At 65.7% G+C, this 54,664-nt stretch carries 58 protein-coding genes, 1 tRNA gene and 1 pseudogene (1 of these 60 cut by a window edge); 19 read left to right on the top strand and 41 right to left on the bottom strand.

Annotation, left to right across the window (positions count from 1 at the left end):
* Positions 1-200: 200 nt before the first annotated feature.
* Together dnaA and SPYCW_RS18865 are read left to right on the top strand one after the other, a co-directional pair.
* On the top strand, positions 201-1,559 hold the full coding sequence (gene dnaA, locus SPYCW_RS00005; RefSeq protein WP_120217996.1) for a chromosomal replication initiator protein DnaA: 1,359 nt from the start codon (positions 201-203) through the stop codon (positions 1,557-1,559).
* 127 nt (positions 1,560-1,686) lie between these two features.
* A pseudogene (locus tag SPYCW_RS18865) lies at positions 1,687-1,765 on the top strand.
* Positions 1,766-1,791: 26 nt separating this feature from the next.
* On the opposite strand, the gene SPYCW_RS18755 reads toward SPYCW_RS18865, so the two are convergent.
* From SPYCW_RS18755 to secB, 5 genes are all read right to left on the bottom strand, one after another.
* Positions 1,792-2,208 (bottom strand): hypothetical protein, encoded by a 417-nt coding sequence (locus SPYCW_RS18755; RefSeq protein WP_145985918.1) that lies wholly within the window; start codon positions 2,206-2,208, stop codon positions 1,792-1,794.
* Between the two features lie 158 nt (positions 2,209-2,366).
* Positions 2,367-3,083: a DUF4136 domain-containing protein gene (locus tag SPYCW_RS00010; protein ID WP_120215059.1), complete on the bottom strand. Its 717-nt coding sequence runs from the start codon at positions 3,081-3,083 to the stop codon at positions 2,367-2,369.
* A gap of 154 nt (positions 3,084-3,237) precedes the next feature.
* A complete protein-coding gene (gene trpS, locus SPYCW_RS00015) occupies positions 3,238-4,236 on the bottom strand; it encodes a tryptophan--tRNA ligase (protein ID WP_120215060.1) in 999 nt (332 codons plus the stop codon).
* A gap of 13 nt (positions 4,237-4,249) precedes the next feature.
* Complete coding sequence (gene murJ / locus SPYCW_RS00020) at positions 4,250-5,827, bottom strand: murein biosynthesis integral membrane protein MurJ (protein WP_120215061.1); 1,578 nt, start codon at positions 5,825-5,827, stop codon at positions 4,250-4,252.
* A gap of 27 nt (positions 5,828-5,854) precedes the next feature.
* Entirely contained in the window at positions 5,855-6,376 is a 522-nt protein-coding gene (secB, locus tag SPYCW_RS00025; RefSeq protein WP_120215062.1) for a protein-export chaperone SecB, read from the bottom strand.
* Between the two features lie 247 nt (positions 6,377-6,623).
* On the opposite strand from secB, the gene SPYCW_RS00030 reads away from it, so the two are divergent.
* The 3 genes from SPYCW_RS00030 to SPYCW_RS00040 are packed head-to-tail and all read left to right on the top strand — an operon-like array spanning position 6,624 to position 9,209.
* A complete protein-coding gene (locus SPYCW_RS00030) occupies positions 6,624-7,289 on the top strand; it encodes a Tim44/TimA family putative adaptor protein (protein ID WP_145985919.1) in 666 nt (221 codons plus the stop codon).
* A gap of 38 nt (positions 7,290-7,327) precedes the next feature.
* Positions 7,328-8,629: a murein transglycosylase A gene (gene mltA, locus SPYCW_RS00035; protein ID WP_120215063.1), complete on the top strand. Its 1,302-nt coding sequence runs from the start codon at positions 7,328-7,330 to the stop codon at positions 8,627-8,629.
* Positions 8,630-8,636: 7 nt separating this feature from the next.
* On the top strand, positions 8,637-9,209 hold the full coding sequence (locus tag SPYCW_RS00040) for a Smr/MutS family protein (protein WP_120215064.1): 573 nt from the start codon (positions 8,637-8,639) through the stop codon (positions 9,207-9,209).
* A 170-nt stretch (positions 9,210-9,379) separates the two neighbouring features.
* Here SPYCW_RS00040 and dapE read toward each other — a convergent pair whose 3' ends face one another.
* Positions 9,380-10,516: a succinyl-diaminopimelate desuccinylase gene (gene dapE, locus SPYCW_RS00045; protein ID WP_120215065.1), complete on the bottom strand. Its 1,137-nt coding sequence runs from the start codon at positions 10,514-10,516 to the stop codon at positions 9,380-9,382.
* 260 nt (positions 10,517-10,776) lie between these two features.
* On the opposite strand from dapE, the gene SPYCW_RS00050 reads away from it, so the two are divergent.
* Together SPYCW_RS00050 and SPYCW_RS00055 are read left to right on the top strand one after the other, a co-directional pair.
* Positions 10,777-11,244: a cupin domain-containing protein gene (locus SPYCW_RS00050; protein WP_120215066.1), complete on the top strand. Its 468-nt coding sequence runs from the start codon at positions 10,777-10,779 to the stop codon at positions 11,242-11,244.
* A complete protein-coding gene (locus tag SPYCW_RS00055) occupies positions 11,241-11,867 on the top strand; it encodes a LysE family translocator (RefSeq protein ID WP_120215067.1) in 627 nt (208 codons plus the stop codon). Before SPYCW_RS00050 ends, SPYCW_RS00055 begins: the two co-directional genes overlap by 4 nt.
* 10 nt (positions 11,868-11,877) lie before the next feature.
* On the opposite strand, the gene SPYCW_RS00060 is transcribed toward SPYCW_RS00055, so the two are convergent.
* The 7 genes from SPYCW_RS00060 to SPYCW_RS00090 form a co-directional block, all read right to left on the bottom strand.
* On the bottom strand, positions 11,878-12,549 hold the full coding sequence (locus SPYCW_RS00060; RefSeq protein WP_120215068.1) for a glutathione S-transferase family protein: 672 nt from the start codon (positions 12,547-12,549) through the stop codon (positions 11,878-11,880).
* 118 nt (positions 12,550-12,667) lie between these two features.
* Positions 12,668-13,375, bottom strand: coding sequence for a ribosome biogenesis GTP-binding protein YihA/YsxC (gene yihA, locus SPYCW_RS00065; RefSeq protein WP_443029453.1), 708 nt, complete (start codon positions 13,373-13,375; stop codon positions 12,668-12,670).
* Entirely contained in the window at positions 13,327-15,081 is a 1,755-nt protein-coding gene (gene yidC / locus SPYCW_RS00070) for a membrane protein insertase YidC (RefSeq protein WP_120215069.1), read from the bottom strand. Before yidC ends, yihA begins: the two co-directional genes overlap by 49 nt.
* 48 nt (positions 15,082-15,129) lie before the next feature.
* On the bottom strand, positions 15,130-15,342 hold the full coding sequence (gene yidD / locus SPYCW_RS00075) for a membrane protein insertion efficiency factor YidD (protein WP_120215070.1): 213 nt from the start codon (positions 15,340-15,342) through the stop codon (positions 15,130-15,132).
* Positions 15,343-15,481: 139 nt separating this feature from the next.
* Complete coding sequence (gene rnpA / locus SPYCW_RS00080; protein ID WP_120217999.1) at positions 15,482-15,820, bottom strand: ribonuclease P protein component; 339 nt, start codon at positions 15,818-15,820, stop codon at positions 15,482-15,484.
* Positions 15,821-15,849: 29 nt separating this feature from the next.
* Entirely contained in the window at positions 15,850-15,984 is a 135-nt protein-coding gene (gene rpmH / locus SPYCW_RS00085) for a 50S ribosomal protein L34 (protein ID WP_037517054.1), read from the bottom strand.
* Between the two features lie 101 nt (positions 15,985-16,085).
* Positions 16,086-16,421: a hypothetical protein gene (locus tag SPYCW_RS00090; RefSeq protein WP_120218000.1), complete on the bottom strand. Its 336-nt coding sequence runs from the start codon at positions 16,419-16,421 to the stop codon at positions 16,086-16,088.
* Positions 16,422-16,630: 209 nt separating this feature from the next.
* Between SPYCW_RS00090 and SPYCW_RS00095 the strand changes: the two genes are divergently transcribed.
* Entirely contained in the window at positions 16,631-16,765 is a 135-nt protein-coding gene (locus SPYCW_RS00095) for an Entericidin EcnA/B family protein (protein ID WP_120215071.1), read from the top strand.
* A 27-nt stretch (positions 16,766-16,792) separates the two neighbouring features.
* Here SPYCW_RS00095 and SPYCW_RS00100 read toward each other — a convergent pair whose 3' ends face one another.
* From SPYCW_RS00100 to SPYCW_RS00150, 11 genes are all read right to left on the bottom strand, one after another.
* Complete coding sequence (locus SPYCW_RS00100; protein ID WP_120215072.1) at positions 16,793-17,587, bottom strand: alpha/beta hydrolase; 795 nt, start codon at positions 17,585-17,587, stop codon at positions 16,793-16,795.
* A gap of 87 nt (positions 17,588-17,674) precedes the next feature.
* Entirely contained in the window at positions 17,675-18,328 is a 654-nt protein-coding gene (locus SPYCW_RS00105; RefSeq protein ID WP_172595387.1) for a glutathione S-transferase family protein, read from the bottom strand.
* Between the two features lie 4 nt (positions 18,329-18,332).
* A complete protein-coding gene (locus SPYCW_RS00110; RefSeq protein ID WP_120215073.1) occupies positions 18,333-18,815 on the bottom strand; it encodes a VOC family protein in 483 nt (160 codons plus the stop codon).
* Positions 18,816-18,839: 24 nt separating this feature from the next.
* Positions 18,840-19,637: a VOC family protein gene (locus tag SPYCW_RS00115; RefSeq protein WP_120215074.1), complete on the bottom strand. Its 798-nt coding sequence runs from the start codon at positions 19,635-19,637 to the stop codon at positions 18,840-18,842.
* A gap of 158 nt (positions 19,638-19,795) precedes the next feature.
* Positions 19,796-20,515, bottom strand: coding sequence for a DUF1428 domain-containing protein (locus SPYCW_RS19480; RefSeq protein ID WP_120215075.1), 720 nt, complete (start codon positions 20,513-20,515; stop codon positions 19,796-19,798).
* Positions 20,516-20,544: 29 nt separating this feature from the next.
* The gene (locus tag SPYCW_RS00125; RefSeq protein WP_120215076.1) at positions 20,545-21,213 is read right to left on the bottom strand and encodes a glutathione S-transferase family protein; all 669 of its coding nucleotides are present in this window, start codon (positions 21,211-21,213) and stop codon (positions 20,545-20,547) included.
* 25 nt (positions 21,214-21,238) lie between these two features.
* Entirely contained in the window at positions 21,239-22,222 is a 984-nt protein-coding gene (locus SPYCW_RS00130; RefSeq protein ID WP_172595388.1) for an alpha/beta fold hydrolase, read from the bottom strand.
* A gap of 28 nt (positions 22,223-22,250) precedes the next feature.
* Positions 22,251-22,469 carry a DUF4287 domain-containing protein gene (locus SPYCW_RS00135; RefSeq protein WP_120215078.1) on the bottom strand — a complete coding sequence of 73 codons (219 nt, stop codon included), beginning with the start codon at positions 22,467-22,469 and terminating at the stop codon, positions 22,251-22,253.
* Positions 22,466-22,882 carry a DoxX family protein gene (locus SPYCW_RS00140; RefSeq protein ID WP_120218002.1) on the bottom strand — a complete coding sequence of 139 codons (417 nt, stop codon included), beginning with the start codon at positions 22,880-22,882 and terminating at the stop codon, positions 22,466-22,468. The genes SPYCW_RS00135 and SPYCW_RS00140 overlap by 4 nt, the downstream gene beginning before the upstream one ends.
* 25 nt (positions 22,883-22,907) lie before the next feature.
* Entirely contained in the window at positions 22,908-23,336 is a 429-nt protein-coding gene (locus SPYCW_RS00145) for a VOC family protein (RefSeq protein ID WP_443029472.1), read from the bottom strand.
* 79 nt (positions 23,337-23,415) lie between these two features.
* Positions 23,416-24,111 carry a TetR/AcrR family transcriptional regulator gene (locus SPYCW_RS00150; RefSeq protein WP_120218003.1) on the bottom strand — a complete coding sequence of 232 codons (696 nt, stop codon included), beginning with the start codon at positions 24,109-24,111 and terminating at the stop codon, positions 23,416-23,418.
* Between the two features lie 176 nt (positions 24,112-24,287).
* Between SPYCW_RS00150 and SPYCW_RS00155 the strand changes: the two genes are divergently transcribed.
* A complete protein-coding gene (locus tag SPYCW_RS00155) occupies positions 24,288-25,796 on the top strand; it encodes a YifB family Mg chelatase-like AAA ATPase (RefSeq protein WP_120215080.1) in 1,509 nt (502 codons plus the stop codon).
* Positions 25,793-26,092 (top strand): DUF1905 domain-containing protein, encoded by a 300-nt coding sequence (locus SPYCW_RS00160; protein ID WP_120215081.1) that lies wholly within the window; start codon positions 25,793-25,795, stop codon positions 26,090-26,092. Before SPYCW_RS00155 ends, SPYCW_RS00160 begins: the two co-directional genes overlap by 4 nt.
* On the opposite strand, the gene SPYCW_RS00165 is transcribed toward SPYCW_RS00160, so the two are convergent.
* Genes SPYCW_RS00165 through SPYCW_RS00175 form a run of 3 tightly spaced genes read right to left on the bottom strand, consistent with a single transcriptional unit; the run spans position 26,079 to position 27,922 of the window.
* Positions 26,079-26,300, bottom strand: a complete 222-nt coding sequence (locus SPYCW_RS00165; RefSeq protein ID WP_120215082.1) for a DUF2945 domain-containing protein — start codon at positions 26,298-26,300, stop codon at positions 26,079-26,081. The two genes, SPYCW_RS00160 and SPYCW_RS00165, sit on opposite strands and share 14 nt — an antisense overlap.
* A gap of 22 nt (positions 26,301-26,322) precedes the next feature.
* Positions 26,323-26,721 (bottom strand): bactofilin family protein, encoded by a 399-nt coding sequence (locus tag SPYCW_RS00170; RefSeq protein WP_120215083.1) that lies wholly within the window; start codon positions 26,719-26,721, stop codon positions 26,323-26,325.
* A gap of 1 nt (position 26,722) precedes the next feature.
* Positions 26,723-27,922 carry a M23 family metallopeptidase gene (locus SPYCW_RS00175; protein ID WP_120215084.1) on the bottom strand — a complete coding sequence of 400 codons (1,200 nt, stop codon included), beginning with the start codon at positions 27,920-27,922 and terminating at the stop codon, positions 26,723-26,725.
* A gap of 286 nt (positions 27,923-28,208) precedes the next feature.
* Here SPYCW_RS00175 and SPYCW_RS00180 point away from each other — a divergent pair, with 286 nt between their 5' ends.
* Positions 28,209-29,561, top strand: a complete 1,353-nt coding sequence (locus SPYCW_RS00180) for a methyltransferase family protein (protein ID WP_120218004.1) — start codon at positions 28,209-28,211, stop codon at positions 29,559-29,561.
* Here the strand turns inward: SPYCW_RS00180 and SPYCW_RS00185 are convergent.
* The 4 genes from SPYCW_RS00185 to SPYCW_RS00200 all read right to left on the bottom strand — a co-directional run bounded on the left by SPYCW_RS00185 (position 29,558) and on the right by SPYCW_RS00200 (position 35,908).
* Positions 29,558-30,931 carry a glutamate--cysteine ligase gene (locus tag SPYCW_RS00185; protein ID WP_120218005.1) on the bottom strand — a complete coding sequence of 458 codons (1,374 nt, stop codon included), beginning with the start codon at positions 30,929-30,931 and terminating at the stop codon, positions 29,558-29,560. The genes SPYCW_RS00180 and SPYCW_RS00185 overlap by 4 nt on opposite strands.
* A 52-nt stretch (positions 30,932-30,983) precedes the next feature.
* On the bottom strand, positions 30,984-33,041 hold the full coding sequence (locus SPYCW_RS00190; protein WP_120215085.1) for a hypothetical protein: 2,058 nt from the start codon (positions 33,039-33,041) through the stop codon (positions 30,984-30,986).
* A gap of 45 nt (positions 33,042-33,086) precedes the next feature.
* Positions 33,087-35,069 carry a proprotein convertase P-domain-containing protein gene (locus SPYCW_RS00195; RefSeq protein WP_120218006.1) on the bottom strand — a complete coding sequence of 661 codons (1,983 nt, stop codon included), beginning with the start codon at positions 35,067-35,069 and terminating at the stop codon, positions 33,087-33,089.
* Positions 35,070-35,158: 89 nt separating this feature from the next.
* Positions 35,159-35,908 (bottom strand): 16S rRNA (uracil(1498)-N(3))-methyltransferase, encoded by a 750-nt coding sequence (locus SPYCW_RS00200; RefSeq protein ID WP_120215086.1) that lies wholly within the window; start codon positions 35,906-35,908, stop codon positions 35,159-35,161.
* A gap of 205 nt (positions 35,909-36,113) precedes the next feature.
* On the opposite strand from SPYCW_RS00200, the gene SPYCW_RS00205 reads away from it, so the two are divergent.
* From SPYCW_RS00205 to ubiA, 4 genes are all read left to right on the top strand, one after another.
* The gene (locus SPYCW_RS00205; RefSeq protein ID WP_120215087.1) at positions 36,114-38,096 is read left to right on the top strand and encodes a TadE/TadG family type IV pilus assembly protein; all 1,983 of its coding nucleotides are present in this window, start codon (positions 36,114-36,116) and stop codon (positions 38,094-38,096) included.
* Positions 38,093-38,686, top strand: coding sequence for a TadE/TadG family type IV pilus assembly protein (locus SPYCW_RS00210; protein ID WP_120215088.1), 594 nt, complete (start codon positions 38,093-38,095; stop codon positions 38,684-38,686). The genes SPYCW_RS00205 and SPYCW_RS00210 overlap by 4 nt, the downstream gene beginning before the upstream one ends.
* On the top strand, positions 38,683-39,363 hold the full coding sequence (locus SPYCW_RS00215; protein WP_232014769.1) for a TadE/TadG family type IV pilus assembly protein: 681 nt from the start codon (positions 38,683-38,685) through the stop codon (positions 39,361-39,363). Before SPYCW_RS00210 ends, SPYCW_RS00215 begins: the two co-directional genes overlap by 4 nt.
* Before the next feature lie 63 nt (positions 39,364-39,426).
* Positions 39,427-40,335: a 4-hydroxybenzoate octaprenyltransferase gene (ubiA, locus tag SPYCW_RS00220; RefSeq protein WP_120215090.1), complete on the top strand. Its 909-nt coding sequence runs from the start codon at positions 39,427-39,429 to the stop codon at positions 40,333-40,335.
* Here ubiA and SPYCW_RS00225 read toward each other — a convergent pair.
* From SPYCW_RS00225 to SPYCW_RS00250, 6 genes are all read right to left on the bottom strand, one after another.
* Entirely contained in the window at positions 40,332-40,613 is a 282-nt protein-coding gene (locus SPYCW_RS00225; RefSeq protein ID WP_120215091.1) for a BrnA antitoxin family protein, read from the bottom strand. The genes ubiA and SPYCW_RS00225 overlap by 4 nt on opposite strands.
* Positions 40,573-40,845: a BrnT family toxin gene (locus tag SPYCW_RS00230; protein ID WP_120215092.1), complete on the bottom strand. Its 273-nt coding sequence runs from the start codon at positions 40,843-40,845 to the stop codon at positions 40,573-40,575. The genes SPYCW_RS00225 and SPYCW_RS00230 overlap by 41 nt, the downstream gene beginning before the upstream one ends.
* A gap of 95 nt (positions 40,846-40,940) precedes the next feature.
* Complete coding sequence (gene smc, locus SPYCW_RS00235) at positions 40,941-44,384, bottom strand: chromosome segregation protein SMC (protein ID WP_120215093.1); 3,444 nt, start codon at positions 44,382-44,384, stop codon at positions 40,941-40,943.
* Positions 44,385-44,641: 257 nt separating this feature from the next.
* Positions 44,642-45,382 carry a thioredoxin domain-containing protein gene (locus tag SPYCW_RS00240; protein WP_120215094.1) on the bottom strand — a complete coding sequence of 247 codons (741 nt, stop codon included), beginning with the start codon at positions 45,380-45,382 and terminating at the stop codon, positions 44,642-44,644.
* A 36-nt stretch (positions 45,383-45,418) separates the two neighbouring features.
* Positions 45,419-46,135, bottom strand: coding sequence for a thioredoxin domain-containing protein (locus tag SPYCW_RS00245; RefSeq protein WP_120215095.1), 717 nt, complete (start codon positions 46,133-46,135; stop codon positions 45,419-45,421).
* A 13-nt stretch (positions 46,136-46,148) separates the two neighbouring features.
* Positions 46,149-46,721 (bottom strand): DUF721 domain-containing protein, encoded by a 573-nt coding sequence (locus tag SPYCW_RS00250; RefSeq protein ID WP_443029454.1) that lies wholly within the window; start codon positions 46,719-46,721, stop codon positions 46,149-46,151.
* A gap of 184 nt (positions 46,722-46,905) precedes the next feature.
* Between SPYCW_RS00250 and SPYCW_RS00255 the strand changes: the two genes are divergently transcribed.
* Genes SPYCW_RS00255 through nudC form a run of 3 tightly spaced genes read left to right on the top strand, consistent with a single transcriptional unit; the run spans position 46,906 to position 50,077 of the window.
* Positions 46,906-47,925 (top strand): A/G-specific adenine glycosylase, encoded by a 1,020-nt coding sequence (locus tag SPYCW_RS00255; protein WP_120215097.1) that lies wholly within the window; start codon positions 46,906-46,908, stop codon positions 47,923-47,925.
* Entirely contained in the window at positions 47,922-49,208 is a 1,287-nt protein-coding gene (locus SPYCW_RS00260; protein ID WP_120215098.1) for a serine hydrolase domain-containing protein, read from the top strand. Before SPYCW_RS00255 ends, SPYCW_RS00260 begins: the two co-directional genes overlap by 4 nt.
* Positions 49,208-50,077, top strand: a complete 870-nt coding sequence (nudC, locus tag SPYCW_RS00265; protein ID WP_120215099.1) for an NAD(+) diphosphatase — start codon at positions 49,208-49,210, stop codon at positions 50,075-50,077. The genes SPYCW_RS00260 and nudC overlap by 1 nt, the downstream gene beginning before the upstream one ends.
* Positions 50,078-50,264: 187 nt before the next feature.
* On the opposite strand, the gene SPYCW_RS00270 is transcribed toward nudC, so the two are convergent.
* From SPYCW_RS00270 to SPYCW_RS00280, 3 genes are all read right to left on the bottom strand, one after another.
* The gene (locus SPYCW_RS00270) at positions 50,265-50,660 is read right to left on the bottom strand and encodes a DUF2497 domain-containing protein (protein ID WP_443029455.1); all 396 of its coding nucleotides are present in this window, start codon (positions 50,658-50,660) and stop codon (positions 50,265-50,267) included.
* Positions 50,661-50,764: 104 nt separating this feature from the next.
* Positions 50,765-52,246: a TolC family outer membrane protein gene (locus SPYCW_RS00275; protein WP_120218007.1), complete on the bottom strand. Its 1,482-nt coding sequence runs from the start codon at positions 52,244-52,246 to the stop codon at positions 50,765-50,767.
* Positions 52,247-52,282: 36 nt separating this feature from the next.
* Positions 52,283-52,948: a protein-L-isoaspartate O-methyltransferase family protein gene (locus tag SPYCW_RS00280; protein WP_120215101.1), complete on the bottom strand. Its 666-nt coding sequence runs from the start codon at positions 52,946-52,948 to the stop codon at positions 52,283-52,285.
* 251 nt (positions 52,949-53,199) lie between these two features.
* On the opposite strand from SPYCW_RS00280, the gene SPYCW_RS00285 reads away from it, so the two are divergent.
* A tRNA-Cys gene (locus SPYCW_RS00285) sits at positions 53,200-53,273 on the top strand.
* Positions 53,274-53,483: 210 nt separating this feature from the next.
* On the opposite strand, the gene rtcR is transcribed toward SPYCW_RS00285, so the two are convergent.
* Positions 53,484-54,664, bottom strand: partial view of an RNA repair transcriptional activator RtcR gene (gene rtcR / locus SPYCW_RS00290; protein ID WP_120218008.1) — the 3' portion only. Its footprint extends 424 nt past the window's final position; the window shows 1,181 of its 1,605 coding nt (coding positions 425-1,605); its start codon lies beyond the right edge, outside the window; its stop codon occupies positions 53,484-53,486.

The raw sequence follows: 54,664 nt of genomic DNA on the forward strand, positions 1-54,664 counted from the left end.
CGCCGGTGGCCGCCACATCGACATGATTCGCACTTCTTCGGGCCTTCGGTCCCGGGCAGGTTGCCTGCGCCATCGCGCGGGCGACGAATCGGCGTGTGAAGCGGCTCCGTGAAGCGCTGAGCGGCAGGGGGTTCAGCGGGGGCGGTGCGGGCGTGACAGACAGCGGGAATCGGGATGGCTATGATGCGAAGGACAGGGCGATGAGCGGCGATGCCGCAGCGCTGTGGCCGCGCGTTGCCGAAGGCTTGCGCCGCGATCTGGGCGTGCGCACCTTCGACCATTGGCTAAAGCCCGTCCGCTTTGGTGACTATTGCGCGCTGTCGGGCGTCGTGACGCTCGAAACCGTCAGCCGTTTTTCGGCCAACTGGATCAACGAACGCTTTGGCGACCGGCTTGAGCTCGCGTGGCGCCAGCACCTTCCCACCGTGCGCGGCGTCACCGTGCGCGGCGGCGCCGGTGCGACCGAGCGCGCGGCCATCCTCGCCAGCCCGCCGCTGCCGACGTTCGACCCGCCGCCGCCCGCCGCCAATCCCGCGCTGCTCGGCTTTGACCCGCGGCTGTCGTTCGACCGCTTCGTCATTGCGCGCAGCAACATTCTCGCCGCCAACGCCGCGCGCCGCATGGCGATGGTCGAAGCGCCGCAGTTCAACCCGCTCTACCTGTGCTCGGGCACCGGCCAGGGCAAGACCCACCTGCTCCAGGCGATTGCGCAGGATTATGCCGCGGCGCATCCGACCGCGAACATCATCCTGATGTCGGCGGAAAAATTCATGCTCGAATTTGTCGGCGCGATGCGCGGCGGCGACATGATGGCGTTCAAGGCGCGGCTGCGCGCCGCCGACCTGCTGCTGCTCGACGACCTCCAGTTCGTCATCGGCAAGAATTCGACGCAGGAAGAATTGCTCCACACGATCGACGACCTGATGACCGCGGGCAAGCGGCTGGTGGTCACCGCCGATCGCCCGCCGTCGATGCTCGACGGGGTCGAGGCGCGGCTGCTGTCGCGCCTGTCGGGCGGGCTCGTCGCCGACATCGAGGCGCCCGAGGACGATCTGCGCGAACGCATCATCCGCCAGCGGCTCGCAGCGATGCCGATGGTCGAGGTGCCCGACGCGGTCGTCGCCTATCTGGTCAAGCATTTCACCCGTAACATCCGCGAGCTCGAAGGCGCGCTCAACAAGCTGCTCGCTTATGCCGCGCTCACCGCGACGACGGTCGACCTCAGGCTCGCCGAAGACCGGCTCGCCGAAAATGTCCGCACCGCGCGGCCGCGGATCACGATCGACGAGATCCAGCGTGCGGTCTGCGCGCACTACCGGCTCGACAAGAGCGAAATGGCGTCAAAGCGCCGCGTCCGCGCGGTCGCGCGCCCGCGGCAGGTCGCGATGTATCTGGCCAAGGAACTGACTCCGCGCTCCTATCCCGAGATCGGCCGCCGTTTCGGCGGTCGCGATCATTCGACGGTGATCCATGCGGTGCGCACGGTCGAAGCGCTGCGCGTCGCCGACAGCGAACTCGACGCCGAAATCGCCGCGATCCGGCGCAGTCTGAACAGCTGATCCACAGGGTGATGCCGGGGTTATCCCCGGGATTGTCCACAGCGTTTGAGGCGGTGCGCGGTATCGACGGCTTTGGGGTGGGAAGCGGACGCTGGATGACCGGTCAAAATATAGCTATGAGAATGCCGCCAGCGTGACGGACTTGGTAGACGTATCGCTACAGCGATCCCGGCAACGGGTGCGGGTTCGATCCCCTGCCGCTGGCATTTCCGAATTGGGGTGGGAAGCGGACTTATATCTGAGGCGATGAAAGATTGGCCGCATACTTCTCTATTAGAGTCGCTCCTTTGACCGACATTTCTGGAAGTTTTCGGAGATCAGCATCGGTCGCCGGACCGAGATGATTGTCTTCTATCCAAATCTCACCACCCGCTGTTCTGCGGGTAAGCTCTCGTTCCAAATTGGTGACATCGCCTTTGCCGACTAGGTTCCATCGCTTCGACCTTATCGGTTGCGCGCCCGTGTAATGGACCTCGAAAGGCATGCCTTCGACTTTTGTGAAGTCCAGCGGCTCCTCCGCGCTTGAACCTACGAAGAGTTTCAGAGCAATAACGTTACGAAAATAGCTCGATGCAAAGATGACCTTCGCCAGCAAAGGTTTGTCACCAGCCGGAATGGCGAGATATGCCCCAACAAATTTTGCGCTCACGCTGGACCCTCATTGTCGACATGGAAGGGAATTGAGCACTCTAGCGCGATGTCCAATGTCCGCTATCGGTCGCAACCCGACATTGCTCCACACGCCAAAACAAAAAAGGCCCGCCTTTCATCCGAAAGGCGGGCCTTTTTGTCAGCTGTGCAGCAATCCTACCCCTTTTCGGGCGGCGCCACGGTGATCCGCACCCGCTCGCCCGAATTGCCGGGGAAGCCGGTGAACATCGCCTCGACCAGGTTGGGGACGATGGTTTGCAAATTGTTGTCGCGTGATTGCGCCTCGGCATGGCCTTCGAACAGGCGCGATCCATCGGCGGCGCGGTTGATCTGGAGGTTCAGCCCGCTGGTATAGACCGTATAGCTGCTGACATCATTATAGCCGCCCCAGCCCGGACCGAAACCGCCCCACAGGAACGGGTCGCGATAGCCATAGACATAGCGGCGCCCGCCGCGCCCGGTGAGGATCACCGGGCGATAGAAACCGCGGCCATAGTAACCGCCATAACCGCCATACCAGGGGTCGCCGAAACCGGGGCTCGACACGACGCGTTCGCGCCCCTTGTCGACGCCATAGTCCATCCGCACGACCAGATCGGCGCGCTCGCCGGGTGCCGCGGGGCGATAACCGTATCGCGTCAGTTCGCCCGCGACCAGGTTGGCATATTGGCCAAATTCGATGCCGCCGGCCAGCGCCGGGTTGTTCGCCTCGACGACAAAGCTCTGGCCCTGCGGCGCGGGCAATTGGGTCTGGAAACGCGCGACATCGGCCTTGAACGGGGTCGCGCAGCCGGCGAGCGCCAGCGCGGCGCCGGTCATCGCGGCGAGTCCCAAGCGGCGAAGGCCGAGGTGGCGAAGGGTCGAATTGCTCATCGTCTTGGCTCCGTGATTCGGGGGCGCACATGCCTGGCGCTTTATACCATGACTGCGCCGATGCGACTTAACCTTGGTTGAACCCGGCTCGTCGCATCATGGTTCCCTATCCGATATCGGGTGCCGCTGCCAATAAACAAGCCCGGTCAGACGATTAGCGGCACAGCCCCAGCGCCGCATAGGCCGCGTCGATCGTGGGCCGCGCCAGCGCTGTGGCGCGCGCCGCGCCGTCCTCGAGCGCCGCATCGATCGCCGCCGGGTCGGCCTTGAGCTGGTTCAGTCGGGTCGCGATCGGACGCAGCGTTTCAACCAGCAGCTCACCCAGCGCAGGCTTGAACGCACCGAACCCCTGTCCGGCAAAGCGCGCGAGCACTTGGTCGACGCTCTCGTCGGCCATCGCCGCATAGATCGACACCAGATTTTTCGCCTCGGCGCGCCCGTCCAGCCCCGCGGCCTCCGACGGCAGCGGTTCTGCGTCGGTCTTGGCCTTGCGGATCTTGGTCATGATCGTGTCGGCCTCGTCGACCAGGTTGATGCGGCTCGCATCGCTCGGGTCCGATTTCGACATTTTTGCCGATCCGTCGCGCAGGCTCATGATCCGCGCCGCGGTGGGCGGAATCGTCGGTTCGGGCAGGGTGAAGGTGTCGGTCCCCGTGTCGAGGTTGAACTTGGTCGCAATGTCGCGCGCGAGCTCCAGATGCTGTTTCTGGTCGTCGCCGACCGGAACATGGGTCGTCTGATAGAGGAGCACGTCGGCGGCCTGCAGCACCGGATAGGCGTACAGCCCGACGCTGGCGCCCTCACGGTTCTTGCCCGATTTTTCCTTGAACTGGGTCATGCGGTTCAGCCAGCCGATGCGCGCGGTGCAGAACAGCAGCCAGCCCAGCTCGGCATGGGCGGGAACGCGCGCCTGATTGAACAATATCGCCTTGGCCGGGTCGATCCCCGCCGCCATCAGCGCCGCCGCCATCTCGCGCGTGTTCGCGGTCAGCTCGGCGGGGTCGTTATGGACGGTGATCGCGTGCAGATCGGCGAGGAAATAGAGCTTGTCGCCCGGCATCTCGTCCTGCATCCGCACCCAGTTGCGGATCGCGCCCAGATAATTGCCGAGGTGCAAGTTTCCGGTGGGCTGAATGCCCGATAACGTCCGCATCATATCTGTCCCATTAGAGTTTGCGTCGGCGCAGCTGGCCGATGGTGTCGCGATTGACCACGCCGAACAGCATGGCGCAACCCAAGAATATGAGCCCGCCCAAGGCCACGATCGCGCTCAGCGCAACGATCCGCTCGAACACCCCGCCGACAAAGGCGTCGCCCGCCAGCGGGATTGCCACCATCAGCGCCGCCGCCATCGCCGCCGCGGCGAGGATGATGCGCGCGATCCGCCCGGCGACGCGCCCGGTCAAACGGAACAGGCCTTTGCGGTGCAGGATGGCATAGAGCATCGCGACATTGCACCATGCGGCGATCGATCCGGCGAGCGCCAGCCCGACGATGCCGAGCGAGGGGATCAGCGCGAGATTGAGAGCGATGTTGATCAGCAGCGAAATCGCCGCGGTCCACACCGGGGTGCGGGTGTCCTTGCGCGCGAAGAAATTGGGGACCAGCACCTTGACCAGCACATAGGCGGGCAGGCCGACGACGAGCCCGCCGACCACCGCGCCGGTCGCGAGGCCGTCGGCAACGCTATATTGCCCGCCGACGTAAAAGGCGCTGGTGATCGAAGGACCGGCGACGAACAAAGCGACCGCCGCGGGGACGGTCAGCAGCATCGCCAGTTCGACCGCATTGCTTTGCAGGCGCGCCGCGCCGTCGCGGTCATCGAGCGCCACGAAGCGCGACAGCGCGGGCAGGATCGCGGTCCCGAGTGCAATGCCGATGATGCCCAGCGGCAACTGGTTCAGCCGGTCGGCCATCGCCAGATAGGTGATGCTCTTGTCGGGGAGCGAGGCGATGAAGAACAGGTCGACAAACCGGCTGATCTGATAGACCCCGGCGCCGAACACTGCGGGCAGGATCAACACCCCCATTTCGCGCACGCCGGGGGTCAGCTGCGGGCGGCGCAGCGCGGGCCGAAAGCCCGATCGCCGCACCCAGAACAGCAGCCAGACAAGCTGGAACAGCCCGGCGATCGAGACCGAAATGGCGAGATACAGGCCGGTGGCCGCCTTGGCCGCTTCGCCGCCGTCGCCGGTGACCATGCCGAGGAGCAAGGCTGCGACGAGGCAGATGTTGAGCAGGATCGGCGCCGCCGCCGCGGCGGCAAAGCGCGACAGGCTGTTGAGGATCGCCGCGAACAAGGTCGCGACGCTCATGAACGCCAGATAGGGAAAGGCGATGCGCGCCATCATGACCGTCAGGTCGAATTTTTCGCTGTCGGCGCGCAGCGTCTCGCTGGCGAACAGGTGCATGATCCACGGCATGACGATCAGCAGCAGCGCCGAAAAGACGATCAGGATCGGGATCAGCACCGCCAGCACCGCATCGGCAAAGGCGCGCGCCTCGCTATGGTCGCCTTCCTTGGTCATGCGCTGGTTGAACAGCGGGACAAAGGCGGCGGCGAAGGCGCCCTCGGCGAACAAGCGGCGAAAGATATTGGGCAGCTGGAACGCCAGCTGCCACGCGTCGGCGACCCCGCCCGCGCCGAGGATGCGGCTGAGCAGCATGTCGCGCGCAAAGCCGAAAATGCGGCTGACCATCGTCAGCCCGCCGATCGTCCCGACGCTTTTGACCAGGCTGCTCACCCCGTCAGCCCGCCCCGCCGATGGTGATTACGCCTGACCAGCCGGCACGGCGTCACCCAGTTCCCCGGCTTCGGCCTGCGCCTGGACCTGCTGCATGAACAGGCCGTGGAAATCGATCGGTTCCAGCAGCAGCGGCGCAAAACCGCCGTCGCGCACGGCATCCGCGACGACGCGCCGGGCAAAGGGGAACAGGATGCGCGGCGCTTCGGCGAGGAAAAACGGCTGCAACTGGTCTTCGGGGACGTTGCGGACGCCGAACAGGCCAGCATATTTCAGCTCGATCACGAACATCGTGCCCTGATCGGCCTTCGACGTGACGTCGATCTTCAAGGTTACTTCGAACAGGTTCTCGCCGACGCCTTCGGCGGCGATGTTGAACTGGACGTCGATCTGCGGCGCGTCCTGCCACTGGTAAACCGCGGGCGCGTTCGGATTTTCGAACGACAGGTCTTTGACATATTGCGAAATCAGGCCGATCGCCGGGCTGGTATCTTCGCCATTGGGCTGCAGGGCGGGGTTGTTGATGTCGGCGCTGGTCTCGTCAGCCATGGTGCAATGCTTTCGCTCGAAAAGATGAAACAGGATCCGCGCTGCAGGCCGTATCGGGACTGCGGCAGACGGTTGCGGCGGCGCTTAGCAGCGCGCGCCAGCCAGCACAATGGGATCGCGGCGGCGCATTGGTTGGGGGTGAATCGTTGACCTGCCGCATCCGCGGGGCCATGGCGTTTGAAACTTGGCCGTGCATCGCCTATGTATCGGCCTTGATGTTTCCATTGCCCGCATTGGACTATTGCCCGTGACTGCTTTTTCGATCGTCCTGCTCGCCATGATTGCCGCCTTCCTCGGCATGCGGCTGTACTCGGTACTCGGCAAGCGTACCGGGCATGAGCAGGAACCCGTGCTGCCGCGCCGCGATGATCGCGCCGTGCCGTCGCCGGTGCGTCTGGAGGACGGTGAAACGCCCTCGCCGTCCGTCGGCGTCCCCGACACCTCGGGCCTCGTTTACGAACCCGCCGCCGAAATCGGCCTGCGTCAGCTGCTCGCCAGCGACCGCAATTTCGACGCCGGCCGCTTCATGGAGGGCGCCGAAGCGGCGTACCGCATGATCCTCGAAGCCTATTGGAAGGGCGATCGCGATACGCTGCGCGACCTGTGTGACGACGACAGCTACGAAGCCTTTGTCGAGGCGATCGAAGCACGTGACGCGCGCGGCGAAAAGCTCGAAAACCGGTTGGTCGGCATCGAATCGGCCAAGATCACCGCGGTCGAAATGGATCGCAAGGAAGCGCGGATCACCGTGCGCTATCAGGCCGACATTAGCGCGGTCACCCGCGACGCCGATGGCAAGATGATCGCCGGGTCGATGAGCGATGCGTCGCGCACCGACGACCTTTGGACGTTCCGCCGCGCGATCGGCAGCGACGATCCCAACTGGCTGCTCGACGAAATCGAAGCAGCCTGACCGCGATGCCCGCGCTTGGTTCGTCCGGGAAGCGCCGGATGCGGGTTTTCGGATTGTCCTTGGTCGCGGTGCTACCGCTCCTCGCGGGGTGTGCGTCGGTGATTCCCGATGCAGGCAGCCGCCCCGCCGCCTCCACTCCGGCACCAGCAGCGAAGCCGTCGGGCGCCACGCCGCGCCCCTATCAGCCGCGCCCGTCGGAAAGCGGCGGCGTTGCGGCGAGGCCGATCCCCGCCACGCCGCGCCCGGCGCTGCCCGCCCCCGCGGTCCCGGCCGACGCGACGACGGCGGCGGCGAGCGGCGTCATTGCCGGCCCTGATTTTGCGTCACTTGGCATCGCTCCCGAACAGGCAAGCGCCGCGCTTGCCGCCTTTCGCATCAGCTGTCCTTCGGTCCAGCGCCGCGCCGATGTGAGCGGGCTGACGCAAGGCGCCGATTGGGCCGAAAGCTGCAATGCCGCGAAAAACTGGGCCGACAGCGACGCCGCGGCCTTCTTTGCGCGCTATTTCGGGACGGTGCAGATCGGCGCTGGAACCGCCTTTGTCACCGGCTATTACGAACCCGAAATCGCCGGATCGCGCACGAAGCAGCCCGGCTATGACGTCCCCATCTATCGCCGTCCCGCCGATCTGGTCGATGTCGACCTCGGGCAATTTTCCGACGAGCTGAAGGGCCGGACGATCCGCGGCCGCGTCGATGGCAGCAAGCTGGTGCAATATTACGACCGCGCCGCGATCGAAAGCGGCGCGCTCGAAGGCCGCGGGCTCGAGATCGCCTGGGCCGCCGACGCCGCCGAATTCTTTTTCCTGCAAGTGCAGGGGTCGGGACGCCTGCGCCTGCCCGACGGCGGCATCATGCGGATCGGTTACGACAGCCAGAATGGCCGCGGCTATGTCGGCATCGGCAAGCTATTGCTCGACCGCGGCGAATTGCAGCGCGGACAGGCGTCGATGCAGGGCATCCTCGACTATCTGCGCGCCGATCCGAAACGCGGCGCCGCGGTGATGAACGAGAATCCCAGCTGGGTATTCTTCCGCGAACTCACCGGCCCCGGCCCGCTCGGTGCCATGGGTCTGCCGGTGACACCGCGCGCCAGCGTTGCAGCCGACCCCAAATATGTGCCGCTCGGCGCCCCCGTCTTCCTCTCGCTTGACCGTGCCGAACCGAACGGCTTGTGGGTGGCGCAGGACACGGGCGGCGCGATCAAGGGTGCCAACCGCTTCGACAGCTTCTGGGGCGCGGGCGAGGATGCGCGCGCGATCGCCGGCGGTATGGCGGCGCGCGGCTCGGCATTGCTGCTGCTCCCGCGCGCCAGCGTCGCGCGGCTGATCCCGGCGCGCTGACGCCGCGATGGCGCGGCGGCTCGATCCCGACGAAAGCGCGCTGTGGAAAAAGGTCGCGGCGACGGTGAAGCCGCTGGTGAAGGCGAAAGTGCCGCTCGCGCCCGCAGCTCCGCCGACGATCCGCCCGCCTGCGCCGACCCCGCGCAGCACCGCCGCTCCGGCGGCGCCCGTCCGCCCCGCCACGAAACTGCCACCGCCGCGCCGTACGCACAGCGCCGCGACGCTCGACGGCCATTGGGACCGGCGCCTGCGCAAGGGGCTGGTGCGCCCCGACCTCAGCATCGACCTGCACGGGCATAGTCTCGCGTCGGCGCAGGCGCTGCTCGACGATGCGATCGGCCGCGCGCTGCTGCGCGGCGCGCGCGTGCTGCTCGTTGTGGCGGGTCGCCTCCGCCCCGGCGCCGACCGCCTGCCGCAAATGCACGGCGACCCGCGCCCGCGCGGCGCGATCCGCGCCTCGCTCCCCGACTGGCTCGCTTATTCGCCCCACGCCGACCAGATCGTCGCGCTGCGCCCGGCGCATGTCAGTCATGGCGGGGCGGGAGCGGTGTATGTAATCCTGCGCCGCGGGCGTGAATAGAAGAAGAAATTCGCACGAAGACACAAAGGCACGAAGATCCCGCGTCAGGGCGCAACCGAGGCTTGTCGCCGCAGGCGACCATCAAAATAGCGCTGCGCGCAATCGACAAAACAAGGTGGCGAGATGAAGCTGCCTCTTTCGTGTCTTTGTGTCTTCGTGCGAAACTCTTTTCAGCCCAAGAAAGCCCGCATCAAAATCCCACGATAAATCGCGGTCAGTTTGTGCAGGTCGGCGACCGCCACCGCCTCGTCCAGCTTGTGCATCGTCGCGTTGGTCAGCCCGAATTCGACCACCGGGCACAGCGCGTGCAGGAAGCGCGCGTCCGACGTGCCGCCGGTCGTCGACATCTCCGCCACCACATCGGTTTCGGCATGGATCGCCTCGGCGACCAGCCCCGATAGCTCGCCCGGCGGGGTCAGGAAGGCTTCGCCCGAAATCTTGCCCAGCACCTTCGCGGCGGGCTCGACCTCATGCGAAATACGCTCGATCATCGCGACCAGATCGGCGCCCTTATGCTGGTCGTTGAAGCGGATCGACAGCCGCGCGCGCGCCGACGCGGGAATCACATTGGTCGCGCCATTGCCGACTTCGATGTCGGTGAATTCGATGTTCGACGGCTGGAACCAGTCGTTGCCCTGATCGAGCGCGACCGCATCGATCGCCGCCATGATGCGGACCAGCTTGGGGATCGGATTGTCGGCGAGGTGGGGGTAGGCAACATGCCCCTGCGTCCCCGGCACGTCGATCCAGATATTGACCGACCCGCGCCGCCCGATCTTCACCATGTCGCCGAGCTTGTTCACCGATGTCGGCTCGCCGACGACGATCATGTCGGGCGCGATCCCGCGCCCCGCCATATGCTCCATCAGCGCGCGGGTGCCGAAAATCGCCGGGCCTTCCTCGTCGCCGGTGATGATCAGGCTGATCGTTCCGGCATCGACCGGGGTCGCGGCGGCGGCGGCGACAAAGGCCGCGATCGACCCCTTCATGTCGACCGCGCCGCGGCCATAGAGCAGGTCGCCGCGAATTTCGGGGGCAAAGGCATCACCGGTCCACCCGATCCCGGGCGGCACGACGTCGAGATGCCCGGCAAAGCCGAAATGGACGGGGCCGCTACCCCGCCGCACCGCGAGCAGGTTTTCGACCGGCCCGTCGGGTTCGATCCCGTCGATAAAGCGCTCGACGGTAAAGCCGAGGGGGGTCAGCGCGGCCTCCAGCACATCAAACACCGCGCCGGTCGCGGGGGTGACGGAGGGCGCGGCGATCAGCGCCTGGGCGAGTTCGACGGGGTCGATATGCATGGTCATACCTGCCCTTTACCCGCTGACCCCGCGCCAAGTCGAGCTAGCAGAAAAAGGGTTCGCACGAAGACACGAAGACGCGAAGAGGCCGAGTAGAAACGCGGCTTTCGCTTTCCTCTTTGGCGCGTAGCGCCTTTCTTTATGTCGTCTGCGACGACAAACTGCCATCAGCGATCTTTGACGGCCCTCTTCGTGTCTTCGCGTCTTTGTGCGAAACAAAAGAAGCTGGGTTCGCGTCCATGCGCACCGCAACAGGAACAGATCCGATGCCCAAACTCGACCTCGACGCCATCCCGCAAACCAACGCCACCGGCTACCCCGCGCCCTATGACGCGGCGGTGCAGGGCCGCTGGTACCGCCGCCTCGCGCCCGCCACCGGTCTCAGCGATTTCGCCGCCAGCCATGTCGTACTCAAACCCGGCGCCTGGTCATCGCAGCGCCACTGGCACGACGGCGAGGACGAGATGCTGGTGATGATTTCGGGTGAGGCGGTGCTGATCGAGGATGACGGCCGCCACCCGATGCGCCCCGGCGACATCGCGGTGTGGCCGAAGGGCAGCACCAACGGCCACCATCTGGTCAATGAATCGGATGCCGACTGCGTGTTCGTCGCGCTCGGCGGCGGCAAGAAATATGACACCGGCGGCGGCTATTCCGACATCGACATGCTGTTTACGCCCGACGGCTATTTCCACAAGGATGGCACGCCCTATCCGACGAAGCGGATACCGTGAGCGCCGCCGATTGGGTTGGTTTCGCGCTGGCGGTGCTGCTGATCGAATTGACGCCGGGGCCGAACATGGCGTGGCTTGCGGCGCTATCGATGGGCGACGGTCGGCGCGCCGGGCTGGCGGCGACCGCGGGGATCGCGATCGGCTTGTTCATTAATGCGCTGGCGGCGGCTTTGGGGATTGCGTTTATCGTAGCGGCCAGCCCGACGCTCTGGCAGGCTTTGCGCTGGGGCGGTGCCGCATTTTTGCTGTGGCTGGCGTGGGAAAGCTGGCGCGATGGCGGTGAGAATTCGCCTGCGCGCGCCATCGATCCCGGACGGGCAAGGCATCATTTCCTTTCGGGATTGGTGGTCAACCTGCTCAATCCAAAGGCCATGCTCTTCTATGTCGTGGTCATTCCCCGGTTCAACGGCGGCCAGATTCCGGGCTTCGGACTTGCCTTCACGCTGGCGTTGGTCAGCATCGCTATCGCGACGGCGGTTCACGTGGGCCTTGTGCTGGCGGGCAGCCGGATCGGCGAATGGCTCGCTGATCCCACGCGGACCCGGCTGATTCGCCGTATATTGGCGCTGATGATCGTCGCTGTGGCGGTCTGGTTCGCAATGACCGCGGCGCCGCGATCCTAGGGTCGTTACCTTAGCTCTCGACCGGCCCCTCGAACTTCTCGATCACCCAGTCCTCGGCCTGCGCGCCGCCGATCCATTCCTGCATGCACTTGTGGCTGATCACCGACTGCATATAGGCGAGCGCAAAGGGTGGTAGCGGGATCGAGTAAGTGATGAAGCGGGTGACCACCGGCGCGAACATCATGTCGGCCGCCGACCAGTCGCCGAACAGATAATCGCCTTCGCCGCCGAACCGCGCCCGCGCCTCGGCCCAGATCTGCAGGATGCGCACGACATCGGCTTGCACTTCGGGCAGCAGCGGCGCGGCGGGATAGATGCGGCGGATGTTCATGCTGTGCTCGCGGCGCAGCGCCGCAAAGCTCGCGTGCATTTCGGCCGCCATCGACCGCGCCATCGCGCGCGCCGCCATATCCTCGGGCCAATAGCCCTTGGTCCCGCCGGTCTTTTCGTTGAGATAATCGATGATCGCGAGGCTGTCCCAGACGACGATGTCGTCGCCGTCCCACAATATCGGTACCTTGCCCCCCGACGGCGCAAACTCGTCGCCCTCGCGGCGCTGGTTCCATGCCTCGTCATACAGCGGAACGGTGATTTCCTCGAACGGCAGGCCGCTGTGCTTGGCGGCGAGCCAGCCGCGCAGGCTCCAGCTGGAGTAGGCCTTGTTGCCGATGAACAGTTTCATGGGGTCTCCAAGTCCCCCTCCCGCTTGCGGGAGGGGCTAGGGGAGGGCCTGTGGGGCCCTATGGGTTACGGAACATGCCCTCCCCCGACCCCTCCCGCAAGCGGGAGGGGAGAAAGGGTCAAACCTCTACCGCCTCCAGCACCGCCGTACGCAGCTCGGCGATCCCCAGGCCTTTCTCCGACGATGTCACAATCACTTCCGGATGTGCGGCAGGGTGCTTGCGGGCTTCGGCCTCGGTCGCGGCGTGGACCGCGGCGAGTTCGCTCGCCTTGACCTTGTCGGCCTTGGTCAGCACGATCCGGTAACTCACCGCGGCGGTGTCGAGCATTTCCAGGAATTCGCGGTCGACATCCTTCAGCCCGTGACGGCTGTCGATCAGCACCAAAGTGCGCTTCAGCACCTGCCGCCCGCGCAGATAGTCGTTCACCAGGAAACGCCATTTCTTGACGACATCCTTTGGCGCCTTGGCAAAGCCATAGCCCGGCATGTCGACCAGCCGGAACACCAACGGTTCGCCGACGTCGAAATAATTGAGCTCCTGCGTCCGCCCCGGGGTCACCGACGTGCGCGCGAGGCCATTGCGGTTGGTCAGCGCGTTGAGCAGCGACGATTTGCCGACGTTCGAGCGGCCCGCAAAGGCGATTTCGGGCATGGTCGGGTCGGGCAGGTGCTGGAGTGCCGGGGCCGATTTCAGGAACGTGATCGGCCCCGAAAACAGCTTGCGCGCGCGCTCGCCGCGTTCGGGGTCGGCGCCCGGCGCGAGGTCTTCGCCATCACTCACGTCGTCGCCTGCGCCTTCAACGCCGGGAACTTCTGATACATCCATTGCTGCTGTGCGATCGACAGGATGTTGTTGGTGATCCAGTACAGCAGCAGGCCCGCCGCGAACGGCGCCATGATGAACATGAACAGCCACGGCATGATCTTGAACACCTGTTGCTGCACCGGGTCAGCCGGGGCGGGGTTCAGGCGGAACTGCAACCACATCGTCACGCCCAGGATCACCGCCATCACGCCGATCGCCAGGATCGACGGCGGGGTAAAGGGCAGCAAGCCGAACAGGTTCAGGATGTGCAGCGGGTCGGGCGCCGACAGATCCTTGATCCACAGGATGAACGGCTGGTGGCGCATTTCAATCGCCAGCATCAACACCTTGTAGAGCGCATAAAAGATCGGGATCTGGATCAGGATCGGCAGACAGCCCGCCAGCGGATTGATCTTTTCGTCCTTATAGAGCTTCATCAGCTCCTGCTGCATCTTCGGCTTGTCGTCCTTGAAGCGTTCCTGCAGCGCCTTCATCTTCGGCTGGACGACGCGCATCTGTGCCATCGACGAGAATTGCCGGTTGGCGATCGGGAACATCAGCAAGCGGATGATCAGGGTCAGCGCCATGATCGCGACGCCGAAATTGCCGACCTGCAGGAACAGCCAGTGCAGCAGTTTGAAGATCGGTACCGCGAAAAATTCGAACCAGCCCCAATCGATCGCGTTCGACAGGCGGGTGATGCCCAGCTTGTCCTGATAGGTTTCCAGGATCTCGACTTCCTTCGCACCGGCAAAGATGCGGCTGGTGGTCGTGATCTGCTGGCCCGGGCCGACCTGCGCAAAGTCGCGCGCAAACAGCGTCTGGTAATTATTGGCGCTTGGCGAGCTGATCGCTGCGGTGACGCGCTCGCCCTTGGCGGGAACGATCGCCGCGAGCCAATATTTGTCCGTAAAGCCCAGCCAGCCTGCGGCATTGTAGCGCACGGTGCGGTTCGGCGCTTCTTCCAGATCCTCATAATCGGTGTCGAACACCGACTTGCCGTCGAGATAGCCGGTCGGGCCGACATGGATCGTCCAGCTGTCGACCTCGTGCGGGTCGGTCGGTTTGCCCAGCCGATCGATCAGCGCAAAGCTGCTCGCGCTCACCGGCGCGGCGCCGGTGTTGGCGATCGTCTGCTTGGCGGTGATCAGGTAATTGGCGTCGATGCTATATTCGATGCGGAACGTCTGGCCGGTGCCATTGGCCCAGCTTAGCGTCACCGGCGTCGTCGGGGTCAGCTTGCTGCCGGTCGCGGTCCACAACGTATTTGGCCCGGGGACTTCGACGCCCTGCGCCGCCCAGCCGATGCTGGCGAAATAGGCGGCCTTGGTGCCGCCCGGGGCGAACAGGCGCACCGGCGGCGAATCCTTTTTGATCGTCTGGCGATATTTTGTCAGCGTGATATCGTCGATGCGCGCGCCGACCAGATTGATCGAACCCGCCAGCGCCGGGGTGGCGATCGGTATCCGGTTGCCTTCGGCCAGCGCCGCTTCGACCGGGCGGATCGCCTGCGCCGCGGGGGCAGCGGGAGCGGTGGCGGTCGGCAGCGCGCTCGGCTGGCCTTGCGCGGCGGGCGTGGTTGCCGGGGTGCCGTTGGCGCCCGCGACCGTGGTCGTCACGTCGGGCTTGGCGGGGGTCGGGAAAAACTGCGCCGAGACGAAGTTCCAGCCGATCAGGATGGCCACCGACAATAAAATTGCCGCGATCAGGTTACGCTTGTCGTCCACGCTCTACGGTCTCTCTTCGTCTCAAAAAAATGTCGGGGAAAACGGCAGCTACGGCACCGGATCATGGCCATGCCCGCCCCAAGGATGGCAGCGCAATAGCCGCTTTGTCGCGAGCCAGCCACCCTTGATCGCACCATGGCGTGACAGCGCCGTGATCGCATAGGCGCTGCACGAGGGTGAATAGCGGCATGTCGGCGGCAGCAGGCGCGACGGGCCAAGCTGCCAGCCGCGCGCGATCAGGATGAGCAGTTTGGCGATCATCGCAAAAGCCCGGAAAACTGAGCAACTTCACGCGCGATTTTGCCAGTTTCGTCACCCCGGACTTGATCCGGGGTCCATTCCCGCCCCGACGTCATGGACCCCGGATCAAGTCCGGGGTGACGAAGCAGGGGAGTCGGCCTCATCGCGCCAATTTCTTCGCCGCGCGCGTGAGCGCCGAATCGAGCTGCTCGCCGAGCTCGGCAAAGAGGATGTCGTTGCCGCCGGGCCGTCCGATCAGCACATGGTCGGCGCCCGCTATCCCCGATTCGGGCAGCGCGGCGCGGCTCAGCTCGCGCAGCCGGCGCTTCATCCGGTTGCGGGTGACGGCGTTGCCGACTTTCTTGCTGACGGTGTAACCGATGCCCATCGCGCTATCGTCGTCGCCGCGGGCGCGCACGAGCAGGACAAAGCCGGGCATGGGAAAGCGAAGGCCGCGGTTGGCGGCCAGAAATTCGCTGCGTTTTGAAAGCGTTCGCACCAGTTTCACTGGCGCCGAAGCGTCAGCGATCAGGCCGACAGCTTCTTGCGGCCCTGGGCGCGGCGGTTGGCCAGAACCTTGCGGCCGCCAACGGTTGCCTTGCGGGCGCGGAAGCCGTGGCGACGTGCGCGCACGAGGTTGCTGGGTTGAAAGGTGCGCTTCATCGCGGTTGTCCCTAAATCTCTTGCAAGGCTTTAACAGAAAAGGGCCGCCAAACGTGGGCGGCCACCGATGGAGGCGCGGATAGGCGAGAGTCGAGGCAAAGTCAATCGGCATTGGCACGGATTTCCGGCGTTTCGCGGCCGCCCTTCGCCAGCGCCTCGCGTTCGCGCCGCCGCGCCGCGCTGGTTCGCCGCATCACCCGGTCGGTCCACGCGGCATAGCGCGGGTGGCGCCGCTTGAACCGGACATAGATGCGCTTTGCCCAGGCACTGTTCTGGAGACACAGCATCAATCCGATCGGGAACAGGATCAGAAAGCCGGGACCGGGCAGGACGCCGACGATCGGCGAAATCAGGATCAGCAATACGCCCAGCACGAACAGCGCCAGCCGCACCTGCGCGGTCGACCGCAATCGCTGGTAGAGGCTGCGCTTTGCCATGACGGTCGATGTGGGGAGGAGGGCGCCGCGCGGCAAGACCAAAAGCTTTCGGGTGCGGCGGCGCCACACCCCCTATTCACCCCGGCCCGGCGGTCTTTTGGAACGCTTCGGCCAGCGCGCCACCGACGCCAAGGAACGATCCTCTCACCCCACCGTTGCCGAAAGCATCGAAACGAGAGGGCGGTTGGCCCTGGTGTCGGAGAGAGAGAATGAAAAAGCTTCTGACGATTTTCGCGATCAGCGGGTCGATGTTTTTCCTGTCGGCGTGCAACACCGTTGACGGTGCGGCAAAGGATGTTGAATCGGTCGGCGACTGTGCCGATGGCGTCCAGGGCAACTGCTAGGCGCTGCGAGCGCCCGACCGATGATGATCAGTTGAGCGCAACGAACCGCGCCATGTCGTCGCGGGTCAGGTAACGCACCTCGTCGAACGGGGTGCTGTTGGTCAGCGCGTAAAAGGCGCGTGCCTTGGCGTCATCCATTCCCAGCTCGCGATAAAGCCCGAGATATTCGGCATGTACCGGATCGTTCGCGGCATAGTCGTTTGCCTCGCGCCCGCTGTCGTCCGCCCAGCTATGTACCCCGAACTCGGCGTCGGGCGCGGCGCGGCGGGTGCTGCCGGCGAGCCACAGCTCGACCGCGCCCGAACGCACCGAACCGCCACTCGGAACGACAGTTTCCAGCCCCGCGCGGCGGATTGCGCGCGCCAGGACCAGGTTCGCATCCTCGTCGAGGCTGCCCGGGCAGTCGATCATTTCGAGCCGCTTGAGCGTCGGGAAGGCAGCGAGCATCGCCGCGAACTGGCGCGGCGTCGCCGATGTCACGTCGCCCGCCATCCGCGCCGTGGTCGCGTCGATCACCGCAAAGGGACCATATTGCGCCCTGGCGCGGCCGAGTGTCGCCAGCGTCGCGCTCGGCGCATAGCGCCGCGTCGCCGTCAGGTCGGCGTCTTCGGCCAGCGCTTCGTCGTCGAGCAGTGCGGCCTCATCGTCCAAGACCTCGTCGTCAAAGGCGGCGTCGCCGTCGTCGCCGCCCACCTCTTCCCACGTCCAGCTGACGGTCGTGGTGACGGTGATCCCCTGCTGCGCATGCGCCGGGGCGAGCGCGAGCACTGCCGCGCAAAGCGCGACGAACAGCGTGCGGAACAAGGCGATGGGCGAAGCCATGCCCCCGCCCTCGCGCACGCGCGCTTGCCAAATGGCAAAGCACCAGCGTCAGCGCCGCGTTAACCCCGTTGCGGGACGTTTGTCGGGTCAGTCGCGGTCGGGGGCGCCGCCGGGAAAATAATGCCGATAGGGACGCGCCCCGTCGACCGCCCGCGCCACCGACGGCCGCGCCAGCAGCCGCGCCCGATAGCCGCGCAAATTGGTCAGTTCGGCGGGGATTTCATGCACCCAGTCGGCGTAGAACAGCGACGGCGCCGCGGCGCAGTCGGCCAGCGTGAAACCGTCGAGGGTCGCCCAGCCGCCGCCCGCCAATTGCGTGTCGAGCCAGCGATAGATGGTGTCGAGCGCCGCCCGCGCCTTGTCGACGATCATCGGCGCATGGCCTTCGGGTCCGCGAATCCGGTCGTTCACGATCTCCTGCATCACCGCCATGACATGCAGGTCGAAGACGCGGTCCATCTGCCGCACGCGTAGCGCCGCATCGGGATCGGCCGGAATCAGCCGCGGTTCGGGCTGCACGCGGTCGAGATATTCGATGATGATCGACGTTTCGAACAGCGTCCGGTCGCCATCGACGAGCAGCGGAAACTTGCCCACCGGCCACAGCGCGCGCAATTGCTCGCCATGCTCGGGATATTCCGGATCGACGCTGCGATAGTCGTAGTCGATGCCCTTTTCATCGAGCGCGATCTGCGCCTTCCAGCTGTAGGACGAAAAGGGGTGGGCATAGAGGATCAGCATCGGTTCACCCTTTTACCGCGGCTTCGATCGCCGCAATTTCGATCTTTTTCATCGTCATCATCGCTTCGAACGCGCGCTTGGCGACCGCCTTGTCGGGGTTGGTGGTCGCGTCGAGCAGGACGCGCGGGGTGATCTGCCACGATACGCCCCATTTGTCCTTGCACCATCCGCACACGCTTTCCTGGCCGCCATTGCCGGTGATCGCGTCCCACAACCGGTCGGTTTCGTCCTGCGTGTCGGTGTGGACGATGAAGGAAAAGGCTTCGCTATGTTTGAAGATCGGCGGGCCGTTGAGGCCAAGGCACGGGGTGCCGAGCAGGGTGAATTCGACCGTCATCACATCCCCGGCCTTGCTGCCGGGCGAATCGGCGGGTGCGCGGTGGACGGCGCCGACATGGCTGTTGGCAAAGGTCTGGGCATAGAAATTCGCGGCGTCTTCGGCATCGCCTTCGTACCAGAGGCAGAGCGTCAAAGGGGTCTTGGTCATCGTGTCTCTCCTGGGGATTGGTGATCAGGCCTTGCGCGGCCCGACAAAGCCGACGGCGGCGCCCTGTGGGTCGATCGCGTTCATCGCATATTCGCCGCCGGGGATTTCCATCGGCGCGTTGGTCACGGTGCCGCCGTTCGCGGTCACCGCGGCATGGGCGCGGTCGATGTCGTCGACGCCGATATAGAAATTCCACACCGGCGCCGGATAGCCCGCCATCAACGGCATCACCGCGCCGATCGTGTCGTCGCCGCTCTGGATGAAGCGATAGGCGCCGAGTTCGCCCATCGGCATCTCGCCCCCCTGTCCCCAGCCGAAATGCCCGGTGTAGAAACGCACCGCGGCATCCGGGTCCGACGTCGCGAGTTCGTTCCACCGGATGCGCTGCGGCTCGGTCACCGAAAACACATCGCTGGCCCCCTCCGGGGCGCCCTCCGGCGGGATCGGGTCCATGATGTAAAGGGGCGCGCCCTGCGGGTCGGTCACCATCGCGATCCGTCCGACCGGGATGTCCATCGCGGCCATCTGTACCGCGCCGCCATCGGCCTTGATCGCGTCGATCGCGGCATCGACATCCTCGACTTCAAGATAGCCCATCCAGATCGGCCGGGCGCCACCGGCCAGCATGTCGGCATTCAGCGCCAGTACGCCGCCGGCGTTGCCGCCATCGCTGCGGCCGATCATGCGATAATCCATGTCGCCCGCCGCGGGGTCGGCGTGGCTGGCGATCGTCCATCCGACCACCGCGCCATAAAAGGCGGCGGCGCCGGCGGGATCGCTGGTCATCAGTTCGTACCAGATGAAATGCGCTGGCTTGCTCATCGTCTTCCTCCTCTCAATCCTCCCTGTGGCGAAGCCATGGGGAGGGGGACCGCTCGCGAAGCGAGGGGTGGAGGGGCTGCGACCTCGCGCCATGGCCCCTCCGTCAGCGCTCCGCGCTGCCACCTCCCCATCGCTTCGCGACAGGGAGGATCATCGCCTCACGCCTCGACGATCGGGGCAAAGCCGCCATAGATCATGCGCTTGCCGTCGAACGGCACTTCGGTGCCGTCGGGCTGCATCCGCTCGTCGGCCATCACTTTCTCCCAGCCCGCGACGCGCGCTTCCTTGCTCGGCCATTCGACCCAGCTGTACACGACGCTTTCGCCGTCCTTCTTGTGCGCGGCGCGCGCATAGTCGGTGACCTTGCCGTCGGGGACGTCGTCGGCCCACGCCTCGACGACGCGCGTCGCGCCATAGTCGCGGAACACTTCGGACGCCTTCTTCGCCATCGCGCGATAGGCTTCCTTGTTGCCGTCGGGGACGGGCACGAGATAGCCGTCGACATAGGCGGTTTCGCCCTCTGCCCGATCGTCGACGATCGAATCGAAGCCGCCGATGATCATGCGTTTGCCGTCGAACGGCATCTCGCCGCCCATCGACGCCATGCGCGGGTCGCTCATCATCCTTTCGTTCGCGGCGTCGCGCGTTGCCTTGTCGGGATATTCGAACCAGCTGAACACGACGGTTTCGTCGGCTTTGGCTTGTACGGCGCCCTTGAAATCATTGACCTTCCCGTCGGGGACATCGTCGCCCCAGCATTCGACCATCCGCGCGACGCCGAATTCCTTGAACAGATGGGCCGCGTCGGCAGCGTGCTTGCGATAGGCTTCCTTGTTGGCGGTCGGCACCGCGACCACAAATCCTTCTACATAGGTCATCTTGTCTCTCCTTTAGGGGGGTGGGAAATTCAGGCCGTGACCGGCTCTTTTGTGAAGGATGCCAGCTGCGCGTCCATCGCGCGCGTGAAGGCGGGACGCGCGGTGCAGCGATCGAGATAGGCGGCGAGGCGGGGGAATTCGGCAACCAGTCCCGCCTCGACACCCTCGCGCAGCACCGTCGCCATCGCGATGTCGGCAATGCTGAAATCGCCGAGCAGATAGGGCTTGCCGCCCAGCGCATCGGACAGGCGGCCAAAGCGGGCGCGGATAAATTCGATCAGGCTGGGTCGGCGCAGCTTCGCCCATTCCTCGTCCTTCGAAAAAATATCGACATTGCCCAGTTCGAACATCATCGGTTCGACGCTGTTGAGCGCCGCGAACACCCAGGCGGTCGCGTCGGCGCGGCCTTGCGCGTCGGTTGGCAGCAACCGCGCATCTTTCGCCGCCAGATGCAGCATGATCGCGCCGCTTTCGAACAGGGTGATGTCGCCGTCGCGCAGCACCGGCACCTGCCCCCAGGGTTGCAGCTGGTAATGATCGGCGGGACGGTCGACCGCGCTGATCAGCTTTTCGGCATAATCGACCCCCAGCTCCTCGCATGCCCAGCGCGGGCGCAGGTCGCGGACAAAGCCGCGCGCGAAGTCGGGCACCCAGTCAAAGGCGATGATTTCGATATCGGCGTTCGGGTTGACGGGCATAGTCTCTCTCCTTGGGGGCGGGAATTCAGAAAAATCCGGCGGGCATCGGCGGGGTGGCATCGTCCAGAAAGGGGATGACCTGCGCCGCGATCGTCGCGGCTTCGGCCATGATGCCGATGTGCGATGTCGCGGGCAGGACCGACAGCCGGCCCTTGGGAGCGGCGGTCATGAAACCCTGCGTCGCCGGCGCGATGTCGCCGCCCCCGCGCAGCTTAAACAATTTTATCGCATGCTCGAGCGTCATGCCATCGGCGTCGCCCAGCACGACCATCGTCTTGCCCGGAATCGCGCGCAGCTGTGCGTCGCTATAGGCAAAGGGCGTGCCGTCGATATGCTTGATCGCCGCGACCAGGTCGGGAAAGGCGTCGGGGGTGGGCGACAGCCGCTTATATTCGGTCTCCATCGGCGTCCCCGCGAACATTTCGGGGGTCATTTTGGCGATGCCCTCCAGAACTTCGGGAACCCAGCCGTCGAGGCTGGCGGCGCCCGAAATCACCACCTGCTTGCCGACGCGTTCGGGGTGGCGCACCGCCATCGCAATCGCCGTGCTGCCGCCCATCGAATAGCCGAGGACATCGGCGCGCTCGACGCGCAGCGATGCCAGCACCGCGACCGCATCGTCGGCCATCTGTTCGTAGCTGAAAGCACCGCCGACCTTGCCGGTACGCCCGTGGCCGCGCGCATCGATGGTGATGACGGGGCGCGAGGCGGCGAACAGGTTGACGAACGGCGCCATCGCCTCGCCCGACATGAAGGCGCCGTGCAGCACCAGCAATGGCGTCTGTTTCGACGCCAGATCGCCATGCACCGCATAAGCGATGCGGACGCCGTTGACCGTGGCATGGCCCGTTTTCGCGGCGCTTACGGGCGCTGCCGCGGGTGCGGGCTGCTGAGCATATGCGGGCTGGGGCTGTGCCGCGACGACGGCGGCGCTGGCGAGCAGGGCGAGCGCGGCGGCAATCCCCGGATGGCGGCGGCGGAGAATTTGGAGGGGAGGAAAGGCTGTCATGATATGTCCTCTTGGATTGGCGCGGCCTCTAGGTCCGCTTCCCTTTGATAAAGGCGACGATCGACATCGCGTGGCCATGGCCCAGGTCGAAATCGGCCTTTAGCCAGTCGATCACCGCACCGGGCTTGACCCCGGGGGCGAGGCCGCGCTCGTCGGCCAGCCCCTTGGCGATCGCGATCGCTTTCAGTGCTTCGGCGGACTTGCCGGTCTTGGCTTCGACATTGTCGAGATAGGCTTGGAAACTCATGCGCTTGCTCCTGTGCGAAGGGGGATCAGCGCGCGGACGCGCGGATCGCGCAGCCACAGCCCGCCCCACAGCATCACGCCCAGATACACCCCGAACAGGGTGTGGCTGAACAACGGGCTGCCGATGCGGACATGGGTGGCGATCGCGCCGCCCAGATAGCCCGTGATCAGGATCGCGCCGAGGATCGCGGTGCGCGGCCAGATATATAGCAAGGTCGGGATCAGCAGCAGGATGCCGAGCATATACATAGTGCCGACATCGAGCGGCCAGCCAAGGCCGGGCGGGGTGTATTTGATCGCGGTCTCGGGCGACGCCAGTTTCAGCCCGGCGTCGAAAAGGAGGAAAAGGATCACCAGACCGCTCAGGATGCGGCCGGCGATCAACTGATTCTTGGCGGGGACTGCATCGGTCATCTCTTCCTCCTCCTCTTGGCTCGCGTCAGGCGGCGGCTTCGGCGGACTCACCGGCGGGGATCGCGGCGGGGTCCATCCACATCACTTCCCAGATATGACCGTCGGGATCTTCAAAGCTGCGCCCGTACATGAAGTCGCCATATTCCTGGGTGGGTGTCGGGTCGGCATTGCCGCCTGCGGCGGTCGCCTTGGCCACCTGTGCGTCCACTTCGGCGCGGCTGTCGGCGGATACGCAGAGCAGCACCTGCGCCGTCGTGTGCGCGTCGGGGATCGCCTTCGACGTAAAGGTCGCCCATTTGTCATGGGTCAAGAGCATGACGTGGATCGACCCTTCGGCGACCACCATGCACGCGGCGGTTTCGTCGGTGAAGGCGGGGTTGTTGACCGCGCCGACCGCTTCATAAAAGGCCTGCGACCTAGCAAGGTCGGTCACCGGCAGGTTCACAAAAATCATCTGGGGCACCGTCTCTCTCCTTGGGGATGGGATGGGGTAAGTCAGCGCGGGGGCGCCGACGGGGCAATTACCTGTCGCGTCATGGCGCGCCTCGCTGGTCAAACAGCATGCGGACATAACGCTTCAGATGGGTGACGCTTTCCCGCGCGATCGCCGGGTCGTTCGTCGTTTTGGCCAGGATGAAGCTGCCCTGCAGGACCGCCTGAATATGCTGCGCCAAACCGAGCGCGGTGACATCTTCGGGCGCGCCATAGCGCGCCATCGTCGCCTCGATATCGGGGGCCAGCGCCTCGCAATAAGCGGCGATGCTCGCCTCGCACGCGGCGCGGATCGGCTCGCTCGTCGCAAAGGCTTCCTGCACCATCGTGCCGACGAAGCAGGTGAATTCCTCGACCGGGCCGTCGAGCATGGCAAAGCGGAAATCGATATGGCCGAGCAGCCGCGCGAGCGGGTCGCCCAGCTGGGTGTGCGGCGGCATTTCGAACATCGGCCGCGCGCGTTCGGTCCACGCCTCGGCCGCGGCGACCGCCAGTGCCTCCTTCGACGCGAAATGATGGAAAAAGGCGCCCTTGGTGACCCCGGCGGCGGCGCAAATCTGATCGACCGTCGTCGCGGCATAGCCCTGCTTGCGCACCATGCTGTGCGCCGCCGCGATCAAGGCCGCGCGTGCTTGGCCACGCGGTGCGCGCGTCGCCGCGATAGCGGCGCCGACGCCGCTGACGGCTTGGCCATCGGCGCCGGGTGCGAGGGAGGAAGGGGGATGATCCGGGCTCATGCGAATCGACATACCGACTGGTTGGTATGTTGTCAAATCGCGAGGCGACCCGCCGCCGCGCGGTGCCCCCGCCTTCGCTTGAGCGGGCTTTTCGCCATCATCCGAACCGGTGCGAAAAACGACTCGACGCCGCGCCGCTTTGCCCGCACAACGGGCAGGAACAAACAGGGGACAACATGGTCGCGATCGTTTCCACCGTCGCCTATCTGGGGCTCGAGGCGCGCGGGGTCGAAGTGCAGTGCCAGATCACCCCCGGCTTGCCGCGCTTCGTCGTCGTCGGCCTGCCCGACAAGGCAGTCGGCGAAAGCCGTGAGCGCGTCCGCGCCGCGATCGCCGCGATCGGCCTTGCGCTGCCGCCCAAGGTCATCACGGTCAACCTCTCGCCCGCCGACCTGCCCAAGGAAGGGTCGCATTACGACCTGCCGATCGCGCTGGCGCTGCTTGGCGCGATGGGGGTGGTCGATCCCGAAACGCTGTCATCCTATGTTGTGGTCGGCGAACTCGGCCTCGACGGCCGCGTCGCCGCCTCGCCCGGCGTGCTGCTCGCCGCGCTCCACGCGGGCAGCCAGGATCGCGGGCTGATCTGCCCGGTCGCGCAGGGACCGGAGGCGGCGTGGGCGGGCAATGTCGAGGTTCTGGCGGCGCCCGATCTCCTGTCGCTGCTCAATCATTTCAAGGGCAATGCGCTGCTCCCGCCGCCGCGCCCGGGCGAAGCCGAACCGCCGCGACGAATGGCCGACCTCGCGCAGGTGAAGGGGCAGGAAGTCGCCAAACGCGCGCTCGAAATCGCGGCGGCGGGTGGGCATAATCTGTTGATGGTCGGGCCGCCGGGGGCGGGCAAGTCGCTGATGGCCGCATGCCTGCCGGGCATCCTGCCCGATCTTGACCCCGGCGAAGCGCTGGAAGTGTCGATGATCGCCTCGGTCGCGGGCGGGCTCGAGGGCGGGCGGCTGATCCGCGCGCGGCCGTTCCGCAGCCCGCACCACAGCGCGTCGATGCCCGCGCTGGTGGGCGGCGGTTTGCGCGTGCGCCCGGGCGAGGTCAGCCTTGCGCATCTGGGCGTGCTGTTCCTCGACGAACTCCCCGAATTTCAGCGCACGGTCCTCGACAGCCTGCGTCAGCCATTGGAAACCGGCGAGGTCAGCGTTGCGCGCGCCAATGCGCATGTGACCTTTCCGGCGCGGGTGCAGATGGTCGCGGCGATGAATCCGTGCCGCTGCGGCCATCTTGGCGACCCCGCGCTCGCGTGCAGCCGCGCCCCGCGCTGCGCCGCCGATTATCAGGCGAAAGTCTCGGGACCGCTCCTCGACCGCATCGACCTGCATGTCGAGGTGCAGGCGGTCAGCGCCGCCGACCTTGTGCTGCCGCCCCCTGCCGAGGGCAGCGCCGAGGTCGCCGCGCGCGTCGCCGCGGCGCGGGCGCGCCAGTCCATGCGCTACGCCGATCACCAGGCGCGCACCAACGCCGAAATCGACGGCGAGCTGATGGAGGCGGTCGCGACCCCCGACGACGCCGGACGCAAGCTGCTGGCGCAGGCGGCCGAAGCGATGCGGCTGTCGGCGCGCGGCTATACACGGATATTGCGGGTGGCGCGGACGATCGCCGACCTCGCGGGTGCCGAGGCCGTCGGGCGCATCCACATTGCCGAAGCGCTGAGCTATCGGCGGCAGGCGCCGCGCAATTGAAGCTCGCGTTCGAAGCCCCGGTCATCGAATGGCGCGGCCCACCGCCCTATCTGTTCGTTGCCGTCCCCGAGCATCTGGTTGGCGAAGTGGCCTATGCGGCGCGCGAGGTCAGCTATGGTTGGGGGATGGTGCCGGCGACGGTGCGCATCGGGCGCACCGACTTCACGACCGCGCTGTTCCGGCGAGGGGACACGTATATGCTGCCGATCAAGGTCGCGGTGCAGCGCGCCGAGGGCGTCGGGTTCGGCGACCGCATTGCGGTGATCGTCGAGATTGGCAGCGTCAGTCGCTGCTGAGCTCGCTGCCCAGCTTCAGCACCTCGCGCCCGTCGATCATTTCGATCAGATAGGCGGGGTTGGCGGGCGATCCGTTGCGGACGATGCGCGCGCCCTTGATGATGCGCTCGACGCGGGTTTCGAAGCGCTGGACAATCCGGCCATGGCCTTCACCGCGGCCCCACGCCCAATGGACATGGGCGTCGATGTCGAATTGATGCGCGGTCATGGCATCGCGGCGCAGGGCCGAATCAGATGCCCAGCGCCGACTTGTTTTCGACGACTTCGAGCGGCGGCGGCGCCTTGGCCGCGCCCGCGCCGTGGCGGCGGTGCGACAGCTTGCCGTCGACCTTGCCGCCGTTTTCGATCGTGATCGTTTCGTAGGTCACATCGCCGGTGATCCGCGCGGTGGCGTGGACGATCAACGTCTTGGCCTCGATCGACCCGTCGAGCAGGCCCGCGATCTTGGCGGTTTCGGCGGTGACCGCGCCCTTGATCTCGCTCGCTTCGCCCTGCACCAGATTGGCGCATTTCAGGTCGCCGTCGATCTTGCCATCGACGTGCAGGTCGACACTGGCGGAGACATTTCCGGTGACGACGACGTCCGATCCCAGGATCGAAAAGGTCGTGTGACGCGCGCCGGTCGCCATCTTAGCGGGCACCGCGGGCAGCGATGGCACCGACTCGCTGCCTTGCGTCGTCTTTGACTTCGAGAACATCGGCTTTGGCCTCCAGGAAGCGGCGCGGGTTGACCGCGACGCCGTTCAAACGGACTTCGAAATGCAGGTGGCTACCGGTCGAACGGCCGGTCGAGCCCATTTTGGCGATTTGCTGGCCGGCGGCGACCTGCGCCCCGACCTTGGACGTAAAGCCCGACAAGTGGGCGTAGCGGGTCATGATGCCCTGGCCATGATCGATCTCGACGACATTGCCATAGCCCGACTTGACCCCGACAAAGCTGACGCGGCCGGGCGCGGCGGCGAGGATCGGGGTGCCGATCGGGCCGCGGAAATCGAGCCCCGAATGCATTGCGGCGCCGCCGGTGAACGGATCGCTGCGATAGCCGAAGCCCGACGACATCATCAGCACGTCGGCGGGGTTGCCCGAGGGGACGGCGACGAGCGTGCGTTCCAGCACTTCCATGCGGAACAGGGCGCCTTCGAGCGCGGCAAACGCCGGGCCGAGCGCTTTCGCCTTGCCCATCCGGCCCTTGTACGGGATGAACGGACCACCGCGACCGGTGGCCGCGCCGCGAATGATCGCGGTGGGATTGAGCCCAAGCTGCGCCACCGCCGTTTCGGCATTGGCGGCGCGTTCATTGACCGCCGCGAGCAGGCGCGTGGAGAGCGCCTCCTGACGCGCGGCGACGCGCGCGAGCGCCTGCGCTTCGGGAGGCAGGCTGGGATCGATGGCGCTGGTTTTCAGGGCCGGCTGGGCCGTTCCACCCTTCGTGTCGTTCACGCCTTCGGCAATCGCCGCGGGTTCGGACCCGAAATAGGTTTTCTGCCACTCTTCCAGCTGATCCTGCCGCTCCTCGAGATCGGCGGCGGTTTCGGCGACGCGATCGCGATATTGCGCAATGCGCTTTTCGGACGCGGCAGCCGCCGCCGATTGCTGCGCCACGGCGGCGCGTTCGTCGGCGGTGAGCAGCTGGTTGACGAGTACCGCGAGCGTGGCGCCCGCCCACGCGATCAGCACGACCGCGGCGATCAGCGCGACGCGCTTTTGCCAGACGGCGCTGATTCGCAGGAATCGAACATGACCATGCGTGCGAACGAAGATTTCATGGTCCTGAAACAGCGCGTTGAAGCGCTGGCGCCAGTGGCGCAGGCCCGTGGATTTCGATGACAAGTGGCGACCCCATCTTGTTGTTCTGTGGAGCCCTCCGCCCCGATTGATGCGCGCCTTAACAGCCCGTTTGCGGCGCGGCGAATCTTTGCGGGGCGACTCGCGCCGAGTCGAACCGGGCATGCGGTGAACGGTGTCAAATGGCGGGAACACTGCCATTTTGGCGGGAAAATTCGCTGCGAATCGGCAAATAATATTGACGGCTTGCTTACCAAATTTTGCTAGGGCCAAGCCGGTGAACGACGTCGCCAAAATCCCTTCCGCCGGCTCGCTGACGGCTGCCGACGACCTGCCGCCGACCGCGGCGCCGCGTCCCCGCTCGGCGGTGAGCGCCGGCGTGGGGTTTGTCGGTCTGGCGGGGCTCGTCACCTATCTGGTGCTGGCTCGCTATGCGCCCGACATCGCCGCGTTTCTTGGCATCGACTGGGGGACGCGCGGGCCGATGAGCGGTCCCAACTCGGCGGTCGCCAGCGTGCTCGCCTGCGGCATCCCGATGGTGTTGTGGTCGATCTTTGTCGACAAGGTGCACCGCAACCCATCGACCGGGATCGACTGGGCGCAGCGCCGCCCTTGGCGCGAGACGATCGACATCAGCCTGACCAAGCTCGCCGGACTGTGGGCGACATGGGGGCTGATCGCGCTGATCTATGCGACGATGCGCTATTATTGGACCGGCAATTACGCCTTTTCGATGGATTTGCTCGAACGGGTGGCGCCGTGGCTGCTGCTGGTGTCGGTGCCCTATATGCTGTGGCTCGACCGAAGGATGATCGAACCGCGCGACGGATGTTATCAATTCGGCCGCTGGCTGATTGCCCCCGGACAGCCCGTCGATCGCCGCGCAATTGGCCACCACCTGCGCGCCTGGGCGGTGAAGGGGTTTTTCACCGCCTTCATGCTGTCGATCGTGCCGGGCAATTTTTCGGCGCTGGTGACGGTGCCGATGACCGATGTGCTGGCCAATCCGTACATGACCGGCATCTGGATGCTCAATTTCCTGTATCTGATCGACGTCCATATCGCGACGGTTGGCTACATCCTGACGCTGAAACCGCTCGACGCGCATATTCGCACCGCCAATCCCTATGGCATGGCGTGGGTCGCGGCGCTGGTTTGCTATCCGCCCTTCATCCTGATGAGCGGCGGGCCGCTCGACTATCAGGTGCATGGCGCCGACTGGGGGCATTGGCTGGCGGGGCAGGAGACGCTGCTGATCGTTTGGGCCGCGATGCTGGCGCTGCTCACGATGATCTACAGCTGGGCAACGATGGCGTTCGGCATCCGCTTTTCGAACCTGACCCACCGCGGCATCATCACCCACGGACCCTATAAATTCACCCGGCACCCCGCCTATGTGTCGAAAAATCTGAGCTGGTGGTTTGCCGCGATGCCGTTTCTCGCCACCACCGGCGGCTGGGTCGAAGGCGCGCGCAACGTCGTGCTGCTCGCGCTGGTCAGCGGGGTCTATTACTGGCGCGCCAAGACCGAGGAAAAGCATCTGCTCGCCGATCCTGCCTATGTCGCCTATTGGAATTGGGCGCAGGACAATGCGCTCGTCCCGCGGCTGTGCGCGGGGCTGACCGGGCGGAAACGCCCCCTGATCCGCCTCGAACCCGACGAGCGGGTTGGCCCCGTCGCCTAAAAACTAAGCTCGTCGTAGATTTTCGACAGGTCGCGGTGCCACGGCCCTTCGTAGCGGTCGAGCAGGTCGTGCGCCGGGGATTTGCCGCTTTTGGCAATGCGGCGGAGCGGTTCGAGGAAGCCGACTTCATTGTCGCCCATCGAATTGACCTCGCCGCGCGCGGCGAGTCCGGCAGCCGCGATGTCGAGCACGCGGTGCGCAAGCTCGCCGACGGTGCCACCGCCGGGGGCGGGGGCGTCGAGCCCTTCGCTGGGCACCGCATCGCGCAGCATCTGCTGCTCCGCGATGCTCCAGCCCTTGACCAGATCCCACGCCGCGTCGAGCGCGCCCTGGTCGTAGAGCAGCCCGACCCACAAGGCCGGAAGCGCACAAATGCGGTTCCACGGCCCGCCGTCGGCACCGCGCATTTCGAGGAAGCTTTTCAGGCGCACCTCGGGAAAGGCGGTCGAAAGATGGTCGTTCCAGTCGCTGAGGCGCGGCTTTTCGCCGGGCAGCGCGGGCAGCTCGCCCTTCAGGAAATCGCGGAAGCTCTGCCCCGCCGCGTCGATATATTTGCCGTCGCGGAAGACGAAATACATCGGCACATCGAGCATGTAATCGACATAGCGTTCATAGCCGAAGCCATCTTCGAACACGAAGGGCAGCATGCCGGTGCGCGCCGGGTCGGTGTCGGTCCAGATATGGCTGCGGTACGACATATAGCCGTTGGGCTTGCCTTCGGTGAAGGGCGAGCTGGCGAACAGCGCGGTCGCGAGCGGTTGCAGCGCCAGGCTCACGCGGAATTTCTGCACCATGTCGGCTTCGGACGAATAGTCGAGGTTGGTCTGGATCGTGCAGGTGCGCAGCATCATGTCGAGCCCCATGCTGCCGACGCGCGGCATATGGTCGAGCATGATCTTGTAGCGGCCCTTGGGCATGATCGGCAGCTCGGCGCGGGTCTTGTCGGGCCACATGCCAAGCCCGAGGAAGCCGAGCCCGAGCTCGGCGCCGACTTCCTTGACCTGCTTGAGGTGACGGCCGGTTTCGGCGCAGGTCTGGTGCAGATTTTCGAGCGGCGCGCCGGAGAGTTCGAGTTGTCCGGCGGGCTCGAGGCTGACGGTGCCGTCACTGCCCGCCAAGGCGATCACATTGCCGCCCTCGATCACCGGTTCCCAGCCGAAGCGGGTGAGCGCCATCAACAGGTCGTGGATGCCGCCGGGTTCGTCATAGCTTGGCGCGCGGTGATCGGCAGTGCGATAGACGAATTTTTCATGCTCGGTGCCGATCCGCCAGCGGTCCTTGGGCTTCTCGCCCTTGATCATCGGGATGGCCAGTTCGTCGCGATGTTCGACGAAGGGATCGTTGCTGTCCGAAGCGGTGCGCGTGCTCATATCGCGCATTTAGACTGTTCAGTACAGAATGCAATCGACTGTTGCGCAGGCGCTATTTGACGAGCCCGCGGAGGTTGATCGTGAAGCTAGAACCCGGCACCATCGACCCCTTCGGACGAATGCGGACATGGGTGACATTGGCGTCTACGCCATCGGCATCGGCGGTCGGCGCATAGCTCCAGCTGGCGCCGCCATTGTTCGAAAATTCCAGATCGTCGGTCGCGCTCGTCAGGCTGGTGAAGCTGTAGGTCAGCCCACTGCTGCCAGCGGTAAAACGTACCGGGCCGGGTCCGGGCGCGTAGGTCCCGACGAACAGGCTGAGGTTCGCGGGCAGCGCGTCGGTGACGATGACGCTGTTGTTGGTCGGGCTGGTGCTGGCGGGTGCGGTGACGGTAAGCGTGTAATTGGCAAAGCCGCCGGGGATCAGCTTGGGGTTGGTCAGCCCGTTCACTGGATCGCTAAAGGCCAGCGACGTCTTGGTGATCGCCAGCGGCGCGACATAGCTGTTGGTGAAGGTGCAGACGATCGCGGTGTCGGCGGCGTTCACTGTCAGGACGTTGCCCGCGAGCGCGGTGCCATTGCCGGTGCAGGCGAGCAGCTGCCCATAATTCGTGCCATTGCCGACGGTGAATGTCTCGCTGAGCGTCGCGCTTTCCCCGGCATAGACCGTCACAGCGGCGTTGGTGTCGGTTTCATTCGCGCTGTTGGCGACCGACGACAAGCTGGCGTTGTTGATGAGGCCGCTGGTCGCCACCGTGACCGCGTTGGCCAGCACCGCATTGACCCAGCTTTTGCGCACGACCAGGCTGGCCGCCCGGCGGCTGTTGGTCCAGGTGCAGGTGAGCGAGGTACCCGACGGCATGACGACGGTGCGGCTGAGCCCGCTGCCCGCGGTCGCGACGACGACATTGTCGCTGTTGCGGCGGCATTCGATGCTGCTGTTGTAATTTGCCGCGGCGCCCGACGTATAGGTTTCGGTCAGGGTGAGCGTGCTGCCGGGGATCGCGACGGCGGTGGCGTTTGTCGCCGCCCCGCCGACGGTCGACGTTCCTGCGCTGGCGGCGAAACCGCCGCTGATCGCGAGGCTGACGGCATCACCCGCAATCCCGGTGACCCAGTTTTTGGTCAGCACCACCGGCGAATCATTGTCGGTGATCGTATAGCTGCTCGTGGTGCGCGCCGCGCCGCCGCAGCTCGATGTGCTCGATACGGTGTAGCCGGTGCCGGGGTTCAGCGCGATCTGGATCGTCTCGCTGCCTTCGGTCGCGGTGTCATCGACGATCTGGATGCCAAGCGGGACGGCGGTGTTTTGATAGGTGCCCGCGGGGATTGTCACGTTGAAGTTCGCGCCGCCGCCCGGGGTCGTGTAATCGGTGCCGCGCACCGCGGTGCCGCCGGTGATGCTGACATTGACCGTCTGCGCGGTGAACAAGGTCCCGTTGACGATCAGCGTCGGGAGGTTCGCACTCGCCAGCGATTCGACTCCCGAGGCCGAGGCCGTCGACAGCTCGACAAAGGGGTTGAGCGTGATCCGGATGTCGTCGAGGAAATTTCCGTAACTGCCCGGATCGGTGGTGATGAACTGGACCCGCTGGATCCCCGATGCGCCCGTATAGGTCGTCGACCCGGTGTTGACGTTCCACACATTGTTGATCGTCGACGACTGTGTCGCGAGCGCCTGGATCAGGGTGCCGCCCGTGCTCGCCACCTGAAAGCGCGCGGCCTGCGTCGCTGGGCCGCCCGACCGGGCGCGATGAGCAAAGGTCCAGCCGATTGTCTCGCCGGTCACCATGCAGATATTCTGGTATAGCGCGCCCGGCACATTGGCGTTCATTTCGGCGAACACCGACCCGGCATAGGCAGGCACACCCTGAAAATTGCTGTCCCAAAGCTCGATCTCGCCCGATGCCGAGTCCCAGCCGATCACCGACCCATTGGCATAAATCTGGAAATTGGCGGCGCCCGGCCCCTGCGGATCGTTCGCTTCGAACGACGGGTTCACGATGACGCGCTGGGCCGAGGCCGGGGGTACGACAACCAGCGCCGCCGCGACGACCGTCAGCCCGCCAAAGCGGGCCAGCGCGCGAAGAGGGCAATCCTGGTGGGTCATTTGGGTTCGCTCAAATGCCAGCTGAGCGATTAAAGTTAATGAAAATCAATTGATTGTCACGTCAAAAGCAATCGCCAAGGCGGTTCCGGGAGCAAGCGTCGGGGCGGTTGCGGTGACAGTGGTGCCGGTAATCGATGCGCCGAAGGGGTCGCTTTCGTCGCCGCCGCTGGCGTTGTCGTCCTCGATCGTCGTCGCCCCGGCGCAGCTGGTACCGCTGCGCAGCGAACCGGGGACAAAGGTCGTCGCGGCGGGCAACGCGTCGGCGACGTTGACCGACGTTGCGGTGCCGCTGCCGTTGTTGGTCACCAGGATGCAATAGCGCATCGCGGCGCCCGGTATCGCCTTGGGATCGGTCGTACCATTCGTCGGGTCGCTGACGACGCTGCTGGTCTTGGCGATCGTCAGGTTGGCGGTCGGGCGGCAGAAGGTGACGTCGTGGATCGCGATCGCCTGCTGCCCCGGATTGGCGGGGGCAAGGCTGTGGTTGCCATATTCGACGGTGATCGTGTCGACGGGCGCGCTAAAGGTCACCACGACATTGCCGTTCGCGCTGGCGTCGGCGGAGGTGCCGTCGCCATAGGCGCTGTTGCCGATGACATAGTTGCTGACGCCGTTGGTCAGCACCGGGGTTACCGGCGATCCGTTGAAACTGCCCGTGACGGTCACCCGGTCGGCGAACTGCCCGGCGGCATAGTCGATATCGAACAACCGGAACTGCACCCCCGGCACCGCCGTCGGGAGCGTGAAGACACTCGACACGCTGCCCGCCTGGCTGGACATGTCGACGATCTCAAAGATCGAAAATTGCGCGGGGGAAAATCCGCCGGTGACCACATTTTGCCGCGTCGGCGACTGGCCGCCATAGGTGGCGTTGTTCAGGAACACCCCGCCGCTGATCGAAATGTTGAAATTCATCGTCCCGATCGCGGCCAGCGCATAGCTGCCGCTGGTCGTTCCCGCCGTCCAGCTGACGCTGTCCCAGTCGTGAACCGTGCTGCCAACCGGGCAGACCAGCGTCGGCGGTGTCCCCGCGACGCGGGTGCCGGTCACGGTGAAGCTGGCCGTGTCATAATCATCCTCGCCCGCGGCGCCATTGCCCGGGGTCGAATCGAAATCGAACGCCGACGAGGCGCTGACTTCGGCGATGTTGGTGATCGTTGCGCCGGCGGTCGCGGTGACGGTGCCGGTTATCGTGAGCGTGCGCGTCGTCCCCGGCGGAATGCTGCCGACCGTCCATACCCCGGTGGTGCTGTTGTAGCTGCCGAAGCCCGATGCGCCGGTGAAGGCAAAGCCCGCGGGCAGCATATCCTGTACCGTCACCCCGGTGGCGGTCAGCGCCGAGCCGCTGGCGTTGGTAACGCTGAGCACATAATTGATGCTGGCGCCCACAGCCGGAGCGGCGTTGCTCACCGACTTGGTCAGCGACAAATCGGCCGAAGGCGCCATCGGCACCGTCGTCAGCGTCAGGTCGGCGCGCGTGAAATTGCCCGTATCGCCGTTCAGCGAGTCGCAGATGGTGAGCTGCCAGGTTCCCGCCGAACCCTGGCCATTGAACGACGCGAGCGAGCCTTCGGGGCTGAAGGTCCGCTGATATGGCGGCGCGGCGGCGGTGTTGTCGTTCGCGCTGTGGGTGGTGATGCTGGTCGCGGCGCTGTCGTCGAACAGCACGTTCAGATTGTCCGCCCCCGCCCCGACGTTGGTGATCAGATTGACCACAGTGCCGGTCGGCGACACCAAGGTCGCACGGATATCGCCGCGGTAGGTGTGGCTGAACTGGACGCCGATGTTGACATCGGTGATCTGGGCATTCGCGGCGACGGTGAAATTGCGCACCATCGGGCTGGTACAGGTGGTCGCGGTCTCGCTGATCGTCCCGTTTGTCGTGTTGCTGTAGGTCGTGCTGGTTTGCGCCGCCGCCGGATTGGCGACGAGCGACAGCGCCAGCCCAACGAGTACCGCAAGGGCCCGTATAAACTGTGCGTGCTGGCCCCCACGCCAGCAATATCGGCTCTGGTCCTGCCGTTGCATCGGGCCGCTATGCCCATGCATAGCTAATATGCGGTTAAAATCGGGCGCTTGGTGCACATTCTGTCCGGGAACGGAACAGAATGTCGGGTTCAGCCGCTCGCCGTCCAGTCGCCATGCTGTGCCATCCACAGGCTGATGGCCGCAATCGCCGCGGTCTCGGCGCGCAGGATGCGCGGACCAAGCGCGATACGCCGCACCGCGGCGTTTTCAAGCAGCAGGGCGCGCTCGCGCGGCGTAAAGCCGCCCTCGGGACCGACCAGGATCGCGGCGGGGGCGGGGGCAGCGACGGTGGACAGCGGCGCGCCGCCCGCTTCGTCGGCGAACAGCAAGGCGCGCTCGGCGGGCCAGTCCGCGAGCAGCTGGGTCAATTTGGTCGGCTCGCCAAGCTCGGGCAGCGCGCTGCGGCCGCATTGCTCGCACGCTTCGATCACCTGCGCTTCCAGCCGCTCGCGCTTGACGCGCTCAACGATCGTGCGTTCGGTGATCACCGGCTGCAGCCGCCGGGCGCCAAGCTCGGTCGCCTTTTCGATGATCCAGTCGAGCCGGGTCTTTTTCACCGGGGCAAAGCATAGCCACAGGTCGGGTACCGTCTCGATCGCGCGCGTCTGGCGCTCGATGCAAACGGTGAGCGAGCGTTTGCCTGCCTCCGTGATGTTGGCCAGCCATTCGCCGCTGCGATTGTCGAACAGCAGGATAGGCGCACCGACCTTCAGCCGCATGACGTTCAGCAGATAATGGGCGGCGGGACCGTCAATCATCGGCGCCGTGCCGGGCGCCAGCGGCAGATCGACAAACAGGCGGGGGGTGCTGGCAGGCGGCCAGGCGGGCGTTGCGGGCATGGGTGTGCGATAGCAGAGGAAGGAAATCTGCGCACCCATGGTGTCCCGTTCCCGCATATTGTCCCGATCCGGGTCAGATCCGGCCTTTTCGCGCCCAATCCGTCACCGGCCAATTAGCAGTTTGGTAAGCAGTTTCGCCCTAGTGCGAGAATACCAGCCACGCATCTGTAGTGGGCCGCGTGTCTGGACCAAGAGGGGTTAGACCATGCGAGGGACCGTTTTCAGCCGCATGCGGCTGGGCACCAACAGCCTGTTGCGCGACAATCGCGGCAACGCAATGTTCCTGACCGCGGCGGCGATTCTGCCGATCATCGGTATGCTCGGATCGGGCATCGACATCGGCCGCGCCTATATGGCGCAGCTGCGCCTGCAACAGGCGTGCGACGCGGGCGTGCTCGCCGGACGCCGCGCGATGGCGGGCGGCACCTATACCTCGGCGGCGCAGGCCGAAGCGAACAAGATGTTCAACTTCAACTACAGCCAGACCGCCTATGGCAGCAGCAACGTAACCTTTGCGTCGCAGGCCGACGGGACGTCGAACGTCAGGGGAACTGCCTCCGCGCGGCTGCCGACGGTCCTGATGCAGATCTTCAATTATCAGAAATTCGACCTTGCGGTGAATTGCACCGCGAAGCTGGAGATTTCGAACGCCGACGTGATGATGGTGCTCGACGTCACCGGGTCGATGGCACAGACCAATTCGGGCGACTCGGTCAACCGCATCACCGCGCTCAAATCGGCGACGATGGACTTTTTCGATACGCTGACCACCGCGGATGTCGGCGATGGCCGCCTGCGTTTTGGCGTCGTGCCCTACAGCTCGACCGCCAACGTCGGCAGCATCCTCTATGCCAAAAATCCGGCCTGGCTGTCGGACAACGTCCTGCTGCCGTCGCGCACGCCGGTGTTCAGGGTGGTTTGGGGCAATGCGACGACCGAACAGTCCGAGGAATATACCGACGGCAATACCACCTATGGCAATTATTCGAACGTCAGCACGGTTAATGGCCAGACAAGCTCGACCTGCGGCGATCTTGAGGCGCCGTCCGATACCACGCCGACGCCCAGCGGTTCGCCCAATTCGAACCAGACGGCGCAATATGTCGATGGCAATGGCAATCGCATAACGACCTATGACACCAACCAGACCTACACCTATTACAACTATCGCTACACCTGGTCGAACAGCCGTTGCCGCCTGCAACGCCGCGTCGCGACCTTCACGCGTACGTACACGACGACGGTGACCGAAACGCCGACCCAGTCGTTCGACAATAAATATACCTATCAGGACCGCGTGTTCGACGTCAGCCAGGCCAAGGCCGGCACCGCGATCCAGACCGACACCGGCGATTCGGGCGCCACCGTATCGAACACATGGGGCGGCTGTGTGATGGAACGCGGTACCGAGCCTTTCGGTCCCACCGAAACGGCGCCAGCCGACGCGCATGACATGGATGTCGATACCGCGCCGACCAGCGACGACGATACCAAGTGGAAAGTGCTGATTCCCGAGATTGCGTTCCCGCGCGCGAGCAGCCCGGGCGGCACGCCTTCGACGACGGGCTCGATCACCGTCAACAGCAGCAGCGTGTCGAGCAACAGCAGCACGAACGGCAGCTGGCAGAATTATTCGCGCTACTGGTCGAACGGCTGGGGCGTCTGCCCGGTCGCGGCCATGAAGCTGACGACGCAGACGGCCAGCGACCGGTCGACCTTCAACAGCTATATCCAGTCGCTCCAGCCGGTCGGCGGTACCTATCACGACGCCGGCATGGTGTGGGGCGTGCGCCTGCTGTCGCCCGACGGCATGTTCTCGGACGAAAATGCGACGGCGCCGAACAACCGCCCGATCAGCCGCCATATCGTCTTCATGACCGACGGCGAAATGGCGCCGAACATGGGCAACCTGTCGTTCCAGGGCTATGAGTGGTTGATGAAGCGCGTTGGCGGCACCAGCGACGCCAATCTGACGACCCGCCACAACAATCGTTTCGCGCAATTGTGCTCAAGGGCGAAGGCGAAGAATATCACCGTCTGGGTGGTCAGCTTCGGCGTGTCGCTGAACAGCTCGCTCACCAGCTGCGCGAGCCCGGGCAAGGCCTATCAGGCGAATAATGCGGCGCAGCTTAACGAGAATTTCCAGGCGATCGCCCGGCAAATCTCGAAACTGCGGCTGTCGCAATGACACGCGCGACCGTCTTCCGCCGCCTGCGCCGCGACCAGCGGGGCAATACGATCGTCGAGTTCGCGCTGACAGCGCCGCTGTTCCTGATCGTGGTGTTCGGGATCCTCGATTTTTCGTGGCAATATTATGCCAAGCTGGAATTGCAGGGCGTGGTCAACGCCGCGGCACGCGCCGCGACGCTCGAGGGTAATGCGCTCAGCCAGACCGCGCTCGACAATGACGTGCGGCGCAAGGTCTTGAACGTCTTTCCCCAAGGTGAAGTGACCTTCGCCCGCAAATCCTATGACAGTTTCAGCGAAGTCGGCGATCCCGAAGCCTTCACCGACGCCAACAACAATGGCAGCTATGACAGCGGTGAGTGTTTCGAGGACGTCAATGGCAACGCCAGTTGGGATTCCGATCGCGGCCAGACCGGCAATGGCGGCGCCGAAGACGTTGTGCTCTACACCGCTTCGTTGCGGATCAATCGCGTGTTGCCGGTGTGGAAATTCCTTGGGCAGTCGCAGCAGAGTACGCTCGTTGCGTCCACGGTGCTGCGCAACCAGCCGTACAACGCGGCGACGTCCACGAAACAGGTGATCTGTTCATGACCAGCCTACTCAAACGTGCGCAGGCGCGGATTGCGCGGCGATCAAAGATGCTCGGCCGCCTGGCGCGCGACGTCAGTGCGGTGGCGATGATCGAAGTTGCCTTTTGCGTCCCCATCCTTGCGATGATCGGCTTTGGCGGCATCGAATATGCCAACCTGCTCCTGTCGGGGACGCGGGTGAACCAGATCGGCCTCAGCGCCGCCGACAACGCTGCGCGAATCGCCTTTGGCAGCAACCTGTCGCAGCCGCGCGTGCGTGAAGTCGACATCAACGAAGTGTTTGCCGGGGTCGAGGAACAGGCGAAGGGCATGAATTTCAAGGCCAACGGCCGGGTCATTCTGTCGAGCATCGAACGCAATGCCGACGGCGGACAATGGATCCACTGGCAGCGCTGCTACGGTGATCTGCCGGTCAGTTCCGCTTTCGGCCCGCAAGGGACGGGGGCGACGGGAACAAGCTTTGCGGGTGTCGGGGCCACCGCCTCGGCGGGTACCGCGATCATGCTGGTCGAGGTAACCTACGACTATAAATCCCTGTTGTGGGGCAAATGGTTCCAGACGAAGCGGATCCGCGAAACCTCCGCCTTCCTGATCCGCGAGGCGCGCGACCTCCATGGCGACAATGGCACCGGCGTGTTCAATCCGGCGCCTGCGGTGACGCCCGCGCTCTGTACCTGATCGCGCGCCGCATCCGATAACCGTTTATCACGCGGGCAGCGGCTGCTACATGCGCCGCTGCCGATGACCACGACCCATCCTCCCGACAGCCAATTGCGTGGTTTTGTGGCGCTGCTACCCGCCGCCGCGCGCCCTTATGCGCTGTTGGCGCGGTTCGATCGCCCGATCGGCTGGTGGCTGCTCTACTGGCCCTGCGCGTGGGGCGTCGCCCTCGGCGGCGGTGCGGTCAGGGATTGGCCGTTGTTCCTGTGGCTGCTGCTCGGCGCAATTGCGATGCGCGGCGCGGGGTGCGTCTATAATGACATCGTCGACCGCGACCTTGACGCGCAGGTGGCCCGCACCGCGTCGCGCCCGATCGCGAGCGGTGCGGTGTCGGTGCGCAATGCCGCGCTGTGGGCCGTGCTGCTGTCGCTCGTCGGCCTCTTTGTGCTGCTCCAGCTGCCTTTGCCCGCGCAGATCGTCGCGCTCGCCAGCCTGATTCTGGTCGCGGGCTATCCGTTCATGAAGCGCATCACCTGGTGGCCGCAGGCGTGGCTGGGGCTGGTGTTCAGCTGGGGCGCGCTTGTCGCCTGGATTGCGGTCGGCGGCGGGGAGGGGATCGCGCTGCCGCTGCTCTATGCCGGGTGCGTCGCGTGGGTGATCGGATATGACACGATCTACGCCCTGCAAGACATCGAGGACGACATGCTGGTCGGCGTCAAATCCAGCGCGCGCGCGATGGGGCGCCATGTCAAAGGCGGCGTTGCGCTTTGTTACGGATTTGCGCTCGCCGGTTGGGGCGGCGCGCTGTGGGCGGTGCGCCCCGATCCGCTGGTGCTGGTCGCGCTGGTTCCCGCGGCGGTGCATTTCACCGGGCAGGTGGTGACGCTGGAACCCGACAATGGCGAGGATGCGCTCGCGAAGTTCCGCAGCAACCGCTTTGCCGGTCTGCTGGTGTTCGCCGCGATGCTGGTCGTCGGAATGGCGCCCTAGAGACCGAGTGCCTTGCGCAACTCCGCATTGATGCGGCTCTGCCAGCGCGGCCCCATCGCGCGGAATTTTTCGAGAACGATGCTGTCGAGGCGGAGCGTCACCTGCTGCTTGGGGTCGGGGGATTTGGGGCGGCCGGGTTTTGTCCATGTGCCGTCCGCGGGCTTGACCAGCTTGCCATTCTCGTAAACGGCGGCACGGCGAAAATGATCCTCCGTCCATTCGGGAGCATCGTCCGGATCAGTCCAAGGCTTTTCGGCGGGCTTCGAGTTCTTCGTCATGGACATGTCTCATCGAAATGATGCGGCGGATATCGTTTCGTAGCGTCCAGACGATCGCGACAGCCCGACCGTCAAGTTCTCCGTAAACGATGTAGCGATCCTCGCCATAATCGTGTCTGTCGTCGAGAAACTCCAGATAATCTGCCTCAAAAACCTTGCTGGCGTCGGCGAAATCCAGACCGCGTTCCAGAAGCGTCCATTGGCGCTTTCGCTCATCATAAGCAATTTTCATCGCCACAACCCTATATCTCTCTCGCCAAGAGCAGTCGATACGAGCATTGCTGGGGTAGGCTCGGACAATTTAATGTAGTTACAGAAATTGTCAACCTATTCTGCCGCCAGCAATTCCTCCGCGCCGCCGAGGTCGACCGACACCAGGCGGCTGACACCCTTTTCGACCATCGTCACCCCGAACAGGCGGTGCATGCGCGCCATCGTCACTGCATTGTGGGTGACGATCAGATAGCGAGTGTTGGTTTCGCGCGTCATGCGGTCGAGCAGGTCGCAGAAGCGTTCGATATTGGCGTCGTCCAATGGCGCATCGACCTCGTCGAGGACGCAGATCGGCGCCGGGTTGGTGAGGAACAGGCCAAAGATCAGCGCGACCGCAGTCAGCGCCTGCTCGCCGCCCGAGAGCAACGTGAGCGTGCCCAAACGCTTGCCCGGCGGCTGCGCCATGATCTCCAGCCCCGCTTCGAGCGGATCGTCCGAATCGACGAGTTCGAGATGCGCCTGGCCGCCATCGAACAATGTCGTGAACAGCCGCTGGAAATGGCCGTTCACCGTTTCGAACGCCGCGAGCAGACGGACGCGGCCTTCGCGGTTCAAATTGCCGATCGACCCGCGCAGCCGGTGGACCGCCTGCGTCAGCTCCTCGATCTCGGCCGCGCTTTTTTCGCGTTCGCTGTCGAGTTCGATCAGTTCGTCGGCGGCAACCAGATTGACCGGGCCGAGCCGCTCGCGGTCGGCGATCAGCCGGTCGTGCTGCGCCGATTCCGCGCCTGCGTCGCGGACGCTTTCGCTTTCGAAACCCGCCTTCTGGGGCAACAGCGGCGGCGGGCATTCGAAGCGTTCGCCCGACAGGCGGCCCATCTCGATGCGGCGCAGCTCGGCATTTTCGGAGCGCGCGATCGCCCCGGCGCGCGTTTCGCGCGCAGCCGCGACGCGCTCGCGGATCGCGTTCAGCGCGGTTTCGGCTTCGCGCAGCGCCGCCTCGGCGGCGCGTTCCTGCGCCTCGGCGGCGGCGACCTTGTCACGGAGCTTCGCCTGTTGTTCTTCCGCCGCCGCGCGCTGCTCGGCCAGCTTTTCGGGCGCATCGGCAAGCTTCGCCGCCTCGGCGGCCAGCGCGTCGGCGCGCTTGTCCATTTCGGTGACGCGCCGCGCTGCTTCGCCCGCGCGCGCTTTCCAGCTCTTGATCTCGGCGCTGACGACCGCCTGCCGCTCGCTCAAGGTCGCAAGGCGGCGTTCATGCGCGGTAAGGGCTTCGCGGGCGCCGTTGGCGTCGCTGCGGGCGCGCTCGGCCGCCTGCTCCTCGGCGTCGAGCGCGGCGCGGGCGATGCTGTCGTCGGGGAGCGCCGCGAGCGCGGCTTCCTGTGTCGCCAGCACCTCGGCGGCTTCCTTTGCCGCGGCGGCGATCTCGCCGAGCCGCCGGTCGAACAGCGCCGCAGCGTCGCGATGACGGTCGAGCGCGGCTTGCGCCTGATCGGCGGCACGCAGCGCGGTGCGGCGGGTCTCGTCCGCCTGCGCCAGCGCCTTGCGCGCGGCGACCGCGGCGTCGGTCAGTTCGGCGGCCCTGGCGGCGGCGGCATCGCGGCGGTCGCGGAGTTCCTGCACCCCCAGCGCGACCTGCGGGCGCTGCGCCGCCAGCGCGTCGAGACGGTTCTGCCGTTGCAGCCGCTCGGTCGCGGTGGCGCCGTCGCCGCGCGCGACAAAGCCGTCCCAGCGGCGCATCACGCCGTCGGTCGTGACCAGTCGTTGGCCCACGTACAGCGACTGTCCGTCATCGGCATCGACCACCGCAACCTGCGCCAGGCGGCGCGCCAGCGCGGCGGGTGCCGTCACAAATTCGGCGAGCGGCCGGGTGCCGGCGGGCAGGGCAGGGTCATCCTTCCCGGGTTCGGCGCCGCCCCAGCTGCGCGCGGCCTCCTTGGCGGTCCCGGCGTCGAGATCGTCACCCAGCGCCGCGGCGAGCGCGGCTTCATAACCCGGCGCGACGCGCAGCTGGTCGAGGATGCGCGCCTCGTCGCGGCGTCCGGCAGCGAGCGCGCGTTCGAGCGTCGCCGCCTCGCCGTCGAGCGCCGCCAGCGCGGTACGCGCTTCGGCAAGTCCGGCCTCAACGCCCGCAAGCTCGGCGGCGATCGCTTCGCGGTCGGCTTCCGACGTTTGCAGTGCGGTTTCAGCGGCGGCGATCGCGGCTTCTGCGGCTTCGGCGGCTTCCACGCTGTCGGCATGGCGCGCCGTCAGCGCGGCGCTATCGCCGAGCGCGGCGATTTCGGCGTCGACGCGCGCCTTGTCGGCGTCGATCCGTCGCACCGTCGCCGCGGCGCTGTCGCGCGCCGACACCGCGATGCGTCGGTCGGCGGCTTCGCTCGCGGCCTTGGCGCGCGCCTGCGCCAGCGCAACCTCGGCATCGCGTAGTCGCGCCTGCGCCGCCAGATTGGCCTCGGCGAGCGCTGTCTTGCCGGCATCGTGCGCGGCCATCTCCGCCGCCAACGCTTTGGTTTCGCTATCGAGCGCGGTCAGCGCGCCATGCGCCTCGCGCGCCAGTTCGCCTTCGTGCGCCCGGTCGTCGGCGATGCGCCGCTGCTGCGCCGCCAGGTCTTCGAGCCGCTGGCGGGCGGCGCGCTCTTCGCCCTGCAGACGCACCTGCGTCGCGGTCGCCTCGGCCAGCGCGTCGCGCTGTGCCTGCGCGTCGTACCGCGCGGTGGCGACGCGGGTGGCAACCTCGGTCTGCGCGGCCGACACGGTTTCCAGCTCGGTCTGCGCGGTCTTGACCGCCGCTTCGGCGGCATCGCTGTCGCGGCGCGCCTGGTCTGCGGCTTCGGCGGCGTCACGCCAGCGCGCGTAGATCAGCCGCCCCTCGGCGATGCGGATCTCGTCGCTCAGCTTCTTGTACTTCTCTGCCGCCCGCGCCTGCCGCCGCAGCGCATTGGCGCGCACTTCCATGTCGGCGGTGATTTCGGACAGGCGGGCGAGGTTGGTTTCGGTCGCGCGCAATTTCTGCTCGGCGTCCTTGCGGCGCACGTGCAGCCCGGCGATTCCGGCGGCTTCCTCGAGCATCGCGCGGCGGTCGGTGGGTTTTGCCGCGATGACATTGGCGATCTTGCCCTGGCTGACCAGCGCCGGGCTGTGCGCGCCGGTCGCGGCGTCGGCAAAGATCAGCGCCACATCCTTGGCGCGCACGTCGCGGCCGTTGGCGCGATAGGCGCTGCCCGCGCCGCGCTCGATGCGGCGGATCACTTCCAGATCGTCGCCATCCTCGCCGTCCGACAGCCCCGCGACAAGCGCGCCTTCGGTGTCGCAATGGAGCGCGACTTCGGCAAAATCGCGCGCCGGTCGCGATGCGGTCCCGGCGAAGATGACATCCTCCATCCCGCCGCCGCGCATCGATTTGGGGCTGGATTCGCCCATCACCCAGCGGATTGCCTCGAGCAGGTTGGACTTGCCGCAGCCATTGGGGCCGACGACGCCGGTCAGGCCGGGCTCGATGCGCAGTTCGGTGGGTTCGACGAAGGATTTGAAACCGGTCAGGCGCAGGCGTTTTATCTGCACGGGAACGTCCCGTGCAGATCATCGAATCGCGGATGTTGCAACGCTGGTGTCACATATCCCCCTGCCAGCCGTCATGCCGCGCGGGCGGGGGAGTCGCAAGGGGCAGTTATCGATCCTCCCCGTGGCGCAGCCATGGGGAGGTGGCAGCGCGAAGCGCTGACGGAGGGGCTATGGCGCTGGCGTCGCGGCCCCTCCACCCCCGCCTGCGGCGGCGGTCCCCCTCCCCACCGCTTCGCGGCAGGGAGGATTGCGCATCGTCAGCGAGCGCCCATCGTGCGCAGGCGGTCGCGCAGCGGGCCCCAGGTGTTGATGCCTTCGACGACCTGGCCGTTGAGGACGAAGGTCGGGGTGCCGGTGATCTGATATTTTTCGACCCCGGCGTTGGTGCCCTTTTCGATCGCCGACACATTGTCGACCTTGCTCAGGCACGCTTGGATCGTTGCGGCGGGAACACCGCGCTGCTGGTAAAATTGATCGATGCCCCAGCCCTTGGCGAGCGCGGTGAAGCGCTGTTCGGGGGGCAGCTGCATCGCGGCCTCGATCCCAGGCTGCGGCTTTTGCGCCCCGGCGATGAAGGCTTCATGCTCGAGGAAGGTCGCGTCGGCGAGCGGGAAGAAGCGGTCGGGGCCGGCGCATTTTGCAATCGCGCCAGCAATAGCGTCGACCGGGTGCAGCATGAACGGGGTCAGCTTGTACGACACGCGGCCGGTATCGACGAAATCGCGCTTCAGTTCTTCGTGCGAATCCTTGGTGAACTGCGCGCAATGGCCGCAGGTGAAGGCGCCAAATTCTTCGAGTTTGATCGGTGCGTCGGGGTTGCCCATCACCACGCCGTCGCCATCGAAGCTGACGACCTGCGACCAGCTTTTGCCCGCGGGCGCCGCGACCTTGGCAACGACCTCCTGTTCCTTGGCAGGGTCGCTGGCGCCGCCGCCACAACCGGCAAGCGCGAGCGCGCCAAGCGAAGACAGTAGGGCGATACGAAGCGATGCGGTCATGATGTGCTGTTCTCCGGAAACAAGATGGGCAGGCTTTTACGATCCCTTGATCGCGAGGTCGAGTTTCGATTTAAGCGCGGGCCAGGCGGTGACTTCGGCGTTGCGCCCGTTGACGAAAAAGGTCGGAGTGCCGCCGACGCGGTCGGCGCTGCGCCCGATGTTGGTCATCCCGGTCAGTTCGGCCTGTGCGACTTCGCTGTCGAGCGCGGCGTCGAGCTGCGCCTGGGTGTAGCCGCGAGCGCGCATCAGCGCGGCGAGCCCGGTATCGGCGGCGATCTTGCGGGCGCGCTGCGCGGTGGTGCCTTCGAACCAGCTGGTTTGCTGCGCCTCACTCGCGTTCTTCACCTTGGCCATCCACGTGTCGAAAGCGGCAAAAATCGCCTGATGGTTGCGCGCGAACGCGGTGGGGCCGCCGCAGCGGGCGAGCAGCGCCGCGGTCATATCGACCGGGTCGCGGACCAGATTACGATATTCGAACAGCACCAGCCCGCGGTCGATATATTGCGTCTTGAGCGGCGCCGAACCGAGCTTGGCGAAATCGGCGCAGACGTGGCAGGTGTAGCTGAAATATTCGACCAGCCGAACCTTGGCGGCGGGGTTGCCGACGACATGCGCGCCGATCGAACTTGTCGTGACCTTTGACGACCAGGGCGCCGGCTTGGCCGGGGTCGCGGCGATCAGGGTCAGCGCGGCGCCCGATAGTGCGAGCACCGCGGTACGGCGATCGAGCGGGGAATCGTCAAAAACGGCCATCTCTTGGGGTCTTTCAACTGATCCGGGGAAGTTTGGGCGCCGCGGCCAGTCCCGATGCCATGCGTTCGAGCACGGTACGCAGTTCCGGGTCGCCGATGTCGCGCAAACTGTCCCCCAGCTCGGCGGGTACGGGTTTCAGCATGGCTGGCGGCTGAACGGGCGCGGCGGGCCTCACATGGCCGTGCGTCATGCGGACGTGCGCGACCGCGGCATAGCCGAAGAAGCGATTGACCGCGGTGATGATGTCGGGGGCGACATGTTGCAGCATCGGCGCGTGCGCGCCGCTGATCGTCAGGTGCAGCGTCCCGCCCGCCTTCGCCCCGACCGGAAAGCGGATCATCGCCGGCTGGGTGACGTCGGCGAGCCGGTCGCCGACGATCTCGCGCCAGCGGCTCACCACCGAGCTTTGGATGAAACCGAACTTGCGAAAGGCGGCGCGGCCGATTTCAGGGACGAGGTCGGAGATCATCCGCGCTTCGCCGCCACGCGGCCGTTCGTAAGCGCGCACCGGCGCCTTGGGCTTTTTCGCCCCTGCCTTCGCTGCCGCCTTTTTGGCGGGCGGGCCGTCGCCGCTGTCTTTCGTCATCGCGGGTGCCATGCCATAGGCGGGGGGTGAGCGTCCAGACTATCGACATTGAATCAGCCCTCCCCTTCAGGGGAGGGCAGCGAGACTTACGAACTTGTTCGTTAGTCGCAGCGGGTGGGGTCCATCGGCCTTGCGCAAGGCCGATGGACCCCACCCCAATCCCTCCCCTGAAGGGGAGGGGCTTATGAGCGTGAGCTTTCCTGCTCGCATCCTAGACTGGTACGACCGCGCCGCGCGCGTGCTGCCGTGGCGGATCGCGCCGGGCAGCGACATTGTCCCCGATCCCTATCGCATCTGGCTGGCCGAGGTCATGCTGCAGCAGACGACGGTCGCCGCGGTTGCGGGCTATTTTCAGCGTTTCACCGCCCGCTGGCCGACGGTCGCCGACTTGGCGGCGGCGGACGATGCCGACGTCATGGCCGCTTGGGCGGGGCTCGGCTATTATGCCCGCGCGCGCAACCTGCTCGCCTGCGCACGCGCCGTCGTGCGCGATCATGGCGGGCGTTTTCCCGACGGCGAGGCGGCCTTGCGTGCGCTGCCGGGGATTGGCGATTATACCGCGGCATCGGTCGCGGCGATCGCCTTTGGCCGTGCGGCAGTCGTGGTCGATGCCAATATCGAACGCGTGATCGCGCGCCACCGCCTGATCGAAACCCCGCTGCCCATGGCGAAGCGCGAGATTCGCGCCGCGCTGGCGCCGATCGTTCCCGCCGACCGCCCGGGCGATTTCGCGCAGGCGCTGATGGACCTGGGTGCGACCATTTGTACGCCGCGAGCTCCTGCCTGCGCGGCCTGTCCGCTGATGGCGGATTGCCGCGCGCGCGGGCGCGCCGACGTCGAAAGGCTGCCCGTCAAGCCGCCCAAAAAGGCCAAGGCGCATCGTCACGGACTGGCGCACTGGATCGAACGCGACGCGCGGGTCTGGCTCGTCCGCCGTCCGGGCAAAGGGATGCTTGGCGGGATGCGCGCGCTGCCCGGCGGTGACTGGACCGATACGCGTCCGATCGAGTCGGCGGTGGCCGAAGTCGATCATGGTTTCACCCATTTCGACCTGACACTGAAACTGGTGCGGCGTGACGCGCTTCCCGAAAACGGCGATGCCGCAGCGGAAGGCGAATGGTGGCCGATCTCTGACCTTGACGCGGCGGGGCTGCCGACGCTCTATCGCAAGCTGATCGACAAGATGCTGGAGAGAGACGCATGAACATGATGGTTTCGCGCCGCGCGCTGCTCGGCGGGCTGGCGCTGGGCGGCGGTGCCGCGCTCCTGCCGCGCGCCGCATTCGCGTGGAGAGAAAGCGGTGCGCAGCTCTACCCCGCAACCCACGCCTTCATCAAAGGCTTCGTCGATCGCCGCGAACTCGCGGGCACGCTCGCCGCGATCGGCAAGGGTCAGGATGCGGCCGACTTTTTCGGCGCCGGGGTGCAATCGATCAGCGATGCGGTACCCGTCGGACCCGATACCTTGTGGCGGCTCTATTCGATGACCAAGCCGGTGACCGGTATCGCCGCGATGCTGCTCATCGAAGACGGCAAGATGAAGCTCGACCAGCCGATCGCCGACTTCCTGCCCGCATTCGCAAAGATGCAGGTGCAGACCACCCCCGACGGGTCGATCACCGACCTGCGCCCCGCCAAAACGCAGATTACCGTGCGCCACCTGCTCACCCACACCGCGGGGCTCGGCTATAATATCATTCAGAAAGGCCCGATCAAAAAAGCCTATGATGACAATGGTATCGTCGGCGGGCAGGCGAGCCGGATGAAGCTGCCGGGCTTTGCCGATGTAAAGGCCGCGCCAAGCCTGGCGGCGATGGCCGACCGCCTCGCGGCGTTGCCGCTGGTCTATGAACCCGGCACCAAATGGAGCTATTCGATCAGCCTCGACCTGCTCGGCCGGGTGATCGAGGTCGTATCGGGGCAGCCGTTCGACGCGTTCCTGAAGGCGCGGTTGTTCGATCCGCTGGGCATGACGAGCACCGGCTTCATGGTGGAGGCCAGGGACGTCGGGCGCTTCACCAGCAATTATGCGTCACTCGGCGGCGCGTTGCTTCCTTTCGACCCGGCGACCAGCTCGATCTATCTAGATGCGCCGCCTTACCCCTTCGGCGGCGGCGGGCTGGTGTCGAGCGCGCGCGATTATGACCGTTTCCTCGCCATGCTGCTCGGCGAGGGCGAGACAGGCGGCAAGCGGATCATGAAGGTCGAGACGGCGCGGCTCGCGATGTCGAACATGCTGGACGATGCTGTCGATCGCAAAGGCACGTTCGTCGATGGACAGGGCTTCGGCGCTGGCGGGCGGGTGTCGTTGCCGACCTCGCCGGGCGGCGAAGGCCTGTTCGGCTGGGCGGGCGCCGCGGGCACCATCGGTTTCGTCCACCGCAAGCTCGGCTACCGCATCGCCGGCTACACGCAGATCATGCCGCCCGAAACCGTGTCGTTCCAGGCGAAGTTCGGCGAAACGGTGATAAAGGACGTTCTGGCCTGATGCCCTTGCCGTTGGGATTCACCGGGGCGTGGCTCGACCGCGCCGACCAGCTGCGGGTCGATCCGGACGGTTTTGCTGCTGCCGTAGCAGACCCGCGCGCGCGCTGCCTGACGCTCGACGGGATCGATTTCGTCCCCGGCGAAGGGGGCGGGCTGCGCTGGGAGGCGCTCGACCCCGCCGACGATCGCGCGCTGTTGCTGCTCGGTTTGGACGACTTGGGCGTACCGCATTTCGTTCGCGAAGCGCCCGCCGGGGTGCGCATCGACGCGCGTTCGCGCACCGTGATGCGGTTGCTGCCGCTGCTGTCGGGGCCGGAGGCGGCACTATATGGCGGCGCGCGCAGCCTGGTCGACTGGCACGCGCGGCATTGCTTTTGTGCGGTGTGCGGTACGCCGACCGAATTGTTCCGCGCCGGTTGGGGGCGCCGCTGCGGCAGCTGCAAAGCCGAACATTTCCCGCGCGTCGACCCGGTCGTCATCATGCTCGCCGAATGCGAGGGGCGCGTACTGGTCGGACGGCAGGGCGGCTTTCCGCCGGGTTTCTTCTCGGCGCTGGCTGGGTTCGTCGAACCCGGCGAATCACTGGAAGAAGCGGTGGCGCGCGAATTGTTCGAGGAAGCGGGCATTCGCGTAACGGACGTGACCTATGTCGCGAGCCAGCCCTGGCCCTTTCCATCATCGCTGATGATCGGTTGCCGCGCGGTCGCCAGCGACCCGGCGCTGACGCTCGACACGACCGAGATCGAGGCGGCGATGTGGGTCGATAGGGCCGAGGTGCGCGCTGCGCTGGCTGGTGACATGGGCGCGCCGTTCATGGCGCCGCCGCCACTGGCGATCGCGCGTTACCTGCTGGAGGAATGGGCGGGGTAGCTTAGTCCTCCCCCTTGATGGGGAAGGCAGGGAGACTTGCCAGCTTGCTGGCTTAGTCGCAGCGGTGGGGGTGTGTTCTCGGCCAGAAACGGCGATGGAAGGGCGCACCGTCACCCCCATCCAACTTCGCCTAGCCGCTGTGCGGCAAGGCTGCGTATCCTTCCCCCATCAAGGGGGAAGGGGGGTGCTAGATCCGCCGTCCGGTAATCCGGCTGATTTCCTTGGCCACCATGGCCTCGACCATGCTCGGCAGGTTGGCGTCGAGCCAGTCCTTCAGCATCGGGCGGAGCGCATCGAGCACGACATCTTCCATCGTGCGGCCGGCAGCGACGGGCGCGGCAGTCGTTGCGGCGGCAACGGCGGGGGCGATCGCGGCGGTCAGCGCATCGAGCGATTGGCGCGCCGCATCGGCGCTGGCTTCGGAGACGAGCTCGTCGGCCGCGGGTGCGGCATCGGCCTCATCCTCTTCCTCGTCGTGCAGATCGAGAATGTCTTCGGCGATCGCGGGCGTGATTTCGCGCGCCGTGCCGGGGGCTTCATCGCGTGCGATGACTCGCCTGATCGACGACAAGATATCTTCCATCGACGGTTCCCGCGACATATCGCCCATAACCAACCCCCTAAACCATCGCGATTACCGGATGGTTAACTATCCTCTTACCGATTTGGGCGGTGTTTTGCCAAGCCTTATTGTCGCGGCGGCGCGGGCGGTCCGACCGGAACGCTGGCAGTTGCCGCGGGGATCGCGCGCGTGTCGGTCGCCTGTTGCTGCGGCGCCGGATCGTCGGCCCAGTCGAAAATCTGGCCCTTGACGCGGTTGTAATTGACCTCGGGGTCATAGAGCGCGCCGCCCTCGATCCCCAGATCGCGCGCATCGGCCTTGCCCATCGCGGCGAGGACCGAGAAGGCGGCGACATAGGAGTTGCGCTGCGCCGACACCAGCTGGACCTGGGTGTTCAGATATTCCTGCTCGGCATTCAGGATGTCGAGGATCGACCGCGTGCCGACGCTGTTTTCGGCGCGCACGCCCTCCAGCGACAGGCCGTTGGCGCTCACCGCCTGCTGCGTCGCGGCGATGATCTGCTCGTTCGCGCGCCACGCGGCATAGGCGCCGCGCGTCTGTGCGATGACGCTGCGTTCGACCTCGACGTAATTTTCGATCGCCTGGCTGGTCCGCGATTGCGCCTGACGCACCTGCGCCGAGGGGCGCCCGCCCTGAAAGATCGGCACCGTCAGCGACAATCCCGCCGAAGCGCTCTTGGTGGTATTCTCCGACGCCGGATCATTCACCGAATTCAGATTGTTGTTATAGCCGCCGCTCGTCGTCGCCGACAATTTGGGCAAGCGTCCGGCGCGCGCCACGCCGATATCGGCGCGGCTGGCGTTGACCACCTGATTCGCCGCTTCGATGTCGGGATTGCTGGTCAGCGCGATCGCGACCGCTTCGTCGGGCGAGGCGGGCAGGTTCGGCAGCTGCGGCGGCTGTTCCAGGTCGACCGGCGCATCGCCGACCAGACGGACATAGGATTCGCGGCTGGCGATCAGATTCGCTTCGGCGGTGCGCAAATCACCCTCGGCCAGCGCAAGCCGCGCTTCCGACTGCGCGACGTCGGTGCGCGTCAGGTCACCAATTTCGAACCGGTCGCTCGTCGCCTGCAAATTGGTGCGCAGCACCGCGACATTCTTCTGGTTGAGCTGGACGATCGCCTGATCGCGGATCACGTCCATATAAGCGCCGACGACTTGCGCAAAAACGCTCGCTTCGGTCGCGCGCAGGTCAGCCTGGCCCGCCTCGACGCGAAATTTGGCGGCCTTTACCGCATTGCGCACCGCGCCGCCCTGATAGATCGGCACCGACACCTGACCGCCGACGCTGACGAAGCGTTTGGGCGAGAAAAAGCTGTTGCCGGGCAGCACCAGATTTTCCTGGTAATCCACTCCCACCCCGACGTTCGGCAGCCCACCCGATTTCTGGATCGGGACATTTTCGTCGTTCGCGCGCTGCCCGGCGCGCGCGGCGGTCAGCGTCGGGTTGTTTTCATAGGCTTTAGCCAGCGCATCCTGCAGCGTTTCGGCGTGCGCTGCGGTCGGCAGCAGCAGGGCGCCGACGGCGAGGCCGGCAAGCCAGCGGGCGCGGGGGAGAGGCCGTTTCTTATCGGTATCGAACATCATCATGTCAGCCTGAAACGAGGAGGGGATTGGCTTTTAGAATGTGAAGCCGGCCGCGGCGGCAAAACCCGGCAGCGGCGCGGCGTCCATGTCGGCAAAGCTGCGGAGCGGCACGGCGCCGCCGGCCTTGACCCCCTGGACCAGCCGCGTCACCGCGCCTTCGCGGCGGGCCGCGACCAGTCGGCCGCCCTCGGCCAATTGCGCGGTGAGTGCGTCCGGCAGCGTTTCGATCGCGCCGTCGATGATGATGCGATCGAACGGAGCCGCATCCGGCGCGCCGCCGTTGAGCGGCCCGTTGACCCAATGGATGTTCGCCTCGGCAGTCGTCGCAGCTGCGGCCATCGCCATCAGCTCGGCCTGATCCTCGACTGCATGAACCTCGGCGCCAAGGCGCGCCATCACTGCGGCGGTATAGCCCGTCGCACTGCCGATCAGCAGCACGCGCATGCCGGGACGGATTGCGGCGGCGACCAGCATCCGGCCGGTGACCAGCGGCGCGTTGAGTGCGCGGCCATGCCCCAGCGCAAGCGCGCGGTCGGTATAGGCGACGCTCGCCAGATGCGCGGGAACATGCGCCTCGCGCGGTACCGCCGCCATCGCGCCAACCACCGCCGCATCGATGACGTCGTTGGTGCGCAGCTGGCTGTCGATCATGGCAGCGCGCATGTCCGCCGCGGTGAATTCGCTAAACTTCGTCGCCATCAGCCTTTTCCGATTCCCTGGGGCCATGAACCTGTGCGGGGCAGCTCTAGCCCAACCGACGCTGTATTGCAATAGTAATACAGCCTGTGCCCGCATAGACGCGCATAGCTGGCAACGCCGGTGCCGCCAAGCCTGCATCATCGCATCGGCGACGGGCGCGCGGGCGAATCCTTGACAAGGCGGCGAAAGCCCCTCACTAGCGGCGCCGTCCAACCCCCGGCCCATCCCGATGGATGCGGTATCTGGCATGAGGCCCGATGGCGGAGTGGTGACGCAGCGGATTGCAAATCCGTGCACGCCGGTTCGATTCCGGCTCGGGCCTCCACCAAGTTTATCATTTAAAAACAACGGCTTAGGACGAAGAATTTCTTCCACACATTCCTGCAGGTTACAGGGATCTGGCGCCCTGATTGCGCGCCCGAGAGACTGAAATTACAAGGGAAATTTGCCGCGAATTGGGCCGCGAATGAGCAGAGTCTCTGCCGCCGAAAGTGCAAGTAGGGTTTTGATTTCTGAAAGCCGCGCTCGATGGCGACTATCGGTACCCGCCGACCGGTTGCTGAAGATCGGTCCACGTCAGATTAAAGCGAGCCAGATACTTGCGAAGGCGATCCGCGTCATTCGTGCTTGTACGCAACTCGCGAGACGCCGCGAACAGTTGCCGCCCTGCCTCCGACAGCGATCGGCATGCACGACAGGTTTTGACGACGAAGGCCAGTTGCACCCGGTCAAATGGATCAATCTCGGCCAGCTGGTCTCTACTTAGAATCAGGTCGAAAATATCAGCTTCGGATATGTCGGCGTGCCAAGTAGAGCCCAGGCGCTTGATCTCAAGATCGACGGCGCCGACGTCGATCCGCCCGGTCGTGTTGAGCGTCGCCATTCGCGTGACGCTGGCGGCGAGATCGCGAAAATTTCCCTGCCACTTCGCGTCGTGGCTCTCCGCGAAGGCAAGATATCGTTGGCGCGCTTCCTTGTTGAAGGTGACCCGCGACCCTTCGCGCTCGGCGAAGCGTTCGAGCTCGTAATCCAGATTGGGTGCGATGTCTTCGCGGCGTTCGGCGAGGCCGGGAAGCGAAAAGGTCCAGAGGTTCAGCCTCGCGAACAGGTCGTTGCGAAAGCCGCCTTTGCGCACCTGTTCGACAAGATCGCGGTTGGTGCCCGCGATCAGCTGGAAATCGCTTCGCGTCTCGCTGTCCGATCCGACCGGCAGAAATTGCCCTTCCTCGATCGCGCGCAGGATCATCGCCTGTTCGTCGAGCCCGAGCTCGCCGATCTCGTCGAGGAACAGTAAGCCCTTGTCGGCGCTCTTGAGCAGCCCGGGACGGTCCTGCGCAGCGCCGGTAAAGGCGCCCTTGCGATGGCCGAACAGCGCCGAGGTCGCGCTGTCGCCCTTCAGCGTCGCGCAGTTGACCTCGACGAACGGGCCGCCGAGCTGGTGACGAAGCTTCTTGAGTTCATAGACCTTCCGCGCCAGCTGACTCTTACCCGCACCGGTCGGTCCCATGAGCAAGATCGGCGCACGGCTACGGACTGCTACCTGTTCGATCTCCTCGATCATGCGGTTGAAGGCGGGGTTGCGCGTTTCGATCCCGCTTTTCAGAAAGCTCGCGCTCTCCGCGCTGGCCTCGGCGAAGCGCGTCGCGATACTGTCGTAGCGCGAGAGGTCGAGATCGATGCTGTTCCAGATGCCCACCGGTTGCGGTGCGCCGCGCT

It is taken from the genome of Sphingopyxis sp. EG6 (assembly GCF_003609815.1).
Taxonomy (GTDB): domain Bacteria; phylum Pseudomonadota; class Alphaproteobacteria; order Sphingomonadales; family Sphingomonadaceae; genus Sphingopyxis.

Excerpts from the sequence above, each read along its gene's own strand:
- SPYCW_RS00275 (WP_120218007.1), bottom strand. The coding sequence starts at position 52,246 with ATGTTCGATACCGATAAGAAACGGCCTCTCCCCCGCGCCCGCTGGCTT.
- SPYCW_RS00210 (WP_120215088.1), top strand. The coding sequence starts at position 38,093 with ATGACACGCGCGACCGTCTTCCGCCGCCTGCGCCGCGACCAGCGGGGC.
- SPYCW_RS00110 (WP_120215073.1), bottom strand. The coding sequence starts at position 18,815 with ATGACCAAGACCCCTTTGACGCTCTGCCTCTGGTACGAAGGCGATGCC.
- SPYCW_RS00150 (WP_120218003.1), bottom strand. The coding sequence starts at position 24,111 with ATGAGCCCGGATCATCCCCCTTCCTCCCTCGCACCCGGCGCCGATGGC.
- dnaA (WP_120217996.1), top strand. The coding sequence starts at position 201 with ATGAGCGGCGATGCCGCAGCGCTGTGGCCGCGCGTTGCCGAAGGCTTG.
- SPYCW_RS00170 (WP_120215083.1), bottom strand. The coding sequence starts at position 26,721 with ATGGCGACCGGCGCGCGTCACACGACCTTTTCGATCCTGGGATCGGAC.
- SPYCW_RS00245 (WP_120215095.1), bottom strand. The coding sequence starts at position 46,135 with ATGGCCGTTTTTGACGATTCCCCGCTCGATCGCCGTACCGCGGTGCTC.
- SPYCW_RS00255 (WP_120215097.1), top strand. The coding sequence starts at position 46,906 with ATGAGCGTGAGCTTTCCTGCTCGCATCCTAGACTGGTACGACCGCGCC.
- SPYCW_RS00060 (WP_120215068.1), bottom strand. The coding sequence starts at position 12,549 with ATGAAACTGTTCATCGGCAACAAGGCCTACTCCAGCTGGAGCCTGCGC.
- ubiA (WP_120215090.1), top strand. The coding sequence starts at position 39,427 with ATGACCACGACCCATCCTCCCGACAGCCAATTGCGTGGTTTTGTGGCG.
- SPYCW_RS00050 (WP_120215066.1), top strand. The coding sequence starts at position 10,777 with ATGCCCAAACTCGACCTCGACGCCATCCCGCAAACCAACGCCACCGGC.
- SPYCW_RS00200 (WP_120215086.1), bottom strand. The coding sequence starts at position 35,908 with ATGCCCGCAACGCCCGCCTGGCCGCCTGCCAGCACCCCCCGCCTGTTT.
- SPYCW_RS00185 (WP_120218005.1), bottom strand. The coding sequence starts at position 30,931 with ATGAGCACGCGCACCGCTTCGGACAGCAACGATCCCTTCGTCGAACAT.
- SPYCW_RS00090 (WP_120218000.1), bottom strand. The coding sequence starts at position 16,421 with ATGGCAAAGCGCAGCCTCTACCAGCGATTGCGGTCGACCGCGCAGGTG.
- secB (WP_120215062.1), bottom strand. The coding sequence starts at position 6,376 with ATGGCTGACGAGACCAGCGCCGACATCAACAACCCCGCCCTGCAGCCC.
- rpmH (WP_037517054.1), bottom strand. The coding sequence starts at position 15,984 with ATGAAGCGCACCTTTCAACCCAGCAACCTCGTGCGCGCACGTCGCCAC.
- nudC (WP_120215099.1), top strand. The coding sequence starts at position 49,208 with ATGCCCTTGCCGTTGGGATTCACCGGGGCGTGGCTCGACCGCGCCGAC.
- SPYCW_RS00145 (WP_443029472.1), bottom strand. The coding sequence starts at position 23,336 with ATGATTTTTGTGAACCTGCCGGTGACCGACCTTGCTAGGTCGCAGGCC.
- yidD (WP_120215070.1), bottom strand. The coding sequence starts at position 15,342 with ATGATCGCCAAACTGCTCATCCTGATCGCGCGCGGCTGGCAGCTTGGC.
- SPYCW_RS00165 (WP_120215082.1), bottom strand. The coding sequence starts at position 26,300 with ATGACCGCGCATCAATTCGACATCGACGCCCATGTCCATTGGGCGTGG.
- SPYCW_RS00205 (WP_120215087.1), top strand. The coding sequence starts at position 36,114 with ATGCGAGGGACCGTTTTCAGCCGCATGCGGCTGGGCACCAACAGCCTG.
- SPYCW_RS00215 (WP_232014769.1), top strand. The coding sequence starts at position 38,683 with ATGACCAGCCTACTCAAACGTGCGCAGGCGCGGATTGCGCGGCGATCA.
- SPYCW_RS00190 (WP_120215085.1), bottom strand. The coding sequence starts at position 33,041 with ATGACCCACCAGGATTGCCCTCTTCGCGCGCTGGCCCGCTTTGGCGGG.
- SPYCW_RS00240 (WP_120215094.1), bottom strand. The coding sequence starts at position 45,382 with ATGACCGCATCGCTTCGTATCGCCCTACTGTCTTCGCTTGGCGCGCTC.
- dapE (WP_120215065.1), bottom strand. The coding sequence starts at position 10,516 with ATGACCATGCATATCGACCCCGTCGAACTCGCCCAGGCGCTGATCGCC.
- SPYCW_RS00250 (WP_443029454.1), bottom strand. The coding sequence starts at position 46,721 with ATGACGAAAGACAGCGGCGACGGCCCGCCCGCCAAAAAGGCGGCAGCG.
- SPYCW_RS00010 (WP_120215059.1), bottom strand. The coding sequence starts at position 3,083 with ATGAGCAATTCGACCCTTCGCCACCTCGGCCTTCGCCGCTTGGGACTC.
- SPYCW_RS00125 (WP_120215076.1), bottom strand. The coding sequence starts at position 21,213 with ATGCCCGTCAACCCGAACGCCGATATCGAAATCATCGCCTTTGACTGG.
- SPYCW_RS00095 (WP_120215071.1), top strand. The coding sequence starts at position 16,631 with ATGAAAAAGCTTCTGACGATTTTCGCGATCAGCGGGTCGATGTTTTTC.
- SPYCW_RS00230 (WP_120215092.1), bottom strand. The coding sequence starts at position 40,845 with ATGAAAATTGCTTATGATGAGCGAAAGCGCCAATGGACGCTTCTGGAA.
- SPYCW_RS00225 (WP_120215091.1), bottom strand. The coding sequence starts at position 40,613 with ATGACGAAGAACTCGAAGCCCGCCGAAAAGCCTTGGACTGATCCGGAC.
- SPYCW_RS00260 (WP_120215098.1), top strand. The coding sequence starts at position 47,922 with ATGAACATGATGGTTTCGCGCCGCGCGCTGCTCGGCGGGCTGGCGCTG.
- SPYCW_RS00115 (WP_120215074.1), bottom strand. The coding sequence starts at position 19,637 with ATGAGCAAGCCAGCGCATTTCATCTGGTACGAACTGATGACCAGCGAT.
- SPYCW_RS00140 (WP_120218002.1), bottom strand. The coding sequence starts at position 22,882 with ATGACCGATGCAGTCCCCGCCAAGAATCAGTTGATCGCCGGCCGCATC.
- SPYCW_RS00130 (WP_172595388.1), bottom strand. The coding sequence starts at position 22,222 with ATGACAGCCTTTCCTCCCCTCCAAATTCTCCGCCGCCGCCATCCGGGG.
- mltA (WP_120215063.1), top strand. The coding sequence starts at position 7,328 with ATGCGGGTTTTCGGATTGTCCTTGGTCGCGGTGCTACCGCTCCTCGCG.
- SPYCW_RS19480 (WP_120215075.1), bottom strand. The coding sequence starts at position 20,515 with ATGACCTATGTAGAAGGATTTGTGGTCGCGGTGCCGACCGCCAACAAG.
- SPYCW_RS00135 (WP_120215078.1), bottom strand. The coding sequence starts at position 22,469 with ATGAGTTTCCAAGCCTATCTCGACAATGTCGAAGCCAAGACCGGCAAG.
- SPYCW_RS00105 (WP_172595387.1), bottom strand. The coding sequence starts at position 18,328 with ATGCTGATCCTCTATGCCCACCCCTTTTCGTCCTACAGCTGGAAGGCG.
- SPYCW_RS00100 (WP_120215072.1), bottom strand. The coding sequence starts at position 17,587 with ATGGCTTCGCCCATCGCCTTGTTCCGCACGCTGTTCGTCGCGCTTTGC.
- yihA (WP_443029453.1), bottom strand. The coding sequence starts at position 13,375 with ATGGATGTATCAGAAGTTCCCGGCGTTGAAGGCGCAGGCGACGACGTG.
- SPYCW_RS00155 (WP_120215080.1), top strand. The coding sequence starts at position 24,288 with ATGGTCGCGATCGTTTCCACCGTCGCCTATCTGGGGCTCGAGGCGCGC.
- trpS (WP_120215060.1), bottom strand. The coding sequence starts at position 4,236 with ATGCGGACGTTATCGGGCATTCAGCCCACCGGAAACTTGCACCTCGGC.
- SPYCW_RS00040 (WP_120215064.1), top strand. The coding sequence starts at position 8,637 with ATGGCGCGGCGGCTCGATCCCGACGAAAGCGCGCTGTGGAAAAAGGTC.
- SPYCW_RS00270 (WP_443029455.1), bottom strand. The coding sequence starts at position 50,660 with ATGGAAGATATCTTGTCGTCGATCAGGCGAGTCATCGCACGCGATGAA.
- SPYCW_RS00280 (WP_120215101.1), bottom strand. The coding sequence starts at position 52,948 with ATGGCGACGAAGTTTAGCGAATTCACCGCGGCGGACATGCGCGCTGCC.
- SPYCW_RS00195 (WP_120218006.1), bottom strand. The coding sequence starts at position 35,069 with ATGCAACGGCAGGACCAGAGCCGATATTGCTGGCGTGGGGGCCAGCAC.